Annotated in this window: 37 protein-coding genes and 1 riboswitch (1 of these 38 running past the window's edge); of the genes, 30 read left to right on the top strand and 7 right to left on the bottom strand. The window is 54.7% G+C overall.

Features of this window, described 5'->3' with window-relative positions; genetic code table 11:
• The 13 genes from MKY12_RS27325 to MKY12_RS27265 form a co-directional block, all read left to right on the top strand.
• A protein-coding gene (locus MKY12_RS27325) for an SGNH/GDSL hydrolase family protein (RefSeq protein ID WP_339311629.1) crosses the window boundary here: on the top strand, positions 1-886 show its 3' portion. It extends 182 nt beyond the left edge of the window; the window shows 886 of its 1068 coding nt (coding positions 183-1068); the start codon falls outside the window, past its left edge; it ends in the stop codon at positions 884-886.
• A gap of 171 nt (positions 887-1057) precedes the next feature.
• On the top strand, positions 1058-2029 hold the full coding sequence (locus MKY12_RS27320; RefSeq protein ID WP_339311628.1) for an ABC transporter permease subunit: 972 nt from the start codon (positions 1058-1060) through the stop codon (positions 2027-2029).
• Positions 2030-2042: 13 nt separating this feature from the next.
• Positions 2043-2918, top strand: a complete 876-nt coding sequence (locus MKY12_RS27315) for a carbohydrate ABC transporter permease (RefSeq protein ID WP_209991818.1) — start codon at positions 2043-2045, stop codon at positions 2916-2918.
• 57 nt (positions 2919-2975) lie between these two features.
• Positions 2976-4634: an extracellular solute-binding protein gene (locus MKY12_RS27310; RefSeq protein WP_339311627.1), complete on the top strand. Its 1659-nt coding sequence runs from the start codon at positions 2976-2978 to the stop codon at positions 4632-4634.
• 32 nt (positions 4635-4666) lie between these two features.
• Positions 4667-6442, top strand: a complete 1776-nt coding sequence (locus tag MKY12_RS27305) for a hypothetical protein (protein WP_339311626.1) — start codon at positions 4667-4669, stop codon at positions 6440-6442.
• Between the two features lie 412 nt (positions 6443-6854).
• A complete protein-coding gene (locus MKY12_RS27300; RefSeq protein WP_339311625.1) occupies positions 6855-10934 on the top strand; it encodes an Ig-like domain-containing protein in 4080 nt (1359 codons plus the stop codon).
• 82 nt (positions 10935-11016) lie between these two features.
• Complete coding sequence (locus MKY12_RS27295; RefSeq protein ID WP_339251355.1) at positions 11017-13299, top strand: helix-turn-helix domain-containing protein; 2283 nt, start codon at positions 11017-11019, stop codon at positions 13297-13299.
• 1056 nt (positions 13300-14355) lie between these two features.
• Positions 14356-15021, top strand: coding sequence for a hypothetical protein (locus MKY12_RS27290; RefSeq protein ID WP_339311623.1), 666 nt, complete (start codon positions 14356-14358; stop codon positions 15019-15021).
• 2 nt (positions 15022-15023) lie between these two features.
• Positions 15024-19433 (top strand): glycoside hydrolase family 2 TIM barrel-domain containing protein, encoded by a 4410-nt coding sequence (locus MKY12_RS27285; protein WP_339311622.1) that lies wholly within the window; start codon positions 15024-15026, stop codon positions 19431-19433.
• A complete protein-coding gene (locus tag MKY12_RS27280; protein ID WP_339311621.1) occupies positions 19430-21925 on the top strand; it encodes a glycosyl hydrolase family 65 protein in 2496 nt (831 codons plus the stop codon). The genes MKY12_RS27285 and MKY12_RS27280 overlap by 4 nt, the downstream gene beginning before the upstream one ends.
• 417 nt (positions 21926-22342) lie before the next feature.
• The gene (locus MKY12_RS27275) at positions 22343-24310 is read left to right on the top strand and encodes a heavy metal translocating P-type ATPase (RefSeq protein WP_339311620.1); all 1968 of its coding nucleotides are present in this window, start codon (positions 22343-22345) and stop codon (positions 24308-24310) included.
• A 205-nt stretch (positions 24311-24515) separates the two neighbouring features.
• Positions 24516-25457, top strand: coding sequence for a thioredoxin-disulfide reductase (trxB, locus tag MKY12_RS27270; protein ID WP_036730365.1), 942 nt, complete (start codon positions 24516-24518; stop codon positions 25455-25457).
• 83 nt (positions 25458-25540) lie between these two features.
• Positions 25541-25777 (top strand): glutaredoxin family protein, encoded by a 237-nt coding sequence (locus tag MKY12_RS27265; RefSeq protein WP_036694922.1) that lies wholly within the window; start codon positions 25541-25543, stop codon positions 25775-25777.
• A gap of 179 nt (positions 25778-25956) precedes the next feature.
• Here MKY12_RS27265 and MKY12_RS27260 read toward each other — a convergent pair whose 3' ends face one another.
• Positions 25957-26151: a hypothetical protein gene (locus tag MKY12_RS27260; RefSeq protein ID WP_036694925.1), complete on the bottom strand. Its 195-nt coding sequence runs from the start codon at positions 26149-26151 to the stop codon at positions 25957-25959.
• Positions 26152-26293: 142 nt separating this feature from the next.
• Positions 26294-27454, bottom strand: a complete 1161-nt coding sequence (locus tag MKY12_RS27255) for an ROK family transcriptional regulator (protein WP_036730363.1) — start codon at positions 27452-27454, stop codon at positions 26294-26296.
• Between the two features lie 367 nt (positions 27455-27821).
• On the opposite strand from MKY12_RS27255, the gene xylA reads away from it, so the two are divergent.
• From xylA to MKY12_RS27195, 12 genes are all read left to right on the top strand, one after another.
• Entirely contained in the window at positions 27822-29141 is a 1320-nt protein-coding gene (gene xylA, locus MKY12_RS27250) for a xylose isomerase (RefSeq protein ID WP_036730361.1), read from the top strand.
• 802 nt (positions 29142-29943) lie between these two features.
• Positions 29944-31440 carry a xylulokinase gene (gene xylB, locus MKY12_RS27245; RefSeq protein ID WP_339311619.1) on the top strand — a complete coding sequence of 499 codons (1497 nt, stop codon included), beginning with the start codon at positions 29944-29946 and terminating at the stop codon, positions 31438-31440.
• 222 nt (positions 31441-31662) lie between these two features.
• A complete protein-coding gene (locus tag MKY12_RS27240) occupies positions 31663-33216 on the top strand; it encodes a response regulator transcription factor (RefSeq protein ID WP_339311618.1) in 1554 nt (517 codons plus the stop codon).
• Between the two features lie 199 nt (positions 33217-33415).
• A complete protein-coding gene (locus MKY12_RS27235; protein WP_339314982.1) occupies positions 33416-35206 on the top strand; it encodes a histidine kinase in 1791 nt (596 codons plus the stop codon).
• Between the two features lie 114 nt (positions 35207-35320).
• Positions 35321-36307 carry an ABC transporter permease subunit gene (locus MKY12_RS27230; protein WP_081751337.1) on the top strand — a complete coding sequence of 329 codons (987 nt, stop codon included), beginning with the start codon at positions 35321-35323 and terminating at the stop codon, positions 36305-36307.
• Positions 36308-36321: 14 nt separating this feature from the next.
• On the top strand, positions 36322-37221 hold the full coding sequence (locus tag MKY12_RS27225) for a carbohydrate ABC transporter permease (protein WP_036730353.1): 900 nt from the start codon (positions 36322-36324) through the stop codon (positions 37219-37221).
• Positions 37222-37413: 192 nt separating this feature from the next.
• Positions 37414-39156, top strand: a complete 1743-nt coding sequence (locus MKY12_RS27220; protein WP_339251334.1) for an ABC transporter substrate-binding protein — start codon at positions 37414-37416, stop codon at positions 39154-39156.
• Positions 39157-39264: 108 nt separating this feature from the next.
• The gene (locus MKY12_RS27215; protein WP_339311616.1) at positions 39265-41646 is read left to right on the top strand and encodes a glycoside hydrolase family 95 protein; all 2382 of its coding nucleotides are present in this window, start codon (positions 39265-39267) and stop codon (positions 41644-41646) included.
• 145 nt (positions 41647-41791) lie between these two features.
• Positions 41792-43876, top strand: coding sequence for a DNA/RNA non-specific endonuclease (locus MKY12_RS27210; protein ID WP_339311615.1), 2085 nt, complete (start codon positions 41792-41794; stop codon positions 43874-43876).
• Positions 43877-43890: 14 nt separating this feature from the next.
• Positions 43891-44358, top strand: a complete 468-nt coding sequence (locus MKY12_RS27205; RefSeq protein WP_036730331.1) for a hypothetical protein — start codon at positions 43891-43893, stop codon at positions 44356-44358.
• 176 nt (positions 44359-44534) lie between these two features.
• Entirely contained in the window at positions 44535-44948 is a 414-nt protein-coding gene (locus tag MKY12_RS27200; protein WP_209876795.1) for a hypothetical protein, read from the top strand.
• Positions 44949-45422: 474 nt separating this feature from the next.
• Entirely contained in the window at positions 45423-46562 is a 1140-nt protein-coding gene (locus tag MKY12_RS27195) for a transglutaminase domain-containing protein (protein WP_339311613.1), read from the top strand.
• Between the two features lie 38 nt (positions 46563-46600).
• Here the strand turns inward: MKY12_RS27195 and MKY12_RS27190 are convergent, their stop codons facing one another.
• Positions 46601-46918 (bottom strand): DUF3889 domain-containing protein, encoded by a 318-nt coding sequence (locus tag MKY12_RS27190; RefSeq protein ID WP_339251325.1) that lies wholly within the window; start codon positions 46916-46918, stop codon positions 46601-46603.
• 86 nt (positions 46919-47004) lie between these two features.
• Positions 47005-47370: a MerR family transcriptional regulator gene (locus MKY12_RS27185; protein ID WP_339311612.1), complete on the bottom strand. Its 366-nt coding sequence runs from the start codon at positions 47368-47370 to the stop codon at positions 47005-47007.
• 119 nt (positions 47371-47489) lie between these two features.
• Here MKY12_RS27185 and MKY12_RS27180 point away from each other — a divergent pair, with 119 nt between their 5' ends.
• On the top strand, positions 47490-48140 hold the full coding sequence (locus MKY12_RS27180) for a nitroreductase family protein (RefSeq protein WP_155991646.1): 651 nt from the start codon (positions 47490-47492) through the stop codon (positions 48138-48140).
• 452 nt (positions 48141-48592) lie between these two features.
• Here MKY12_RS27180 and MKY12_RS27175 read toward each other — a convergent pair whose 3' ends face one another.
• Both MKY12_RS27175 and MKY12_RS27170 read right to left on the bottom strand, forming a co-directional pair.
• A complete protein-coding gene (locus MKY12_RS27175; protein ID WP_339251321.1) occupies positions 48593-50080 on the bottom strand; it encodes an amino acid permease in 1488 nt (495 codons plus the stop codon).
• Between the two features lie 152 nt (positions 50081-50232).
• Positions 50233-50450, bottom strand: a riboswitch (Lysine riboswitch).
• A gap of 97 nt (positions 50451-50547) precedes the next feature.
• Entirely contained in the window at positions 50548-51681 is a 1134-nt protein-coding gene (locus tag MKY12_RS27170; protein WP_339311611.1) for a virulence factor, read from the bottom strand.
• Between the two features lie 569 nt (positions 51682-52250).
• Between MKY12_RS27170 and MKY12_RS27165 the strand changes: the two genes are divergently transcribed.
• Together MKY12_RS27165 and MKY12_RS27160 are read left to right on the top strand one after the other, a co-directional pair.
• Entirely contained in the window at positions 52251-53249 is a 999-nt protein-coding gene (locus MKY12_RS27165; RefSeq protein WP_339251317.1) for an MBL fold metallo-hydrolase, read from the top strand.
• A 117-nt stretch (positions 53250-53366) separates the two neighbouring features.
• Positions 53367-54992 carry an ATP-binding cassette domain-containing protein gene (locus MKY12_RS27160; RefSeq protein WP_209876806.1) on the top strand — a complete coding sequence of 542 codons (1626 nt, stop codon included), beginning with the start codon at positions 53367-53369 and terminating at the stop codon, positions 54990-54992.
• A 111-nt stretch (positions 54993-55103) separates the two neighbouring features.
• Here MKY12_RS27160 and MKY12_RS27155 read toward each other — a convergent pair whose 3' ends face one another.
• Entirely contained in the window at positions 55104-55289 is a 186-nt protein-coding gene (locus MKY12_RS27155) for a hypothetical protein (protein ID WP_036694961.1), read from the bottom strand.
• 131 nt (positions 55290-55420) lie between these two features.
• On the opposite strand from MKY12_RS27155, the gene MKY12_RS27150 reads away from it, so the two are divergent.
• A complete protein-coding gene (locus MKY12_RS27150) occupies positions 55421-56290 on the top strand; it encodes a cation diffusion facilitator family transporter (protein ID WP_339251314.1) in 870 nt (289 codons plus the stop codon).
• 212 nt (positions 56291-56502) lie between these two features.
• The gene (locus MKY12_RS27145) at positions 56503-57600 is read left to right on the top strand and encodes an SH3 domain-containing C40 family peptidase (protein WP_339251312.1); all 1098 of its coding nucleotides are present in this window, start codon (positions 56503-56505) and stop codon (positions 57598-57600) included.
• Positions 57601-57671 lie beyond the last annotated feature (71 nt).

The raw sequence follows: 57671 nt of genomic DNA, 5'->3' as shown, positions 1-57671 counted from the left end.
GCGGGGCCGGTTCATCGCCGGGGAAGCGGGCGGCTGTGAGCTCAGGTTCGTCACACCGGCTCCGAATATCCGTGTCACGCTGACCTTGCCGGAGACGGGTGGCAGCGTAACGGTATACAAGGGCGGGCTTTTCCACTCCAGGCATGAGCTTCAGGCCGGGAGCATACGCACCCTCCAGCTAAGCGAACCGCCGCGTCTGGCGATGGCGGAGCGTGAGCTGCTGATGGAAGCGGGCTTCGCGCCGGAGGTATGGCGGATCTGCTTCGGACGGTATGCTTGTGTGGTCTGTGGCATCGAGACCTTCGGCCATCCGCTCCGCCCGCCGGTGGAAGGGGAGATTCCCCGCACACGCTGGATTGCTTACGGCTCATCCATCACGTATGGAGAGAACAGCAGCCTGCCGTATATTGCCCACGCGGCAAGAAAGCTGGCGGCCGATGTGCTCAATCTCGGCATGAGCGGCTCCTGCCATTGTGAACGGGAGATGAGCAACTATCTTGCGGCGCAGGAGGACTGGTCATTCATGACGCTGGAGCTGGGCGTGAACATGCGTGACCACCTGTCGCCGGATGAATTCCGTGAGCGGAGCGGCTACCTGCTTGACCAGCTGGTGAGCAGACATCCCGGGAAGCCGGTAGCGGTGATCACGATGTATCCCAACTTTGCGGTGTTCCCCGGCAGCGGAATCGCGGAGAAGGATCTTCAGTTCAACGACATTCTGCGCAGTCATGTGCAGCGTCTGTCCCAGCCCAAGCTGAGCCTGATCGAAGGAAGCCGGGTGCTGGATGATCTGGCCGGGCTGTCCTGCGACCTGATTCACCCGGGGGATGAGGGACATATACGGATGGGTGAGAATCTGGCCCGGGAGCTGGCCGGAATTCTGTAACCCCAGGCGGTATAAGGGTTCGCGCCGATTAACAGAAAAACTGAATATTGCCCTAACCCGCTGAAGCGGCTATGGTGAGGACATGAAATCGGCCATTTCAGCTCCATCGCAAGACTTAATCATGCACGAGCAGGATCACGCACAACATGCAAGCGAAAGGAGGCACCGAAAATGAAAGCGAATACAAGCAGTGAAGCGGTGCTGCGGCTGGACACTTCACGGCAGAGCGGAAGCAGCCGTAAGCGCTTCTGGCAGACCCGGCGTTTCAAGAACAATGTTCCCCTGTGGGTCATGTTCGTTCCGGTTATCGCATTTTATATGATTTTCAAATACACCCCCATGCTGGGGCTGGTTATCGCCTTCAAGAACTATACCTTCTATGAAGGGGTATGGGGCAGCCAGTGGGTCGGCATGGACAATTTCACCAATCTATTCACCCAGGCACAGTCGGTGCAGATTATCCGCAATACGCTTGTGCTCAGTATATTATCCGTGCTGGTCAGCTTTCCGTTCCCGATAGCCCTGGCGATTATGCTGAATGAAGTCAGGAACAAGTGGTTCAAAAAATCAGTCCAGACCCTCGTCTACCTGCCGTACTTTTTCTCCTGGGTCATTGTCGGCGGGCTGGTAGTAACGATCTTTGCCCAGACCGGGGTAGCCAATGCGGTAGTTGAGAAGCTGACCGGCCAGGCTTTTCCCTTCCTGTTCAAGGAGTGGTCCTGGGTCTCGATCTTCCTCGGCTCGGGAATCTGGAAGGATGCGGGCTTCAATGCAATTATCTATCTGGCTGCGCTGACCTCCATCGACCCCAGTCTCTATGAGGCGGCGAGTATGGACGGAGCAGGCAAATGGAAGCAGATCCGCCATATCACGCTGCCCGGGATCAGTCCGACCATCGTCATTATGCTGATTCTGGCCATGGGACGGGTGATGGAGGTGGGCTTCGACCATGTCTACGTGCTGCAGAATTCGATTGTATCGGGGATCTCCGAGGTCATCAGCACCTACATCTACGCGATTGGACTGCAAGGCGGACAGTTCAGCCTGACGGCTGCTCTGGGGATGTTCGATTCCCTGGTTGCGCTGACTCTGGTGCTGATCTCCAACGCCATTGCCCGGCGCTTCAATAAAGGCTTGTGGTAACAGGAGGGACACTATGCAAAGTACAAACGGTGAAAAAGTATTCTATAGCTTCAATTATCTGCTCCTGACCCTGGCAGGCATTCTGTGTCTGCTGCCGCTGCTCCATCTGGCTTCTCTGTCACTCAGCGGCAAGGATGCGGTGCTGTCCGGTTTTGTCACCCTGTGGCCGGTGGATTTCACGCTAAGCTCATATACGATGCTCTTTGAAGGAACGCCGGTGGTGCGCGCCTTCGGCAACAGCCTGCTGATTACCCTGGTCGGTGTGGCGGCCAGTATGCTGTTCACCATTTTCGCCGCGTATCCTCTGTCCCGCCGTGATTTCTACGGAAGACGCACGCTGACGCTGGCGATTGTGTTCACGATGCTGTTCACCGGCGGACTGATCCCGACCTATCTCGTGGTCAGCAGTCTCGGTCTGGTCGATTCCTATGCAGCCCTGTGGCTGCCGGCTCTGGTCAGCACGTATAATATGATGATTATGCGTTCCTTCTTTGAGAACATCCCGGAGGAGCTGGTGGAAGCGGCGAGAATTGACGGCTCCGGCGAATGGCGGCTGCTGGCGGGCATTATTCTGCCGTTGTCCCTGCCTGTGCTGGCGACAATCGGTCTCTTTTACGGCGTGTATTACTGGAACTCCTTCTTCAACGTCATGATCTACATGAACAGCCCGGAGAAAATCAATCTGACCGTACTGATCCAGCAGATGGTGAAGAGCCAGGCCGTCCTGCAGGAGCTGAATACGATGAACTCGCAGGAGGTGGTCAACATTACACCGGAAGGCATCAAGGCTGCGGGGATTATGGTCATGGTTATTCCGATGCTGATTGTCTATCCGCTGCTGCAGCGTTATTTTGTCAAAGGCGTAACCATCGGGGCCATCAAGGGCTGACCGCTGCTGCGCCATACTGCAAGTACCAGAATGCCATTATAGGAGGGTCATATTCATATGTACAATTCACCCCGGCTTAGAAAAACAACCGCTGCCGGTGCAGCATCCCTGCTGCTCGCAATCGCGGTAACAGGCTGCGGCGGCGGCAATGCCGCCACGCAGGGCACAGACAAGGGAGAGGGCTCCGGGAAGCGCGGGGCCATCACCGTCTCCCTGTATGACCGCGGCTCCGTACCCGCAGAAGAGGGGACAATGAGCGACAACCGCTGGACGAAATGGGTCAACGAGAACGGGCCAGTGAATGTCAAATACGTTACGGTGCCGCGCTTCGAATCCCTGCAAAAGTTCAACGTGCTGTTCGCCTCGAAATCCGCCCCCGATCTGATCTTTGAATTTGATACCGCTTACCAGGGGCAGCTCTATAACCAGAAGCAGCTTCTGCCGCTGGATGACCTGATTGAGAAAAGCAGTACAGAATATAAGGCAATGCTGGAGAAGTATCCGGCGCTGCGCAAGGCAGGCACCATGGCAGACGGCAAGCTGTATACGGTGGGGCGTCCGATCCAGTTCGGCCCGCAGCATTATCTGTTTATCCGCAACGACTGGCTGAAGAAGCTGAATCTGCAGGTGCCCACCACACCGGAGGAGCTGCTGAAGGTCGCGAAGGCCTTCACAGAGCAGGACCCGGACGGCAACGGCAAAGCGGATACGTATGGAACCGGGCTCAGCTTCGTGGCCGGTATTATTTTGAACAACATGTTCGGCACCGGGTTCACGCTGTTCGGCGAAGACCAGTACCCATGGGTACTGGAGAATGACCAGGTGGTGCATGACTGGGATCGAATTAAGGCAGCAGTTTCTTTCCAGAAGGCGCTGTATGCGGCCGGGGTGGTGGATAAGGACTTCGTGACCGATAAGAACGGCGAGAAGCAGAAGCAGGACTGGATCTCCGGCAAGCTGGGCATTTACGGCGGTAACGGGGCCGATGTCAGCACCTATGAGACACTTAAGAAGAACTCCCCGGAGGCCGAGGTGATTCCGATTGCCCTGCCAACGACGGAATTCGGCCAGTTCAGCCCGACGCTGACCTCACCGATCCAGATGACCGGTATGGTGAATGCAGCGGCCAAGGACCCTGAGTCCGTCATGAAAATGATTGATTTCATGGTGACAGAGACCTATACCACCACGATCCAGAACGGGATCGAAGGGGTCCATTACAAGAAAACCGCCGATGGCCGTGCCGAGGTGATCGACCCGGAGAAGAACAAGAAGGAGCTGGAGTATAACCGCGATATGGGAATGCTCACCCCGCTTATTGGCAAGAATTACGGGCTGAAGAACAAGGTGAACCCTACACCGGCGGAGCAGGATTTTATCGCAATCTATGAAATGGCCGAGAAGCTGTATTTGAACCCTGACCGTCCGATTGTCGGCATTACGCAGAAGGCCTTCCTGCCGCTGCTGCCTCAGGAGCTGACCCAGATCAACACCAATGCGAATAAAACGATTCTCGACCGGGCCATGCAGGCCATCGTGAATTCCGATCCGGCTTCGGTGGACCAGTTCATTGCGGAGGCCAAGGGCATCTGGGAGAAGGCGGGCGGACCCAAGGTCGATGAGTTCTACGCAGCCTGGTATCAGGACAATAAAGCGGATGCCATCATGCTGAAGGATATTTATGAGATGGGCAAGCAGCTGAGCACGGTAGAGTAACAGATGAATTCAAGCACAGGGGGCGGGCAGCGTTGAAGCATGAGGTTAGACAGATTCTCGAAAAAAGCTATGCCGCCGCCTCGGCGGATAGTGTAATCGAAGCCGGGCTGGTCCGCTATGACCGGCCCGGGCATACCCGGCAGGTCGCTCAGCTGCCGTATTGCCATGAGGCCCGGTTCTCGGCCGGATTTTATGCTTACGGCACCTTGCTGGGAGAGCTGGATGAAGCGGCAGGGCTGGAGATGCTCGAAGCGATTGCCGCGCTGCAATTCACTGACCCGGAGCACCCGGATTACGGAGGCTTCCTCTGGTACCGGGAGGAGAGCATGATCCAGGATTCCAATGCGGCCTTCTTCATCCTCATGCCGCTGGTGGCGGTGCGCCTCAGCAGTCCCGGCGTCTTCCCGGCCAGCCATCTGGAGATTATGCAGCGCATGTTCCGGCATGCGGCTGCCTGGTTCTCCAAGGAATGCCGGACACCGGAGCTGTTCTACCCGAACAAGACGATGAGTGACGGGGCGATGCTGCTGGCGGTGGCCCACTTCCTCGGAGAACCTGAGTATCTCCAGACGGCAACTGCCTATTTCAAGCGGTGGGAGGAATATACGGTCCGCCGGGGCTGGGGCTGGGGAGAGAATATCAGCCTTGTCTATCAAGGGGTGATGATGAATGCGCTGAGCATTGCCGGTTCTGTGCTGCGGGAGCATGCCCGTGAGCTGGCCGGGCGGCTGTCTGTGCAGATGGATGCTCTGAAAGGACTGCTCCTCTTCCATGACGGAGAGGAATTCGTTCCCTCGATCCGCAGCTATAACTTCCGGGGAGAGACTTGGCGGCAGAGCCTGCTGTGGACGATTGCCGGTGTGACCGGGGTCAGCGCTCTGGCGGAGCAGACCTTTTCCCTTAACGATATGGCGGGGTTCCTGCTGTTTGCGGCAGATTTGCAGCCCCGGGAGAACGCCCCGGCTGCGCTGCCGGTCCCGCGGATTCGTGAGGAGCGGATCTTCGATGCCTCGCGTTCCTATACCTGGATCGGGCAGCATACCCGGCTGGGCAGCATCAACCGTTTCCCGGTGATGCCGGGCAGCTACCAGCATCCGTCCTGGGGGCTGGGCTGGCAGAGCTTCCCGGTCAGCTTCAGCGTGAAGGATCAGCAGGTATCCTATCTGCGGTGGTACGTGGATGATTCCGCCGCCGTGCGAACGCATCCGGCGGAGGAGTACCGCAGCGCCTATCTGATGCCCGCATTGTTCGCCGAGCCGCTGTACCCGGAGGTGGAGACGCGCTCCGCCCAGCAGGGGAATGCGCTGGTGGTGGTCCGCTCGATGACCCGGGTGCATAACCGGGCAGCGGAGATTGCCGATGAATGGCTGATCCACCGCTATGACGGCGAGGTGGAAGCTGTATTGAATACTGCCGGGGACAGGGAATGGCTGGTGATGCGTTACCCGGGCTGCGCGGTAGCGGTCACGGCGCTCAGCGGCCTGGACTCCAAGGCGGAAGCTCACGCCGTACTGCCTGTTACGGTGGTGCGGGAGGAAGGACGGATCAGGCTCCGCCAGATTCTCTACTCCGGCAGCAGCACGATGCTGGCACTGCCCCGCCTGGAAGCGGGCTGGGCGGTGGTATGTCTGGACGAAGCAGCGGAGTCAGCGGATATCCAGAGGTTGCTCGATACGGTGACGATTGAGGATACGGTGAGGGATGACCGGGAGGTGCCGCGCGAGCCGTGGGCCTCTATACGCAGCATTGTGCTGACTGCGGGCGACCAGCCCCCGGTTCAGCTCACCGTTGATCCATACGCCCCTTAACCACGCGGTTCAAGCGGCAAGGTTTGCCGTGCCCCGATTGAGATGCAAGCGGAAACGGGGGTGGGAGCACCATACTTAATTGCACTTTGTACAAGTAAATCGCCCAATGTACCGCCGAATATACGTTTAGCTGTATTTCGTACAACTAAAATCCCCCTATACCCCGCTTCTCACCCATTTGGGTGAATTTAGTTGTACAGACTACAGTTAGAAGACGAAATCCTGCCTGTTCACCGTTTTTAAATGTACAAAGTACAACTATCGCTGAATGTTCGCGTCGAACGCAACTCCATAGAGGCCGCATTTAATTATTTCCGTATCTATGGGCTGCATCTATGGAATGAATTCACTGCTTAACTTCGGATGCTCTACCGGAACACTATACTTGCTTCCCTACGGAAAGGTGGCTATTATGAGAAAATCAAGTCGGAAACCGTTTTTTGTATACGCTATCATTTTGGTTCTGCTGATGGGTCTGCTTCCGGCAGACCTTGGTTCTGTGGCCCGGGCGGATAGTAATTATAAGCTGGAGGAGACCTTTGAATCTTATAGTCCCGGTGCGAAGCCGGCCGGCTGGACGATCAAGACACCTCCCCAGGGAGTGAGTGTGGGGGTGCAGGCGTGGGAGGGGTATCCCGGCAAGCTGCTGGAGCTCCAGCAGACCAGCAAGCTCGCCAGCAGCTACAGCATCAGCAGATCCGTTACAGATGTGACGTACAGAAGCATGTTCAGCTATTCGTTCAGAGCGGAGCAGACCGGAGCGGTGATCTACCTGCCCACCCCGCAGAGCGGCTCTGTGACGCTGGTGAAATTCGCCATTAATAATGGTGCGTTCAGCTATATGAAAAAAGGTGCCGGATCGTGGACCTCCGTACTGCCAATATCGGCAGGGGTGTGGTATGACGTACGGGTGGCCCTCGACAGCGGCAGCCATACCTTCGATCTGTCCATTGACGGCAAGCGTCTGCTGACGAAGGAGCCAATGGCCGAGGGAGGAGCGTTAGCCTTATTCTACATGGGTTTTTATAAGGACAGCATCGGCAAGATAGGTTTTGACGATTTTATTGTAAGCGGATACAAGCAGGCGGTAAGTGCAGCCTTCTCCCAGCAGTCTTACGGGCTGCGAAGAGGGGAGAAGCTGTCCTTGCCGCTCCAGTTCACACCTGCAGATGCAACGGATCAGACTGCAGCCTGGTCCACCGGCAGCGAGGAGGTGGCAACTGTGGACGCCAACGGTCTGGTTACCGGCATCCGTGAGGGGGTGACGACCGTTACGGCTGAGCCGAACGAAGCGCTTCCGGCGGTAACCGCTACGGTAGCCGTCTACGAAGATCCGATCACGGATATTGTATTGGCTCCGCTTCAGCGGGCGGTTCCCGCAGGCTCCCGTGTGCTGTTACAGGCAACAGTAACACCGGAAGACAATACGGATACAGGCATCCTGTGGGGAACGGAGGATGAGAGCATCGCCGTGATTGACCGCTACGGAGAGCTGACGGGGGTAAGCGCCGGAACAACTACCGTGTTCGTCACGGATGAGACCGGAAGCGTCCGGGCCGAGACATCCGTTACCGTAACCGGACGGACAACCGGACAGGAGCTGTATGTCGCTCCGGGCGGGGACGACAACAACAATGACGGCACGGAAGCCTCGCCCTTCCGGACGATTGCCCGGGCGCAGGCCGAGGTCCGGCAGCTGAATGAGGATATGGACGCTGACATCATCGTCAATCTGCGGGAAGGGACCTATACGCTGACGGAACCGCTGGAATTCACACCGGAGGATTCCGGGACGAACGGATATTTTGTCACCTACCGCAGCTATCCCGGGGAGCAGGCGGCCATCAGCGGCGGGCGGTCCGTCACAGGCTGGACGGTGTTTGACAGCGCCAAGGGCATCTACCGGGCAAATGTCGGAACCGGCCTTCAGACAAGGCAGCTGTTCGTGGATGGTATCCGGGCAGTCCGGGCCCGGAGCACAGCGGGACTCGTGAATCCGCTGAAGACGGCAACCGGCTATACCTCGGATAATACGGAGCTGGCCGGGTGGAGCAATACGTCCGATATGGAGCTGGTGTTCAATGAGCTGTGGACGAATTCCCGGATTAAGGTAGAGTCGGTAACCGCTTCAGGCGGCAAAGCACAGATAGTCCTGCAGGAGCCGGGCCGGAGCGCGGTCTTTAACCGGGGATTAACCTCGGCGACTGTGCCCGTCTATTACGAGAATGCTATGGAGCTGCTGGATGAGTCCGGGGAATGGTACTATAACCGGAATGAAGGTATGCTGTATTACAAACCGCGTGCCTGGGAGGATCTGTCCACGGCCGGGGTTGTGGTTCCGGTACTGGAGCAGCTCGCCACAGTGTATGGTGTATCTGCTGACGAACCGGTGCGCAATCTGAATTTTGAAGGCCTGAAATTTATGTACACCACCTGGAACCGCCCGAGTACGGCGGCGGGACATTCCGATTCACAGAATAACCATCTGCGTTATCCGTCCATCCCCGATGAGCTGACCGAGGCGGCGGTGATGCTGGAGCTGGCGAATACAGTGAATTTCCGCAGCAACGAGTTCACCAAGCTGGGGATTACAGCGGTACGGATGCAGAATGGCGTTCAGAACAGCCTGATCGAGGGCAACCGCTTCTATGATATTTCCGGCAGCGCACTGAACGTGGGCCAGCCGAATTCGGCAGACCGCAATATCTATCATCCGGCAGACCCCCGGCTGCTGATGAAGAATAATGATGTGCTGAACAATGTGATTCATGATATCGGCATCGATTATAAATCAGCGTCCGCCGTATCGGCAGGGTATCCGGTGGACATGGATATCAGCCATAATGAGATGTACAATCTGCCTTATAGCGGAACCCATATCGGCTACGGCTGGGATAAGCTGTTCGATGCTGCCACCCGGAACGTCAAGATTCAGAATAATCTGATCTATGACCTCATGGGCATGGGCTTGCGTGACGGAGGCGCCATTTACAGTCTTGGCCCGACAGGAGCCACAGCCGAAGGTAAAAACCTGGTCAGCGGCAACTACATCCGCAACCAGATGGACGGCAATGCCGTTCTCTACACGGATGAAGGGTCTGCCTATTGGAGCTTCGAGCATAACGTCATTGATCTGAAGGACGCTCCGCTCTGGCATTCTCCGCTCCGCTGGGCGATGGCGTATGTGCCGACCATCCATGATGTGGATTTCGTGAACAACTATACGACAACAGACGGATACACCAACAACGGGCGCAATGTGCTGTTCCAGAATAATCTGGTCCAGCCGGATGCCGCCTGGCCGCAGGCGGCCCTGTCCATTATCGAGCAGGCGGGGCTTCAGCCGGAATACGCCTCTGGCGCAGAAGGGCAGGTCAGCCGCTGGAGGCTTGCTCCGCTTAAGCTGGCCGCCGGTGCAAGCGGGCAGGTATCCCTCCAGGCGCTGGACGGCAAAGACCGGCCGCTGGGTACAGCGTCGAGCACCTTCTTCTATAGCATTCTCGATCCGGCAGTGGCCTCGGTTAGCAGCGGGGGTGAGGTCACCGGACTGAGCCAGGGACAGACGAAGCTTGTAGTGAGCATCCTGAACGGCTCGATGCTGCGCACCCTCAGTGCGGATGTGTTCGTGGGAGACACCCTGTCCACGGTTCTTCTGGAGGGGCACGACGGCCATGTTGCTTACATCCGTGAAGGCGCAGACCTGCAATTGCAGCCTTATGGCGAGACGCTGTTCGGCAACCGTGAGGAGCTGGATGCGGTCACCTATACCAGCAGCGATCCTTCCATCGTCAGCGTCAGCGGGAACGGCCTGTTAACGGCCCATCAGACCGGCTCGGCCACCCTGACCCTCTCTACGGAGTATTTGGGCACTGTGACGCAGGGGCAATATGAGGTTAAGGTATGGAATGAGGAGAGTGCCTACGATCATACCCTGCAAGGCGAGGTGCAGGACTCAGGCGGCTGGTATGTAGCGGCAACGGCCAACGGGCTGAAGGAGAGCGGGACGGACACGCTGACCCTGCGGGCACCCGGCGGCCATATCATCTACCAGAACCGCAAATATCAGAATGAGCTGCTGGATTTCACTATGACAATCAATGACAGCCCTGCCTCCTCCAGCTGGTATGCCCTGATGCTGAATAATCAGAGCAAGGAGCTGAGCTACAGCACCGGCAGCATGTATCTGGTGGTCGTTGGAGCCTCGGGCATTGAGCTGCACCGCTTCAACAGCGGGGTGCGGACCGTGATCTATGGCGCAATCGAGGGCCTGCCCAGCCTGGGCGGACCGGCGATTCCTAATTCGTTCCTGCCCTTCGGGGAGCGCAAACGGGTTCAGCTCGGTGCTTTTCAAGAATCCGGGGGTGTGCGCCTGATCCTGAAGGTTAACGGGGTGCAGGTATTCAATTATCTGGACACCGCCGCCGGGGCCATTGGGGAAGCCGGGTACTTCGGGCTGGTCTCCCGCAATGCGAGCACGGAGCTGGGATACTGACAGCATAAGCTTATGAACCCGGGTGCGCAGCCCATATCATTAATAAGATAGCCAACATCTGGACTTACAGGGGATGACACCGATGCATAAGAAATGGCTGTACCGACTGATTCTTTCCTATCTGCCGATCCTGTTTGCTGTGGTGTTCTGCCTGATTATTCTGTTCTTCGTGACTTTAAATGAAGCGATGGAGAGGCAGACCGCGAAGGCCAACGGCGTATATGCAGAGAATGTGCTGCAGATTGTAGATACTACCCTGCGCAATCTGGAGACCATGACGATCAAAAGCCTGCTGATGGATGATCAGGTGGGCAGTTATTTTGACCGTCCGGGGAAGCTTGATCCTTACCGCGATTACGGGGTAACGGAGGTGCTGCTGGATTTCATGTCGCCGCTGCCGATGATTGAGTCGGTCTATTTATACCGTGCGGCTGACGGCAAGGTGCTGATGCAGCATTTCTCCTCGCGTCTGCCGGACTTCGGGGACCGCAGCTTCATAGAGTCTTCCATGAAGAATACCGGCAGTCCGGTCTGGAGCGGAATTCGTGAGCTGCAGCTGTTCTCCGGCGAGGATCAGCGGAAATCAGTCATTTCGCTGGTGGAGCAGGTGCCGTATTTCTCCGGTGAGCAGGGGCTGATTGTCATTAACGTGCGGAAGCAGTCGCTGCAGGCGCTGATTCAGGAGATGAACATGGCGAATACGGAGATTTGCCTGAAGGATGCGGCGGGACGCGCTTTTGCCGGGGGAGAGGCCTGCTCCGGGCCGCAGGTTCATAGTCAGGCAGTCAGCCGCAAATCCTCCTATACCGGCTGGACGATCCAGGTAGGCATGGAGCGTGCCAAGGCCTTCTCTCTGTTGTCTGCCTTCTCCAATGTCTGGGCGGTCCTGGGGTTCGCCGCGATCATCGGCGGTATCGCCGCCATGACGTATATCAGCCACCGGAATTACCGTCCGATTGAGCAGGTCATGAGCCGGATCTACTCCTTCGGGGAGGACCGTGCCTTCGGCTGGAAGCCGCAGAGCAAGGAAGGCGACGAATTCGCCTTCATCGGCCATGCGCTGGAGAGCCTGATCGAGCAGACCAACAGCTATGAGCAGCAGCAGGCCGAGGGGATTCTGCACAGGCGGAATCAGTTATTCAAGGAGCTGCTGGAGAACAGCGGCCAGATGTCGGCGGATAACTGGAGCCGGGAAGCGAAACGGATCGGGATGGACGGTGAATTCGCTGGTGCGGTGGTGGGCATTGCCGAGATTGATTTCTATGAGGCTTTTGCTGCAGATTACTCGGCCCGGGATCAGGCATTGTTCAAATTCACGCTGCGCAGTGTGATTCAGGAGATTGCCGAGAAGGAAGGGGGTTCCCTGTGGACCGAGTGGATCGGACCGGGCCGTCTGGGACTGCTGTTCCGCCGCTCTGCGGATGAGGAGACAGCGGACATCGCAGAGAAGACGCTACTCATTGCCGAGTCTGCCCGGTCCTGGGTGAAGCAGCATCTCAAGTTCACGGCTACCTTCGGCCTCAGCGGACCCGCCGCCGGTCTCAGCGGCTTATCCGTCGCGTACCGCCAGGCCCTGGGGGCGCTGGAGCGCAAAATCACCGCCGGTCCAGGCCGCGTCTATGCGGCGCCAGCCGAAAAGCCGCTGCCTCCGGCAGAAGGCATGGATGTGCTGGTTCAGGCCATCGGCGCTGTTCCCCAGCTCTACCGGCTGGGGAATGCGGAGTGGAAGCCGCTGATTGAGCGGATCTTTGCACTGCTGGCAGGCGGCAACTACTCCAAGGAGGATATCGTCCGGCTGCTGAGGCTGCTGGAGACGGGGCTGTCCCGGGAGATGCAGGAGCTGCCGCCGGAGATGAAGGGGATCTGGAACAACGGGCGGCTGCGGGGAATTCCGCATTCGCCGGAATCTTTTGAATGGATTGAGGAGCTGCATGGAGAACTGGTCTCTTCGCTGGAGGAGATGGAGGAGGCGCTGCGCAGCCTGCGGATGAACCGTGAGCAGTATACGCTTGCCAATAAGGTGCGCGAATACATCGCCTGTAATTACGCTGATCCCGACTTCTCCCTGACCCATGTTGCCGACAGCTTCGCCATGAACACCAAGACGGTAAGCCGGATCTTCAAGGAGGAGATCGGCGAGAACTTCGTCGATTATCTGGCCCGCCTGCGTATGGAGGAGGCCAAGCGCCTGCTGACCGGAACCTCCGATCCGGTGCAGCGCATCGCGGAGCGCGTGGGGTATCTGTACCCCATGTCCTTCATCCGCGTCTTCAAGAAGCTCGAAGGCATCACACCCGGCGAATACCGCAAAGCCCAGGGCAGTCCCCTGCATGGTGGTGATAGTGAGGGTGATGGGGAGAGTTAGGCTCATGTGGCCATGTGATGTGAGCGGGGCGCACAGCGATTAGCCGGTTATAGTTGGCGAAGCTACGGGGGTATAGGTGTGTAACAAGACGGCCGGGGTTTCCGGCCGTCTTGTTCGTCTGCTTGCTGCTGAGTCGCTGCCATTCTGGAAAATAACATCGGCGCACGAATGAAGTGCATAAACACACCACATTTTCGCAAATTCACCGTTGGCGCATGTATGCTGATTTCCGCATACATTGGGTCCATGTGCCTGCGTGCGAGCTGAATGTATGCTGATTTCCGCATACATTGGTTCACGTGTCTGCGTGCGAGCTGAATGTATGCTGATTTCCGCATACATTGGTTCACGTGTCTGCGTGCGAGCTGAATGTATGCTGATTTCCGCATACATTGGTTCACGTGTCTGCGTGCGAGCTAAATGTATGCTGTTTTCCGCATACATTTGGTCCATGTGCCTGCGTGCGAGCTGAATGTATGCTGTTTTCCGCATACATTTGGTCCACGTGCCTGCGTGCGAGCTGAATGTATGCTGATTTCCGCATACATTGGTTCACGTGTCTGCGTGCGAGCTGAATGTATGCTGTTTTCCGCATACATTGGTTCACGTGCCTGCGTGCGAGCTGAATGTATGCTGTTTTCCGCATACATTGGTTCATGTGCCTGCGTGCGAGCTCAATGATGAAGGGTATAAATACACTACATTTCCGTAAATCTACCGTTGGCGCACGGATGAAGGGATAAATACACCGTATTTACTGGAATAGCACTGTTGGCGCAAGAGTCAAGTGTATATGTCCCCCCCAGTGCCGGCGTTGGCAGGCCTCGATCAGCATCTTATTTTCTCCCGGAACAAGATTCTCCTTTATTCTGAAACATCGGCGGGTGGTCTGCACAGCGCTGACAGTAAGCCCGGATTCGGTTGCCGCATCATGTGCACGTATAGCTGCATTTTTGCATGTCGTTATTATGCTAAAGAAGGGCATGATCGTCAAGGAATCGGCCCGCCGGATACGTTACTCTAGAAGGGTAGATGACATAAGGCTGGAGGGACACGATGCAGCGTTGTTTATATAGAGCCGAGTGCAGGGAGGCTACTAATCCATCAGCGTTCTGGGAGGCACAGACCGGGCTGCTGAATGAATGCATGGACAGGCTGGGCCTGGGACGGCTTAGTATTTTTCAGGATGGCAAGGAGCTGTTTCTGTACTATGAGTGCACCCGCCGGGAGGTGGAGCCGGATCAGCTGTTTCAGGGGACTGCAGAGATTCTCAAGGAATGGCCGGGAGGGGAGCAGCCCCGGTTGTGGGTGCCTATGATGGATATTTTCCATTATCAGCAGCCGGTCTCCGCAGAGCATTGGAAGCGCAGTCATGCGGCGGGAATCCCCTACGGAAGAGTGGCGGCGCTGAAGCCGGAGCAGGTCGCAAGCTATGTGTATCACCATTATCAGTATCAGGAGGAGCATCCGGGGGACGGCGACAAATATGGGATTATCGGGCTGCATGAGAACCTGCTGTTTTTTTATTCTGAGCTGCCTGCAACGGTGGAGCCTGCCCCGTACGCCGGGAAGCTTACCACGAATCTCCGGCCGGAGAACTGGGGTGAGGTGATGGACCCGCATTTCAGGAAATGGAGTGAGATGCAGCCGGATCAGGCCATTTGGAAAAAGCTTACGCTCGTCCTAACCATCCCCCGCCCCTATGCGGAAAAAGGAGAATGATTATGCTACGTACATCCATATGTCTCAATGGTGAGTGGGATTTCATGCCGCTCTATGACCAGCCGCGCAGCCGCGCGCTTCCGGAGAGACTGCAATACGAGGCCCGCAAAATACAGGTTCCCTCAAGCTGGCGCTACAGCTATACTGCGCCTTCGGGCAGCAAATTCGGCGAAGTCGCCGACCATAATTTTCAGCCTTTCGATGTGTACAGCTACCCGGAGGAATGGAATGCAGCCGAAGCCGGGGTGCTTCACCGCAGCTTTCAGGTGCCGGAGACAATGCTGGAGCAGCGGGTCGTACTTCGGTTCGATGGTATTATGCAAAAAGCGGCAATCTATCTGGACCGCGAGCGGATTGCGCTCTGGGAGGACGGCTTCCTGCCCTTGCGGCTGGATATCACCGGGCTAGTGAAGCCCGGCCGGGAGCAGCAGCTGCACGTGGTCTGCGGCAGCTTCGACACGGCCGTGCTTCCCTCCGGGGAGACCAAAATCACCGGACTCTCCGGCTCCTGGTTCGGCAGAATCGCCCGGGGCATCTGGCAGGATGTCTTCCTGGAGGCCTGTCCGCCGGTATCGCTGGAGGATCTTACGATCCGCACCTCTGTCCGGCAGGGAAGGCTGGAAGTGGATGCCCTGATAAGCGGCACAGAAGACGGTCCCTTGTCCGAAGGACTGCGGGTGCTTTTGCAGGTCAGGGAGCGAACGTCCGGCGTTCCGGCCGCACGGACAGAGCCGCCCCATCTGTCGCAGAAGCTGGCGGCCGCCCGTCCGCTGCCCATACTTGAAGCGGAAGCCGCAGTAGCGCTTCGCCCTGCGGAAGCTGCGGCCGGACGGCAGTTATGCAGAAATACCGGCAGCCGGGAGTGGGGAGGAGCGGCATTCAGCCTGCCCTGGCAGGAGGCCATGCTGTGGAGTCCGGATTCCCCTGTCCTGTATGAGCTGGAGCTAGTGCTTCAATCGGGCGATGTCGTTCTGGACCGCCGGAGCGAGACCTTCGGCTTCCGGGAGTTCTGGTGCGAAGGGCCGCAGTTTATGCTGAACGGGATTCCCGTTAATCTGCGGGGGGACTCTTGGCATTTTCAGGGTGCGGCCCAGCAGACAGAGGACTATATCCGTAACTGGTACCGGATGTGCCGGCAGGCGGGCATTAACAGCATCCGGCTCCACGCACAGCCGTATCCGTCCGACTATCTGCGGATTGCCGATGAGGAGGGGATGCTGATTGTCGATGAGACGGCTATCTACGGCTCCAGCAAAAGCATGGATGCCGCCCATCCCGATTTCATCGGCAATTGCCGCGCGCATGTGCAGCGGCTGGTGCAGCGGGACAAGAATCACCCTTCGGTCATCCTATGGAGTGTGCAGAACGAGATGCGTTGGGTGGATGGACGCGATGAATACAAGCAGCATATCCCCGGCCTGATTGAGCTGATGAAGGCGCTGGATGATACCCGTCCGGTCATGGTAGAAGGAGATAACCGCCTGGTCTCCAGGCAGCAGACCGAGGTGGAGAGCCGCCATTACAATATTGACGGCACGATCGCGCAGTGGGATCGGCAGGTTCCGCTCACCTTCGGCGAGCATGGCGGCTGGTGGTACATCTGTCCGCAGAACAGCAGCATGTACTCGGGAATGGATGTATATAAGGAATCGGACGCGAGTGCTGCCGGTCTGGCCCATAAGGAGCGGCTGTTCGTGGAATATGCACGGCGGCAGGGCGTCTCAGGCATCTCTACCTTTAACTTTGTCCATTACTTCATGCGGGCGATGCCGGAGCAGGAGCTGAAGCTGCCGCAGGCTGATCTGACCACACCCGGCCCCAAGCCTGCTGTGATTCCTGCCTACTCGCTTTCGCTGAATAACGGGCTGCTGCCGGAGGCGTATCCGGTTTACAGGCCTAATCCGGCTTTTGCCATTATGGCCGCGGCCTTCAAGCCGGTAACGCTGATTGCCGCCGAATACAACCGCTGCTTCTTCGATGATGCGCCGGTCTCCCGCAGCTTCGATGTCTATAACGATACACTGTCCACGCAGGAAGTAACGGTGGAATGTGAAGTCATGCAGGGCGGGCGCAGCGTACACAGCGAGACCTTCCGCTTCCGTCATGAGCCTGCTCAGCGCCGGAGCATCCGGCTGGAGTGGATGCCGGAGGCAGTCCATGGCGAAGGAGCTGGGGTAGCAGTAGGAGATAAGGTAGCAGCAGGAGATGGGACATCAGTACAAGATGGGGCAGGAGTAGGAAAAGGGGCAAAAGGAGGAGAGGGGGCCGGAGTAGGAGCACCACTAGGTGAAGGAGAAGCCACTCTGTCTGCCCGGCTGTTCCATGGCAGCGAGCTGATGCATGAGCTTGAGGTAAGCTACCGCTTGCTGTCCGGGAGCTGCCGGACCGAGCCGGTAGAGATTGCCCTGTCCGCAGCATACATCGGCTCTGACCGGGACTTCCAGGCGATTCACGCGCTGGTGCCCGCTCTGGTCCGGGCAGAGCCGGAAGCGGTAGATAAGCTTGCGGCTGGAAGCCTGCTGATTGTCGGCAGCAAAATGGCGGATAAGGATGGGTCGCTTGACCGGAGGCTGAGAGGATTCGTGCAGCGGGGCGGCCGGCTGCTGCTGCTGGAGCAGCTTCATCTCTCTTGCGGCAGACTGCCGCTCACCCGCCGGGAATTCATCCGCGCACATAGTGGGGATTACGGGCATCCGGTGCTCCGGGGATTAGGCGCGGAGGATCTGATGTACTGGCATGAGGAGCTGCGCGAGGACGGGCCGCTGCCGATCATCCGGGCGGCGTTCGAGAAGCCGGTGACCGGCGACTTCACCCTGCTGCTGGAATGCAGTGCAGGAGACTTCGGAGACGGCGGCGATCTGTGGTCGCCGCTGCTCGAATACCGCAGCGGAGTGGGCATGTTCCTGGCGAATCAACTGGAGATCATGGATCATCTCCAGCAGGTTCCCCAGGCACAGCTGCTGCTGCGCAGCCTGCTGCAGTATGCGGGCCGCGCAGTCCACGCGGCCGCTGGTCCGGCGGCTGTTGCGCTGCGGTCCGCCGCGCCGGAGACCGCAGCAGCCGATCTTGCCACCGCCGCCAGGTCCGTCGTAGAGGAGCAATGCGCCACCGTTCCATCTTGCACCGATCTTACCGCAGCCGTAACTGCTCCAGCCCCGGCTGCGGTGCAGCCCGCAGCAGCCGATCCAGCCGCGGCACAATCCGCTGCGGTCTGGGTCCGCAGCGACAGTCCGGCGGCAGCCTTGCTCGGCAAGCTCCGCCTGAAGGGCCACAGGCTGGACAGCGCCGCAGGCTTGTCCGGCCTGACCCCCGGCCTCCTCGTCGTGGAGGCCGCACTGCTAGGCGCACCGGGCGCGGCGGAAGCCGTCCGCCAGGCAGCCCTGGCCGGCGGCAGCGTGCTGGTGCTGCCGGCAGAACCCGGCGGGCAGGAGGCACTCGCCCGCCTGCTGGACGCTCCCGTGCGCATCGCGCCGCACGGGACGTATCATCTGGCGGCGGACTATGCGCACGCCGCCATGCAAGGCATCAGCCCCGTCGACCTGTTCGGCTTCGACAAGGTGCATCTCTCGCCCCGGGATGTCGTCAACCGGGAGCTGGCCGGGTACAGGCTGGAGGTGCCAGATGCGGAGGTGCTGTGCACCAGCGTCGAAGGCACAGCCTGGAAGGACTATTTCGCCGGGCAGCATACGGCGGAATACAGCAGGCTGGCGCTGGTCGAGCTGAACCGCAGGAAGGCGGCTGCCCCGGGAGCTTTTGTGATCCGGCAGGCTGCCGGAGCGGGAGAGATCCTCTGCTCGCAGCTGCTCGCCGACCCGGATAGCGACAAGAGTCTCAGGCTCTACACGCGCCTGCTCGGCAATCTCGGAGCAACTTTCGCCGATGAGCTGCTGCTGCATGACAAGGGAGATGCGCAGTGGGCGGTGGAGGCCGCAATGACACTGTTCTGTCCGCCGCATACCGACTACGAGGCGATGAAGGACTACTATACAGACCCCGAATTCTCCCTGAACAATTTGGGGGAAGGCCTATACGGCTGGATGAAGAAAAAAGAACGGCGCCCGGACGGAACCTTCCTCATCCCCGCACCGGAGGGCCGGTCCCTGTTCCTGAGCTGCTTCGTGCACCTGCCGGAGACGGCGGATGCAGCCTCAGACAGCGTGAGCAGTGACGGCATAAGAACCGGCAGACTCCGGGTGAACTCGGCCTGTGCTTTTGAGATCTATATGAATGGCAGGCTGGTGGCAGATCCTGAACAGGAGATTACGCTGGCCAGCGGGATCAACCGTCTGATCGCCATCGTGCGGGGAGCGCAGGAGGATATCGCCTTCGGCATGGTTTTCCTGAATACAGACGGCACATATATGAATGATCTGGAGTTCCGCCTGACAATGGATGAGGTGGAGCCCAAGTGAGCAGAACCAATGGAGAGGAGCAGACCGATATGAACGCCAATGAACCGGTACCATCCGCATCAACTACATCATCCGTACCACCCACATCACTCACTCCACCCGCAGGCCCTCCCGGCCGCGATACAGAGCTGGACCAGTATTTTGCCTTCAACGATGACGCGAGGGAGGTGGAGTTCAAGCGGCATGACATGCCGACCCCTTGGCTGAACTATCTATCCAACGGGACCTTCCATACCATGCTGTCCCATGCGGGCGGCGGACTTTCATTCTATAAGTCTCCGCAGATCTGGCGGATTACCCGCTACCGTTTCTTCCATCTGCCCACCGATCGCTCCGGCCCGTATATTTACTTGCAGGATGCCGGAACAGGCAGCTACTGGTGTCCCACGTATGAGCCGGCCTTCCGGAAGCCGCAGGAGTGGCGGAGCAGCCATGGCATGGGCTATACCCGGTTTGAAGCGCAGGCGGATGAGCTGGCGGCGAAGACGGTTTATTTTGTCGGGCCCTATGAGAATTCCCTGATCTGGAATCTGACGCTGACGAACAATAGCAGCAAGGTCAAGGAGCTGAATGTGTATGCTTACGCCGAGTTTGGGATGATGGAATTCATGCGCGAGCTGCAATGGCAATGCTATAACAAGCATCAGGTGTCGGTGCAGTATCATGAGAAGGAAGCGCTGATCTACAAATACGGGGTGGAAAATCAGCCCAAGCCGGACGAAACTCCGCTCGTCTATATGATGTCCGATGCACCGCTCGCCGGGTATGACGGAGACCGTGAAGAATTCATCGGCAGCTACCGCAGTGAATCCAATCCGGCCGCTATTGAGCAGGGGGGCTGCACCGGCTCGGCCATTCTGGGAGGCGACCCCTGCGGTGCACTCCAGGTCCGGGTAAAGCTTGCGCCCGGCGAGACCCGCACCGTGAACTTTTTCCTCGGAACAGCGATGAACGAGGCTGAGATTGAACGGGCCATCGACCATTCGCGGGAGGCGGATTTCGTCACCCGTTCCTACGCGGCGCTTCAGGAGAACTGGGAGCATTACCTCGGGGCATGGAATTGTGAACTGCCGGATCAGGATGCGCAGCGTATGCTTAACACCTGGAATCCGTACCAGTCGCAACGGAATTTCCTTTTCTCGCGCAATATTTCGTACTATGCCACCGGTACCTTCCGGGGCGTAGGTTACCGGGATACCGCACAGGATATTCTGGCAGTCGTACCATACGATCCCGAGGCCGCCAAAGATAAAGTCCGCCTGCTCCTCGGGCAGCAGTATCAGGACGGGCATGTGAATCATTACTTTTTCCCGAATGAGGGTTGGGACCCGGTGACCAGCATCCATTCGGATGATCACCTGTGGACGGCGCTGGCCGTTTGGGACATTCTTGCCGAGACCGGAGACGCGGCATTCCTTCAGGAAAATATTCCGTTCTATGATGGCGGTGAAGCGCCGCTCTATGAACATTTGAAGCGGGCGATTGATTTTACCGTCTCCAGGCTGGGACCGAACGGCTTTCCGCTGATGCTGCGCTCGGACTGGAATGACCAGCTTTTCCGCGTATGCCGTGAGGGCAGGGGGGAGAGCATCTGGACAGCAATGCAGTTCGGGACGGTGCTGCTGCGTATGAAGGATCTGGCGGCGGCTTCCGGTTACCCGGAGCATGCGGCGTACTATGACCGGCTCTATGGGGAGCAGAAGTCGCTCGTGAACACGCTGGGCTGGGACGGGAAGTGGTTCCGGCGGGCGGTGATGGATGACGGGCGGTATCTGGGTACCGCCGAGCATGAGGAGGCCCAGATCTGGCTCAATGCCCAGACCTGGGCGACCCTGTCCGGGATGGCCGAGCCTGACAAGGGGCTGAAGGCGATGGACAGTGTGCGCGACATTCTCGATACAGAGCTGGGCATTAAAAAACTGCACCCGTCCATCACCACCTTCCCCGATCCCGCCGATCCGCTAACCAACTATAACAAAGGAACCGGAGAGAACGGGGCCGTCTTCTGCCACGCCAATACCTGGGCGATTATTGCGGAGTGCATGCTGGGCAGAGGGGATCAGGCGTACAAATATTACCGCCAGCTGATCCCGAACATCGCCATGGAGCAAGCCGGAATCTGGCGCTACAAGGCAGAACCGTATGTCTATGCCTCGAACCTGTTCGGGCCGGAGTCCGACCGCTTCGGTCTGGCGAATGTATCCTGGCTGACCGGGACGGCTGCGTGGATGTATGTAGCTGCTACACAGTACATTATGGGCATCAAGCCGGTGCTGGCCGGACTGTCCATTAACCCGTGCATCCCGTCTGCCTGGGAGGGCTTCTCGGTCACCCGGCGGTTCCGTGGCTGCGAGTATGAGATTACCGTGAAGAACAACAGCCATGTCTGCTCAGGCGTCCAAGAAATCCGGGTGGACGGCGAACGGCTCGAAGGAACAGTCATCCCCGCATATCCGCACAAACAATCAGTGAAAGTGGAGGTCATATTATAACGATAGGCTTTCTGTATAGACAGAGTGTCTAAGTTAGATTCAGAGTATATAAGCAGTGTATAAAAAGTGTCCCGCTAACGGCTTTAGCAGCGCCCCGGCGGGACTTTTTGTTAGTGTTCAACGACAGCCGGTTGATGCAACCCCCTCTTTCCCAAAAATCAGGCTTGCCCCCGGGTTTACTTTTACGCCTGGCGTGGTATAGTATAGTTATAAGTTGCGCGAAGGAAATATAGTTGCTCTATTGCAACAATGATTATCATTCTCATTTATCTTTCAGTCATTATCCTCAACTACCATACCCATTCAACATGCTGTCCCGGCGATGCCGGGGCAGCATGTGTCATTTTAAGGGTGTTAATAATGGCTCTCATTCTCAAGTGTGCGCTTAACCAAAACCATTCAGGAAGGTGATTGTTCATGCAAGCAACCTCGAAATCAATGCCCAAATCTATAGCGCGTCAAGGAGGGGCGCAGCAGCCCCGCACTCCGGGACCGCGCCGCTTCGATCCGCTGGCGATGCTCAGCAACTCCGAAATGCAGGCCGCTCTGGGGAGCGGGCTGATTATGCTCGTAGCCTGGGCTACCAGCGGCTGGTCGGAGGTCTTATCCGTTATCCTCTATGTGATCTCTTATACACTGGGCGGCTGGATGAAGGCGAAAGAAGGCGTGGAGACGCTGGTCAAGGAGCGTGACCTGGATGTCAACCTGCTGATGATCGCTGCAGCGCTGGGTGCCGCCTCCATCGGGTACTGGAATGAAGGGGCGATGCTGATTTTCATCTTTGCCCTGAGCGGAGCGTTGGAGAGCTACACCATGGAGCGCAGCAAAAAGGACATCTCCGCTCTGCTGGCCCTCAAGCCTGCTACTGCGGTCCGGATTGAGCAGGGGGCGATGAGTGAGGTAACGATTGATGAGCTCATGCTCGGAGATCTGCTGCTGATCCGTCCGGGTGAACTGATTCCCGCTGATGGCAAGGTATGCCGGGGGGAATCATCTGTGAATCAGGCCTCCATCACGGGAGAATCGCTTCCCGTAGACAAAGCTGCCGGCAGTGAAGTATTCGCCGGTACCGTTAATGGAGAAGGCCCCCTCTATATAGAAGTGACGAAGACGGCCGAGAATACGCTGTTCGCCAAAATCATCCGCATGGTGGAAGAGGCGGAGAACGAAGTGCCGGATTCGCAGCGTTTTATCAAACGGCTTGAATCCGTATATGCCCGAGTTGTCGTGGCTGCCACGGTCCTGCTGATCACCTTGCCGCCGTTTGTGCTGGACTGGAGCTGGAGCAATACGTTCTACAAGGCAATGGTCTTCCTGGTCGTGGCTTCCCCGTGTGCGCTGGTATCCTCCATCATGCCCGCCATGCTGTCGGCCATCTCCAAGAGCGCCCGCAAAGGCATCCTGTTCAAAGGCGGGGTACATCTGGAGAATATGGCACGGACCTCGGTCGTTGCTTTTGACAAAACGGGTACCCTGACGGAAGGCATCCCGCAGGTCACGGACTTCATCGCCGGAGAAGGCTATGTGCGGGAAGAGCTGCTGGCCGTGAGCGCCTCTATTGAGAAGCTGTCGGGGCATCCGCTGGCAGAGGCCATTGTCGCGCTGGCGGAAGCGGAACAGATCGGACTGCGGGATATTGAAGAGAGCCAGTCGGTCACCGGCTGGGGAATTGAAGGCGTCATCGACGGCCAGTTGTGGCGGATCGGCAAGTCGAATCTGCTGGATGAAGCGGAAGGGGCGGCTGCCGGGGCGGATACGGACCATTGGAAGGCTCTGCGCAGCAGGCTGGAACAGGAAGGCAAAACGGTATCGCTGATCCTTTCCGGAGAGACCATTGCCGGAATGATTGCCCTGCAGGACACTGTGCGCCCGCAGGCGGCGGCTGCCGTGCGCAAGCTGCATGATCTGGGGATCAAGGTAGCGATGCTGACCGGTGACCGCGAGGCTACAGCCCGGGTCATTGCGGGTGAGAGCGGCGTAGATCTCGTGTTCGCCGGGCTTTTGCCAGAAGATAAGGTATCACACATCAAGGCGCTGCGGGAGCAATACGGTCATGTTATCATGGTAGGCGACGGGGTGAATGATGCACCTGCGCTCGCAACCGCAACAGTTGGCATGGGCATGGGGATGAAGGGCAGCGGGGCTGCCCTGGAGATTGCTGATGTGGTGCTGATGAATGACAACATTGAGGAGATTGCCGGGACGATTGCCCTGGCGCGCCGGACGCAGCGGATTGTGAAGCAGAATATGATTTTTGCCGTAACGGTCATTGCCGCCTTGATGATCAGCAACTTTGTGCAGGGGATTGCGCTGCCGTTCGGGGTGGTCGGGCATGAGGGAAGTACGATTCTCGTTATCCTTAACGGTTTGCGTCTGCTGCGTTAGAGGCCGGTACAATGGAGGGAGCAGCTGAATAGGTGCGCCCGCTTATTTTAAATTGCTTAAAATTGAATTGTTCACAAAATGGAGCGTTTACAACGGGTCTGGCATATTGACAACTCCCCTTGAGGTGATCATAATAAATACTAGATTATAATTATTTTAAATAAGGAATGGCGTCTTTTCCGTCCATCTCAAGGGGGATATCATCATGTACAAATCAATTATTGTCGGTACTGGACCGGCCGGATTGACAGCTGCTATATATTTGGCCCGTGCGAACCTGAACCCGCTCGTTATCGAAGGTCCGCAGCCAGGCGGACAGCTTACAACTACAACGGAGATCGAGAACTTCCCGGGATTCCCGGAAGGCATTCTGGGTCCCGATCTGATGGATAATATGCGCAAGCAGGCTGAGCGATTCGGCGCACAGTTCGTGACCGGCTGGGTGAACAGCGTGGAGCTGGGCGACCGTCCGTTCAAGCTTAACGTGGAAGGTATGGGCACACTGATTACGGATACGCTGATTATCTCCACGGGTGCCACAGCCAAGTATCTCGGAATTCCCGGGGAACAAGATAATATTGGCCGCGGGGTCAGCACTTGTGCTACCTGTGACGGATTTTTCTTCCGCGGCAAAGAGATCGTGGTGGTCGGCGGCGGCGATTCCGCGCTTGAAGAAGCGGGCTTCCTGACACGTTTTGCATCCAAGGTAACCCTGGTGCACCGCCGCGAAGAGCTGCGGGCCTCGAAGATTATGCAGGACCGTGTCCGCGATAACGCCAAAGTGACCTGGGGACTGAACCGTACCCCTGTTGAAGTGATTGCCGAAGACAAGGGTGTAACTGGCCTGAAGGTGATCAACAACGAGACTGGCGAAGAAGAGTTCATTGAAGCCAGCGGGGTATTCGTGGCGGTTGGCCATCATCCGAATACGGCATTCCTGGGCGGACAGATCACTACGGATGCCAACGGTTATATCGTATCGAATCCCGGCACCTCCGAGACGAACATTCCCGGCGTATTCGCCTGCGGCGACGTGCAGGATACCCGTTACAGACAGGCCATTACGGCTGCGGGCAGCGGCTGTATGGCGGCTATGGATGCCGAGAAATATATCGAGAGCCTGGAGCACAGCGCAGTAATTATGTAAGTCTGGCATTTGGAGAAGCAGGGATTACGGTGCTACAATAGATCTCAGAGTCTAATACTTAGATACGAGGAGGAAATCATACTATGGAGAATGTAATTGTGTACACATCGACGAATTGCCCGCATTGCCGTCAGGTGAAAAGCTTCCTGAGCGATAAAGGGGTAGCCTACGAAGAACGCAACATCGAGCAGAATGAAGAGTACGCCCAGCAGGTGTGGGATATGGGCATGAGAGCTGTGCCGATTACGGTGATCGGGGATATGAAGATCGTCGGCATGAACAAGACCAAGTTCGACAAGGCTTTGGCTGCGACGGAATAATAGCCGGCAGTCCTGAAATATATAGAGCCGCTTCCCGGTGGGAGGCGGCTTTTTGCGGTGCATGCGGAGGAAAAACAACATTTAAATCTGCCCATTGGCCTGGCCTGCTTTAGCGAAAATGAACAATCTTAAATGCTGCTTCTCTACTTGCTTACGTCATTTCTGTCTGCTTGCAGACCTCAGGTAAGAGACATGAACATCTGAAAGACAGCATAGACGGCAATGCCGCTTGCGATAAGGAGGAATCCCGATTTCTTCCGCGACTGGAACAGACGCAGGACACCGAGGCTGACGAGCGGAGCAATGATGAGCAGCAGCAGCAGCACTGCGATGAACATCTTCGCCGAAATATCAGACGTATCAACATAAGTCATGGATTCTCTCTCCATTTCAGAAAAAGGGGTGTGGTGACAAATGTCACACGAGTATCCTTATTATATAGGATAGCCACTCCTTTTAGAGCAGGAAATGCAGAAAAAAATGCGGCGATTTTAAGAAATATAAGAATTTAAGGGTCTAGAGAGTGACGCGGATGTTGCCCAGAAAATGCATCACCGCTGAAAAACCCGCTCCAATCATGGTTCCCCGGCTTCCCAGCCTGGAGAAGGTGATTTCGAGCTGCTGCTTGTGGTAGGGGAGGGTACGCTCAGCTACCACCCGGCGCAGCGGCTCGCCGAGCCACGGCTCCGCCTCCGATAGAGCGCCGCCGATCACGATCAGCTCTGGGTTGAAGCTGTTGATCAGATTGGTAACTCCGATCCCCAGATACTCTCCAATGGAGTTGAAATGGCTTAGCGTATCGGGCTGCCCCTCAAGTGCATACTTGACCAGTCCGGTCGTTGTGCGGGCCGGGAGGGAGAGGCCGGGGTTATCATAGGTTTTCTCGGAGGCGTACAGCTCCCAGCAGCCCCGGCTGCCGCAGCTGCAAGGCTTGCCTTCCGCTTCAATCGTCATATGTCCAGTCTCACCCGCATAGCCGCGCGCGCCCTTGTACAATTCTCCGCCGATAATAATCCCCGACCCGATCCCCGAGCCGGCGCTAATATACAGCAGATGTCGCACATCGCGGGCCGCCCCGAAGTTCAGCTCACCCTGAGCCCCTGCATTGGCCTCATTATCAATCGTAACCGGCACCGCGAAGGCGCTTTCCAGAATCGAACGCAGGTCTACCATCTCCCAGCCCAGGTTGGGCGCGAACAGGACAACGCCGTGCTCATCGACCATTCCCGGGACGCCGACACCAATGCCGACGAGTCCATAATGTGAAGGCGGGGCCGTAGCGATTAGCTCCGAAATCATCTGCTGCATCTGCCCGAGCACATAAGGGAAGTCGTGGTTCTCCAGCACACTGTCCCGTTCATGAAGAATGCCGCCCCCCAGGTTGCAGAGTACGGCCTTAAGCTGTTTCACGCGCAGCTCGATCCCGATCACACTTCCCGCCATTTCGTTAAAATGCAGCATCAGCGGCTTACGCCCGCCGCTGGATTCTCCGGGTCCAGCCTCGGTTACGAGCTGCTGCCCGCATAGCTCGGCTACCAGATTGGAGACGGTAGCTTTATTCAATCCTGTCACCTCGGACACCTTGGCCCGCGAGATGGGGGAATGCATACGGATGGTATGTAAAATAATCGATTTGTTTATTTTTTTGACCAGCGCCTGATCACCGGTAACTTTCAAGCAGCACACTTCCTTTTACAATATAAGAATTTATCAGTATAGAACCGAGTAGATTACTGGGCCCTTGCACAGGCGGGAGGAGGGTAGCTGTGAAGACGCTCTCCGCTGCGCGGGTATGCCCCCTAGTCTAGAATGAAGAGCGTAAAAATGCAACTATATCCGTTGGAGCTGGACGGTCCGAACGTTACATATTTTTAAATAACTGGAACTTATGAAGGTGAATATAAGCTCCGGTAGACACGCGAAACAGCGGGAAAAATAAAAATAAAAAAACTTTGTTTAACCAATATACAAAGTCAAAGAGATGTGTTAAGATGATGCTGTAAACGCTTGCGGGCGAAGCAAAATATCGAGGAGGATTTTACAAATGGCTTATTTTGAAACAGTGAGCAAGATCTCTTACGAGGGAAGCCGTTCCACCAACCCTTATGCATTCAAATTCTACAATCCTACAGAAATCGTAGCCGGCAAAACAATGGAAGAACACCTGAAATTTGCAATGGCTTACTGGCATACATTAACAGCTGGCGGTTCCGACCCGTTCGGCGCTGAAACTGCAGTCCGCGCTTGGGACAAACTGAGCACGCTGGACAAGGCTAAGGCCCGTGCAGAAGCAGCATTCGAATTCATGGAGAAGATGGACCTGCAGTACTACTGCTTCCATGATGTGGACATCGCTCCTGAAGGCGCGTCCCTGCGTGAATTCTACAGCAACATCGATACGATCGTAGACATCCTTGAACAAGGCATGAAGGCTTCCGGCAAAAAACTGCTGTGGAACACTGCCAACATGTTCACCAACCCGCGCTACATGCACGGTGCAGGCTCCACCTGCAACGCTGACGTATTCGCACACGCTGCTGCACAAGTGAAGAAAGGTCTGGAAGTGGGTAAACGTCTGGGCGCTGACAACTATGTATTCTGGGGCGGCCGTGAAGGTTATGAAACACTGCTGAACACCAATATGCAACTGGAGCAGGACAACATTGCCCGCCTGTTCAGCATGGCTGTGGATTATGCGAAGGAAATCGGCTTCGACGGCCAGTTCCTGATCGAGCCTAAGCCGAAAGAGCCTACCAAGCACCAATATGACTTCGATGCAGCAACTTGCATCGCATTCCTGCAGAAGTACAACCTGGATAAGCACTTCAAGCTGAACCTTGAAGCGAACCATGCTACACTGGCTGGCCATACATTTGAGCACGAGCTGCACGTAGCCCGTATCAACGGCATGCTGGGATCACTCGATGCGAACCAGGGCGATCCGTTGCTCGGCTGGGATACAGATGAATTCCCTGCAAGCATCTACGATGCTACACTGACTCTGTATGAAGTACTGAAGAACGATGGTCTGGGCAAAGGCGGAATCAACTTTGACTCCAAAGTACGCCGTCCTTCCTTCGAGCCTGAGGATCTGTTCCTGGCACATATCTCCGGTATGGACGTATACGCTAAGGGCCTGAAGGTAGCTGCTAAGCTGCTGGAAGACGGCGTATTCGAGAACTTCATCGCTGAGCGTTACAGCAGCTTCAACGAAGGCGTTGGCGCTGACATCGTATCCGGCAAAGCGACACTGGCTTCGCTGGCTGACTACGCGCTGAACAACGAGAGCCCGCGTCCGAACAAATCCGGACGTCAGGAACTGCTGAGAGCTACACTTAACCAGTACATCCTGACTGCTGAGTAAGACGCTGCCGGATTTGCGGGATTGCCCGCAGATTCATTAGAGAAGACACGCAACGGGGGTTGCTGAAGAGAGCATTCTTCGGCAGCCCCTTTTTTAATACTGGAAATGCATTTTATACAACTAAATCATCTTATGTACCGCCGAATATCCGTTTAGTTGTAATTCATACAATTAAACTGCCTCCGTACCCGGGTTTTCGCCTATTCGGGCAGATTTAGTTGTACAAAGTACAGTTAGAAGAGGAGAACCTTTCTTTTCACTCTATTTAGATGTACAGAATACAACTATCACCGATTGGTTCGGTTCATACGCATCTTCATACATTACCTTGTTTATTGAATAAATTCACTTGTTTAGCTCTGATGCTCTACTAGGACTGTGTGAATGTATTTAGTGCAGTAGAATGCTCTAATTTGGCTGGAAAATAGCATTCTGCTGTATTCCGTACAACAGATATTTGAGGATACCGTACAAAACAGCCTTTTCATGAAATTCTAGTGTACAAAGTACAATTGCCTACGATTTTCGGCCGATTTAACGAGAATCTATTGCAGGAAATACAATCGCGGCCGCATGTTCAGTGGAAGCGGTTCCGGTAATACGGGAGAGGCTTACGAAGCGAGTTTTGCTTGAAGAGAATACAGGATGCGGAACCCCGCAAAACTTAAGATTATGCTTACGAAGCGAGTTATATTGCGGAGTTGGTTCAAGAAGTAAAGCTTCATATAACTAAGCGTATGCTTACGAAGCGAGTTTTGCTCGAAGAGAAGTAATGCTTCATATAACTTTTAGGAGGATAACTATGAAATATGTAATTGGTGTCGATCTTGGAACCAGTGCGGTCAAGACTGTACTGGTAGATCCTCAGGGCAAGGTGGCTTTCGAGCATTCTGAAGCGTATCCGCTCAGCAGACCCCAGCCGAACTGGAGTGAGCAGAATCCGGAGGATTGGGTGAAGGGAACCATCGCCAGTCTGAAGCGTCTGATGGAAGTATCGGGTGCAGAGCCTGGACAGATCGACGGTATCAGCTTCTCCGGCCAGATGCACGGGCTTGTGCTCGTTGACGGCGAAGGCAAGGCGCTGCGTCCCGCCATTCTATGGAATGATACACGTACGACTGCGGAATGCCGCAAGATTGAGAAGAAGCTCGGCAGCAAGCTGATCGATATCGCCCGCAACCGCGCGCTCGAAGGCTTCACGCTTCCGAAGATTCTGTGGGTCCAGGAGCATGAGCCTGAGGTGCTCGCGAAGGCTGAATTGTTCCTGCTGCCGAAGGATTATGTGCGCTACCACCTGACAGGTGACTATGCTATGGATTACTCCGACGCCGCCGGAACCCTGCTGCTCGACGTTGGCGCTAAGCAGTGGAGTGCGGAGATTGCCGGAGCGTTCGATCTGCCGGTCTCCCTCTGCCCGAGACTCGTGGAATCCTTCGAGCAGACCGGAACTCTGCTTCCGGCAGTTGCAGAAGCCTCCGGCCTGCTTCCTACCACCAAGGTGTTCGCCGGCGGGGCAGACAATGCTTGCGGCGCACTGGGTGCCGGCATTCTGGGTGAAGGCCGGACGATGTGCAGCATCGGGACTTCCGGTGTGGTATTGTCCTACGAGAGCAACAAGGATCTTAACCTCGAAGGCAAGGTGCATTTCTTCAACCACAGTGAGAAGGATGCCTTCTATATCATGGGTGTTACCCTGGCGGCAGGACACAGCCTGACTTGGTTCAAGGAGACCTTTGCAGCAGACAAGAGCTTCGACGAGCTGCTGCAGGGTGTGAACGAAATCCCGGCTGGCAGCAGCGGTCTCTTGTTCACCCCTTACATCAGCGGGGAACGTACACCGCACCCGGATGCCAGCATCCGCGGCAGCTTCATCGGTATGGATTCCGGACATACCCTGTCCCACTTTACCCGCGCTGTGCTGGAAGGCATCACGTTCTCGCTGCGTGAATCGATTGAGATTGTGCGTGAATCCGGCAAAGAGATTACCGAGGTTGTGGCGATCGGCGGCGGGGCTAAGAATGAAGCCTGGCTGCAGATGCAGGCTGATATCTTCGGCGCTACGATCATCAAGCTGGAGAGCGAGCAGGGTCCGGCTATGGGCGCAGCTATGCTGGCAGCCTACGGCGCAGGCTGGTTCGACTCCCTGGGTGAATGTGCGGAAGCCTTCATCCGTCCGGCAGAGACCTATACCCCTAATGCAGATCAGGCGGCGCTATATGACGGGATCTTCGCTTTGTATCAGGATGTATACGGCCAGACCCGCGAGCTGAATGAGAAGCTGGCTTCTTACCGTAAATAGAATATCCGCACGGAATGACTGCCATCCTGTAAAGGGTGGCAGCTTGTTTTCTTTAGGGTATAAGATCTATATAAGAAGACTATCTGGTGACAACAGCGGCCGGAAGTCCAAATGTTCACCGCAGTGACGACACTGCTTCAAGTACAATTTTAAGTGTTCCTTATTTTAGTATGATAAATTCCGGCTCGGAAGCTCGAGTACGGCATGAAGGGAGGCCCCCTATTGATCAAAGTACTGATTGTGGATGATGAGCCCAAGCTGAGGGAAGGGATGCGCACCTTGATTCCCTGGGAGGAAGAGGGGTATACCGTGGTGGCGACAGCGGCTAACGGTTATGAAGCGCTGGACAAATTCCGTGAGCTGCAACCTGGACTTGTGATGGCGGATATCCGTATGCCGGGAATGACCGGACTGGAATTAATCGCTGAGCTGCGCAAGGAAAGTCCGGGCTGCCATGTGCTGATTCTGAGCGGCTATGCCGATTTTGAATATGCGAAGCAGGCTATTTCCTATCATATTGACGGATATTTACTCAAGCCGGTGGATGAGGAGGAGCTGATCAGCTATCTGCAGGAGCTGCGGGAGAAGATCAGCCTGGAGGAACGGATCAACGAATGGCAGGCGCTGGAGCCGGCAAGAACCACCGAGGTGCTGGTGCGGGAGCTGCTGCAGTCGAATTCGAAGGAAGGCGGGGAAGCCGCGGCTGAACTGGGCCTCACGGACAGCGGCTGCGAAGTGGTGCTGCTGGAATTGAAAGGGCTTAACAAGGGCGAGGATGCCCGTGAGGATGCGGTGAAGCGGCTGATGGAGCGGCATTGGCAGGAGCAGGAGGGGCACGGCTTCTTCTTCACCCTTCCCCCGTACATGGGAATTCTGCTGAAGGAGCCGCTCCGGGATGAACGCGCCCGGGCGGCGCTCTGGCAGGAGCTGCACCACCTGATCTCGAAGGAGGGGCTGGAGTTCGTGGCCGCAGCGGGCGGAGCAGCTGTCCGGCCGCAGGAGGCAGGAGAGTCCTTTGGGGCTGCACGCGCCCGGCTGGAGGATGCCTTCTTCGGGCAGAAGAACACACTGCTCTGTGGAATGCCGGACCTGTGGGAGGAGCCTGCACAAGGCGCGGTTGAACCGGAGGAGGAGCTGGACCCCGAGCGTGATATCGAGGTGCAGCTGCTGCTGGCAGTAGAGGCTGGCAGTAGCGAGGTAGCCAGGGAGCTTACATTGCAGATTATCCGCAAGCTCGTGCATACCCAGCGGGACGAGACCTATATCAAGGACCAGCTGCTGCGGATTGTCAGCAGCACGATTGCCCGGCTGGAGGCAGCGAGTCCCGAACTGCGCCCGCTGATTGCCGGACAAGCCTCGCCGATGGGCGAGGTCTACAGCAGCAGATACCTGCATGATGCAGAGCGGCTGGTGTCGGGCTATATGGAGCAGCTGTCCCGGCTGACGGGCAGCGGAAGCGGACGCGGCGATGAGATTAAGCGGATTACGGATCTGATCCAGCGCCGGTATAAGGAGAATTTGAAGCTGGGCACACTTGCGGAGATTTTTAACTACAATAGTGCCTACTTGGGTAAAATGTTTAAGAACCAGGTGGGCGAGCACTTCAACACGTATCTGGATAAGGTGCGGATCGAGAAGGCCAAGCAGCTGCTGACCCAGGGCATGAAGGTCTATGAGGTGGCCGAGCAGGTCGGGTACATGAACTCTGATTACTTCAATGCCAAATTCCGCAAATATGTCGGCGTCTCCCCAAGCGCATACCGCAAGGAGAACTAAATTTATATAAGAAGCGCGAAAGCACTTAACGAAAAGCAAAAAGAAGCGGAGGGGAAATTTGGAACTGTAGGTCGCGGCAAGCTTGCAGAGATTCAGGTATGAGGCTTATGATATACAGGCTGTTCCCCTTCTTGCAGAAGATCCGGGAGCAGCCTGTTTGTATAGAGAGGGGGAGATTGATATCAAGAAGCTGGTGCGGATGGTCAATAACATGAAGCTGAAATACAAGCTGATCTTCTTTTATATCATAGTGGTGATGATTCCCGTGCTGATTGCAGGGGTGATTCTGACAAATTATTTTCGGGAGGGAGCCTTGAACAGAGCGATAGATCAGGCCACCAACAACGTGGAAAAGATCAAAAGCCAGTTGTACAGCAAGCTGCGGGTCCCCACAGATATTTCGAATCTGCTCTATTTCGATGAGGATCTGGAGCGGCTGGTCAATACGCATTATCCGAGTATTCTGGAGCTGACCAAGGCCTACCTGAATTATACCGACCTCAAGGAATATGTGCTGCGGTACCGGGAGATCTCCAATATCCGCTTTTTCATCGATAATCCCACACTGGTGGACGATATGTCCATCGCGCCGGTAACGCCGGAGATCCGTACGAGAAACTGGTATACACAGGCTATGCAGAACAATCAGATCTACTGGATGTATATCCACGACAAGGACCCTTATATCAACAGCCCCAAAGGGACCATCAACAAGCTGAGTCTGATCCGCCAGGTTCCCTACCCTGAATACAGCAAGTCAGGAATTCTGATGGTGCAGGTGAATCAGGATGAGCTGAACCAGATGCTGCACCAGGAGCCGTTCGAGACGATCATTATTGATGAGCAGGGCTATATTGTATCCGCCAAAAACCCGCAGCTGGTAGGCAGCACGGTGGATGCTTTTGACATTGGAATTGATGTGCAGGCGCAGTCCAAGGGCGTGTTCACAACGCAGGTGAAGGACAAGGATTCCTACGTTATCATCGATGAAATGATCCCTGAGCTGAGTGTCAGCAAGCTGAAGATTATCTCGGTGTTCGAGACCAAAAGCATTCTGAGCGATGCCAACAAGGTGAGTCAGCTGGGTCTGTTCATCGTAATCGGGGTGCTGCTGGTTGCGCTTGTACTGGTATACACCATCTCGCTGCTGACGAGCAACCGGCTGCTGCGGCTGAGCCGCCAGCTCAATCAAGTCGCCCTCGGGAACCTGAACATCGTCTCCCACATTGATGGAACAGACGAGATCGGCCAGCTGTCGCGCCAGTTCAACTACATGGTAGCCAGCATCAACCAGCTGATTACCCAGGTGATAGAGAGCAATGAGAAGAACAGTACGCTGGAGATCGCGCAGCGGGAGATTAAGCTGAAGATGATGGCCAGCCAGATTCATCCGCATTTTCTGTTCAACGCGCTGGAGTCGATCCGGATGAACGCCCATCTGCGGGGAGAGAGGGAGATCGCCAATATTGTCCGGCTGCTGGGCAAGCTGATGCGCAAGAACCTGGAAGTAGGCCGGGAGAGAGCGCCGATCAAGGAAGAGATTGAGATGATCCGCTCCTATCTGGAGATTCAGAAGTTCCGGTACGAGGACAGGCTGGAGTATGAGATTGCCTTCGATCCCGCCGCCGCTGAGGTGATGATTCCGCCGCTGATTATCCAGCCGCTGGTGGAGAATTCCGTCGTTCACGGTCTGGAGAACAAGGAAGGTACGGTGCATGTCAGCATCGCCGTCACTCTCACGGAGAATCAGGAGATTCAGGTCATTGTAATGGATGACGGGATCGGCATGACGGAAGATCGGTTGGCTGCGATTATGGAGGTCATCACCAAGGCGGAGGAAGAGGAGCAGGGCCGGATCGGGCTGCGCAATGTGCAGCAGAGACTGACTCTGTATTACGGAGCGGAGCACGGGCTGAACATCTCAAGCCGGGAGGGAGAGGGGACCCGGATTACATTTTCAATCCCTAAGGACAGTGGTTTGAAGGCTTAAGGGGATACAGGCGGGGAGAATGTCTAATTTCTATAGGTTTTTACGTGAAATCTGTTGGGTATTCTCGCCCCCGGCGCTGGGATAAGATAAAGCTATCAAAGCGAAGGGGGAATAATGATCGTGAAAGCGCTCACTGAAAGCGGTGTTACAGCAAATGAAAGCGTAACCCCCCGCCCACCTGCGAAACGGAATAGTGGATTTTGGAAAAGCGTACTCCAGCAAAAGTACTTATACCTGATGTCCCTTCCATTCGTAATCTGGGTATTTATATTCAGCTATGTGCCTATATGGGGATGGCTAATGGCCTTCCAGAATTATAAGCCGGTCAGGTCGTTCAGCGAGCAGAAATGGGTCGGACTGGACAACTTCAGGGAGCTGTTCCAGGATGAACGCTTCTACCTCGTATTAAGAAATACACTGGCGATGAGCATGCTGGGACTGATCTTCGGCTTCGTGGTTCCTATCCTGTTCGCCGTGATGCTCAACGAGCTGCGCGGGAACGTCTTCAAGAGATCGGTTCAGACGATATCTTACCTGCCCCACTTTGTATCCTGGGTCGTTGTAGGCGGGATTGTCTACAAGACGCTTGCCATCGATGGAGGGATCGTGAACGATCTGCTGCTCTGGATGAATGTGATTGATGAGCCGATTCAGTTCATGGCCAAAGGGAAATACTTCTGGGGAGTCTTAACGGCTGCTGACATTTGGAAGGAAACGGGCTGGAACGCGATCATCTATCTGGCAGCGATTACAGGCATTGATAAAGAGCTGTATGAAGCGGCCAAAGTCGATGGTGCAGGACGGGTCAAGCAGATGTTCAATATTACGCTGCCGGGTATCCGCACAACGGTGATGGTGCTGCTGATTATGAATATCGGCCATCTGGTCGGTATCGGCTTCGAGAAGCAATTCCAGCTGCAGAACAACATGGTTACCGATTATTCGGAAGTGCTGGATTTGTATGCGCTTAAATACGGGATACAGATTGGACGGTTCTCCTACGGTACCGCGATAAGCATGTTCACCTCGGTAGTCAGTGTCATCCTGCTGTTCACCGCTAACGGTCTGATGAAGAAATTTGCCAAAGAAAGCATTATGTAAGGAGGGGATCATCCATGGGTGGCAAAGCATTCCAAATGTCAAAAGGTGAACGTGTCTTCGATATTTTTCTCTACATCGCTCTAATCCTGATTATGATTGTGACGTTATATCCCTTTCTGAACGTGCTGGCGATTTCCTTCAATGAATCTACAGATACGGTCCGGGGCGGCATCTATATCTTCCCGCGGGTCTGGACTCTGGAGAATTACCAGCGGATCTTCAGCTATACGGGGCTGATTCAAGGCTTCAAAATATCGATTCTGCGTACCCTTTCCGGGACTCTTCTGGGGCTGATCAGTGCTTCCATGCTGGCCTTTACCCTCAGCCGTCCGGAGTTCAGAGCCAGAAGATTCGTCTCGGTATTCCTGGCCCTGACCATGTATTTCTCCGGCGGTATGGTGCCGATGTACATTCTCATGAAGGACCTGAATCTGATCGGAACGTTCTGGATCTACATCCTGCCGGGTATGGTATCCGCGTTCAACGTGTTCATTATCCGCTCTTTCATGGACGGCCTGCCGTTTGCCCTGCAGGAATCCGCTAAGCTGGATGGGGCGAATGACTTTATGATTTTCTACAAAATCATTCTTCCGCTCTGTAAGCCGGTGCTGGCAACCATCGCCTTGTTCCTGGCCGTGGGGCAATGGAATGAGTGGTTCACTACCTATCTCTACAACGGCAACAAGCCGCATCTGACTACGCTGCAGTTCGAGCTGATGAAGGTCCTGTCTTCGACCAATCAGGGCAGCGGCATGGCAAATGCGAATGATATGGCCAGACAGATGGCGCAGATTTCACCGGAGTCGATCAAGATGGCGATTACCATTGTCGTAACGGTGCCGATTCTCGTGGTCTATCCGTTCCTGCAAAAGTATTTTGTCGGCGGGATGACGCTGGGTGCAGTCAAGGCTTAGGCCTTAACCCAGAGCGACAGGGGGAGAAGCTGCCGGGTTCAGTGCAGAGCCGGGCAGCTAACCCGCTTAGGTTGATGTGTTAATTAATGGAAATTTATATTTATAGTAGTTTTGCAAGCGTTCACAATGGTATATTCAGGTCTCACCTGATATGCATAGAGGCAACATATTAAGATACAAGGGGGATACACAATGAATCGCAAGAGTACCAAGACGATCTTCACACTCCTGCTGATGAGCTCGATGCTGATCGCCGGTTGTGGAGGCAACGGCAATAATGCAGCCAACAATACGACGCCTAACAACTCAGGAACAACACCTGATGCTACTGCCGCAGCAGATGATACGGCTCTAGATACCTCACCGGCTACATTCACCTTCTTCGGTGCGGATGCCAGCCCGAACTGGAACAAGATGCAGGATGATGTAGGTAAAGCGATTACGGAGAAGACAGGGGTTACCCTAGAAGCTGAATTCGATGTAGGCAGCGGCGGCGGCGACCAGAAGATTGCGATGATGGCGGCGAGCGGCGACGTTCCTGATATTATTTTCGCTAAAGGAAGTCTGAGTACCCTGGTGGATGCGGGCCTGATCCTTGATATGACGGACCTGATTGACAAATATGGCCCCAACCTCAAAAAAGTCTACGGCGAGAACATGAACCGTCTGAAGTACAGCCTGGACGACCAGAGTATCTATCAGATTCCTACGAATATGGGTGTCGGCCAGAAATCCTTCGATGCCACAGGCGGATTTGAAATCCAGCATCGTGTACTCAAAGAGCTCGGCTATCCGAAAGTGCGGACTGTAGCTGATTTTGAAAAGGTGCTTAAGGATTATGTGAAGCTGCATCCGGAAACCGATGGGCAGCCTACCATTCCGCTGACGCTGAATGCCGATGACTGGAAGATTATGATCACCGTGACGAACCCGGCCTTTACTACAACCGGTGCACCGGATGATGGTGAATATTATGTGGACCCTGAGACCTTCGAAGCGAAGCTTCACTACAAACGCGCCGAAGAAAAGGAATATTTCCGCTGGCTGAACGGTATGTACAATCAAGGCCTGCTCGACAAGGATACCTTCGTACAAAAGGATGACCAATACAAAGCGAAAGTGGCCAGCGGCCGTGTGCTCGGTCTGATCTCCCAGGAATGGGAATACTCCGACGGTGAGAATGCCCTGAAGGCTGCCGGCAAAGACGAGTATACCTATGGACACTTCCCTGTAACCCTGACCGAAGAGTATAAGGACCATTCCTTCATGCAGACCGGTATCGACGGCTACGGCATTGCGATTACTACGGCAGCCAAAGATCCTGAGCGGATCATCAAATGGCTGGACTGGATGTCCTCCGATGAAGGCCAGATCCTGAGAACCTGGGGGATTAAAGATAAGCACTATACTGTGGATGCCAATGGCAAGCGCGAGGTTCTGCCTGAGATCCGTGACGGCTTAGCCAACGATACGGCGAACACTCAAAAAACAACCGGGATCGGCCAGTACCTGATCTTCGGTGCACGGTATGGCGACGGCGTGAAGGATTCAACAGACAACTATTACACCACAAGCTTCCCTGAGCAGATTGTTGCTTCGTACTCCGAAGCTGAGAAGGAATCCCTTGCCGGATATAAGGCGACTACCTGGAAGGACCTGTTCCCGAAAGAGGATGAATTCCCTGTAAAAGAAACAGGTGCCCTGTACAACCTGCCGGTTCCGACAGACGGTAAATATCAGGTCATCTTCAAAAAGACCCAGGATATCGTACGTAAACGTATCCCGGAAGCGATTCTGTCCAAACCGGCTGATTTCGATAAAGTCTATGACGCCTTCCTGGCCGAGCTGGACAAAGCCGGTGCTCAGGATATGGAAAAAGAATTCACTGAGCTGGTGAAAAAGAGAGTATCCCTGTGGACAGGCAAAAATCTGTAAATCCTAACGGGATGTAGCATGATCCAGAGTACAGCAGAAAGCAGAAGGCCCGACTTAGGTCAGGGCCTTTTGCTGTATTCAGAACTTAGTAGGAAGGGTGAGGAGAACATGGAAACTAAACAAAATACATCCGCATGGAAGCTCAGATACCGTCAGCCCGCAGCGGTCTGGGAAGAGGCGCTGCCGCTCGGGAACGGGCATATGGGGGCTATGGTATTCGGCGGTACGGATAAAGAGCTGATCTCGCTGAATGAGGATACCTTATGGTCCGGGTTCCCCCGGGATACCAATAATTACGAAGCGCTCAGGTATTTGAAAAGAACCCGGGAGCTAATCGCTGCAGGCCAGTATGGGGAGGCCGAGGATATGGTGAATGCCCATATGCTGGGGGTCAACGCCCAGGCCTATATGCCGCTCGGGGACCTGATTCTTACGCAGCCGGGCGCAGAGAACTATACAGCCTATGAAAGAGAGCTGGATCTGGATAGCGGAATTGCCAGAGTGAATTATCAGACTGGGCAGGGAGGTTTTACCCGTGAAGTATTTATCAGTACCCCGGACCAGGTCGGAGTCGTGCATCTGACAAGCGATCAGCCGGGGGGAATTCAGCTAGAGCTGGCACTGGACAGCCAATTACAGCATAGCGTTAGCCCAGGGGAGGGAGACAGGCTGGTAATGAAGGGGCGCTGCCCATCGCATATTGCCGACAATTACCACCAGGATCATCCGCTCGCGGTGCTCTATGAGGAGGGACTTGGAGTTGCGTTCGAACTGCACCTGCACGCACAGGTAACCGGGGGAAGTGTCCGGTATTCCGCAGGCAAGCTCGTGATCACCGGAGCAGATCGTGTACTGCTACTGCTGGCTGCCGGAACGGACTATGAGGAGGTGCGGTCCAGAGCAAGCCATAGGACTGCTTCGGCTGCTCAACATTTGGAAGCAGTGGTAAGCCCGGCGGAGCTATGCGCCGGCAGATTAAGTGCTGCGGCTGGTAAGACTTATGAGGAGTTGTTCGCACGCCACGTTGCCGATCATCAGGCGATCTTCCGCCGGATGGATCTGGAGCTTGGCGGTCACGAGGCGGAGGAGAGGTTCACCGATGAACGTCTGTCCGCTTACCGGGACGGGGCAGAAGACCCGGCGCTGGAAGCGCTGCTGTTCCAATATGGCCGCTATCTGCTGATGGGCAGCTCGCGCGCCGGAACCCAGGCAGCGAATCTGCAGGGGATCTGGAATCCTCATGTTCAGCCGCCATGGAACAGCAATTACACAACCAATATCAACACGCAGATGAACTATTGGCTGGCGGAGGTCTGCAATCTCAGCGAATGCCATGAGCCGCTCCTTGAGCTGATTAAGGAGCTTAGTGAGACCGGGGCCAGAACCGCGGCTATTCATTACGGGGCACGCGGCTGGGTAGCCCATCATAATGTGGATCTGTGGCGGGCTTCCACACCGTCCGGCGGAGATGCTAGCTGGGCCTTCTGGCCAATGGGCGGCGTGTGGCTATGCCGCCACCTGTGGGAGCATTACGAATTCAACCCCGATATGAAATATTTGGGTGAGACCGCTTATCCGCTAATGAAGGGAGCTGTCCTCTTCTGCCTAGATTGGCTGGTGGAAGGACCGGAGGGGTGGCTCGTTACCAGTCCGTCTACTTCACCGGAGAACCGGTTCATCACGCAGGACGGCAGAGCTTGCAGTATCTCTATGGGTTCGGCCATGGATATGAGCCTGATCGCTGAGTTGATGCAGCACTGCCTGGAGGCTGCGCGCATTCTCGGCGTGGACGCTGAGCTACAGGAGGAGCTGGAACAGACGCTTGCCCGGCTGTCTCCGCTGAGGATTAGCAAGGATGGACGGGTGCAGGAATGGCTCTATGACTTCGCCGAAGCCGAACCGGGGCACCGCCATGTCTCCCACCTGTACAGCCTGTATCCGGGCAACCGGATTAATCGGCGAGATACACCGGAGCTGCTGGAGGCCAGCCGTTTAACGCTGGAGCAGCGGGTTGCTTCCGGCGGGGGGCATACCGGCTGGAGCTGTGCTTGGCTGATTAACCTCTATGCCCGGCTCGCAGACGGCGATGCGGCTTACGGCTATGTGCGCACGCTGCTAACCCGCTCCGTCTATCCCAACCTGTTCGACGCGCATCCGCCGTTTCAGATTGACGGTAATTTCGGTGCGGCTGCTGGGATCGCAGAGATGCTGCTGCAGAGTCATCTGGGGGAGCTTACGCTGCTTCCGGCGCTGCCTGGAGCCTGGAAGAATGGCCGTATCCGGGGTCTTAAGGCGCGCGGCGGGTATGAGGTGGACATGGAGTGGCAGGCTGGGGTTCTGGTATCCGCGCGGATTACAGTGAAGTGCGATGGGATGCTGCGGCTCAGTTATGCGCAAGCACTGAAGCTGCTGCTTGCGGACGGCAGCGCTCAGGCACTGAATGGTGCGTTTGAGGTTAAGGCAGGCGGGATTTACTCGGTGGGGGTGTGATGATTAGGAGAATTGAAGGAAAAATGGAAAACTATAAATCTAGTGGGAAATAAACCCGATAATAATAGGAGGTAACCTGTATAACTGAGGGATATTTATTGGTTTAAGTGGAAGCCAGAGTTCTAGTCCGGCGGGGAGGGTGGCTATGGCATCAACGAAGCTAGTATTTAACGAAGATGAAGTCCGGCGCCTGCAGACGAAGATCGGTCAGGTGAGCCAGGACACCAACAGGCTGTACCTTCAATTGAAGGGCCAGTCCAGCAGCTGGGGCGGTATTCCGATGGGCGACCATTTGGTCAAGGCCCAGGTCCTAATCAATGAATTAACCGTAGAAGCGGAGAAATTAGAGGATATCATCCGCGTCGCCTTGAGAGGCGTCTCGGAGCTGCAGGAAGAGAATAAGCAGCAGGCGGAGAAGCTGACAGGGCAGTTTAATCTTTTGTTCGCGGCCTTCGGAAGCTTGGGGCTGCAAGCAACCGCCGGACGAGTCTCCATTCCTGAATTTGTGCAGCGAAGTGCGACCAATCTCATTACTTCGATTGCCGCTCTATCGGGAAAAGATGAGCTCAGCAGGGACCCGGTGGTGCAGCAGCTCAGGAATGTCATTCAAACCTCCGGTCTGCTGACCGTAGAGAATATCGCTGCGCAAAGTAAGCTGAACGATATTTTCGCGGCACGGAATGAGATCGCCAAGGCCCAGATGGCCTTTAAAGTGTATCAGGCGTTCGGAAACCAGGCGCAGATGACGGCTGTTCATGCACAGGCGGAAGAAGCCCGGCAGAAGCTGGCTTCTCTAGGCGTAGCCAAGATCTACTATGAATCCGGCAAGGATCTAAGCGGCTATTACAAACAACCGGCGGTTACAGCCTGTGAGTATGATCCTTCAATTACGGCGGAGAAGGTTCCCTTACTACATAACGAAGAATATTTACTGCTTTTGCGGCTGGCCATGGAGAAGACCGCCGCCGGAGCGTATGCGCGGAGTCAGCTTGCGGCGAAGCGGCAGGAAATTCAGGTCGCAGCGGCTCTTAAGCAGGTTCAAGAGCAGATCGAAGCAGAGCGGCGGTTGAACGGCCCTCCGCTCACGCTGCCAGATGGCACGCCAATTACCGCAGACAACAAGGAAAACGAGACCACATTGGAATTTTATCAGGCGAAAGTCTATGTGCCGAATGAATATCTCACTCCGATGTACACCAGTTATCTGGGCTGGCTGGATAACACGTACGGCCTCACGAAATGGGAGAGCAAGGTCCGTCAGTCGGGAGATGTAGTGCTGGCTTTTACCGAAGGATTGATGAAAGAGGTCGTCATGGGCGTGGCGGATACGGCAACCTTTGCCTTCAAGCTGGTTGTGGACCCGGTCAAAACCACCACAGAAATGAAGCAGCAAGCACAATATCTGATTGACCATCCCGAAGTGCTGGTGGAAGCGGCGAAGATGGCGTATCATCAGTTTGACGAGGGCACACCCGAAGAGAAGGCGAAAATGCTCGGTTCAGTCGCATCCATCCTTGTCCCCGGACTACAGGTCACCAAAGCAGGCAAAGTGGGCAAAGTGCTAGGCGAGGTAGAAGACGTCGTCAGCCAAGCGGCGAAGGATGCCCTGCAAGGGATTAAGCAGAAGCTGCCGAACCTGGGTCCGGTGATGCAGACGCCGGAAGGGTTTGTTTTCAAGATAGGAGAGATCCCCGATACTCCAGCAATGCCGAAAACGCCGGTGCAGCAGCGGTATATGGATGGGTTGGAAGGGAAGGGTGAAGTTCCCAATAAGACTTTTGTCGATAATTCATTTGATGAGGCAGGAAAACTAAAACCGAATGTGAAGTATAAAGCTGGTGAGCACCAATACGATTATGAAACAGATCATCTGGGTAGAATTGAAAACTTTAGTACGGATGATTTAAAATTAACGGCAAGAGATGAACGTTTACCACATGACGCAAATACGCCAGGAAAGGAGTCAGGTGACCACGCAGGTCATTTGGCAGGAGATAGATTTGGCGGCTCGCCAGAGATTGACAACCTTGTATCTCAGTCAAGTAAGGTGAATCTAAGTACGTATAAGAAAATAGAAAATGAATGGGCAAGGGCTTTAAATGCCAAACCGCCGAAACATGTTACTGTTGACGTAAAAATAAAATATGATGAGGATTCGCTTCGACCGTCTAGCTTTAATGTAACCTACACAATAGATGGTGAGCTAAAAGTTTTCGATTTAATAAATTAAAAGGAGATTGGATGATGACAAAGGTATTTGAAGATTATTTTTCAGAACTACAAGCAGATATGGTGTCAATTTGTCTTGAGTATGTGAGTAATAAGGCAGATATGATATATATATATGGTTCTAATGAATTTGGACAATTTAGTACAGATGTATTTTACCAAATTAATAATTTTATTGTTAAAAAACATAAGGTTAATGATGCAGTTTCAGACACTGATAGTAATTCAAGACCTGTTTATAATATTTCGAAAGAAAGACAAGTTGCTTTACTTAACATCTTAAATAAAAATCTCCGTGAAATTAGTGATTTATGCAAAAAAAATAATAGGGAAATGCCTACAGAGATGAAATTGACTTATGATGTATTTAAGAACAAATTAGATGCTCGTTACAGTTACGAGATAAAATATACAAATGATCCTGAAAAATTATCTAGTCATATATTTGATGATTGGTTCGAAGAAGTGGGCGGAAAGTTATAGTTTACAACCTGGGCGACAGAATCGTACAAGACAACCTAAAATGCCACAATGCGAGCTAATCGCCCGTGTTGTGGTCTTTTTTATCCTCTATGTGTTATGACGGGTAAAGGAGCTACACAACTTCTAAGTGGTTTTACAGCACCTTAACTTGTAATCTAATTCAAAGGAGATTTTTAATGTTTACAGAATTTGATGACTATCTTTCAGGATATTTTACGGATGATTATTGGTATGATGAAGGTTTTTTAATTGCACAGGAGATGCTGCTAAAATTCTCCCCACAAGATTGGGGGGAATTATCAAATGGAGTGTTAAATAAGCCGATAGAGTGGCAAAGAAAATTAGCTTATTGTTTGCATAATGAATCTAGCATGGATGAATTGAATATGTTGTTGAAACTGCTAGATACTGATGATGAAGAGCTACTCGAAATCTGTGTTGATTCATTAAGAAGTTTTACTAGTTCTGAAAGTAAAAAACTGATATTGAAAAACCCTTCACTTCTTCAGAGGATTTATGAGTTAATCCCCAATTCAGGGGAAGCGACAAAAAAAGTATTTCAAGCTTTTCTAGAGAAGATACAGAGCTGACGATATTAATAGCAGCAAGGGGGATGCTTAATTGTAATTCGTACAACTAAATCGTCCGATGTGCCGCCAAATCTCCGTTTAGATGTAGTTCGTGCAATTAAAATGCCCCTATACCTGGGTTTTCGCCCATCCGGGTAAATTTAGTTGTACAGACTACAATTAGAAGAGGAAATCTACCCGTTTCACTGTTTTTAGTTGTACAGACTACACTTATCCCTGTTTTCCGCTACGAACGCAGCCTTATACCTTACCGTTTTTAAGGAATGAAATCACTTGTTTAATTCTGATGCTCTACTAAGATAGGATACCAAGATGAATCACTTTAAGTGTTATTTCACCGAATATAATGGACAAGAATGACTGGTGTAAGTTCACGTTCTTCAGATCGGGGTTGTAATCAGGGCAATATTGGCATTTACTATAAAGTATACGGCTATGGCCGATGATATAGATTATAGGAGGCGCGCGGATCGTATGGGGAAGAGACAGGGATCGCTGTTGAAGACGGCGGTTGGACTTATGCTTGTGTTTGCTGCTTTACCGCCTGCGACGTACTGGGGATACGAGCATGCGTATGCTGCAGCGGATTCGGCGGTGGTGCAGACGACACAAGGAATGACGCAGAAGCTGGCTGGAGCGATGAGTAACCGCAGAGAGACGATTACCTTCACTTATCAGGGCAAGACCGCCAAGCTGAAGAGTGAGATCCAGACGGCAATCAATCAGGCGATGGGGAGCGATCCGTACCTGTATTATATTATTGACAGCTATGCCTTCTCCTACCGGGGAAGCACGCGCGCTGTTCATGTGACGGTTCAGGTGGAATACCGGGAGACGCTGCAGCAGACGGCCTATGTGAACAAGCAGGTGAAGGCTATTCTGCAGCAGATCATAACACCGGGGATGAACAATCACCAGAAGGTAAAAGCGATCCACGACTGGGTCGTGCTGAATCTGGAATATGATCACTCGCACCGCAAATACACCGCTTATGAGGGACTTCAGACCGGGAGTGCGGTCTGCCAGGGCTATACGCTGCTAACCTATAAGCTGCTGCTGGGGGCGGGGATTCCGAACAGAATTGTGGAAGGGACGGCCAGAGCGGCAGATGGTGTGACCCAGTCGCATGCCTGGAATCTGGTACTTCTGAACGGGGCATGGTATCATCTCGACACCACCTGGGATGACCCGGACCCGAGTCCGGAGGGCGGAATCAGCACGCTCTATTATATGAGGACCGATGCCCAGATGCGCCTTGACCACACTTGGACGAAGTCCTATCCGGCGGCCTCCACCAGTTATGCCCAGACCTTGACTAAGCTGGTCAATCAAGGGGGCCAGGGGGTGGAGGCATACAAGACGCTGCAGAAGGACCTCAATTACTGGCTGTACGAGGAGAATCGGGTGATTTCGTCGGCAGAACAGCTCGAGAAGCTTGCGAAGCAGGCGGCAGAGGCCGGACAGCAGTCGCTGCTCTTCCGCTATCGCGGAAGCGACAAACTGCTGAGGCAGGATCTGCAGGTGCTCTACGGGCTGGGACTGAATAACCTGGCCTTCAACAGTTCGCCGTTCGAGAATACAGGAGATCTTAAGGTATATGTGACCTGGAAATAAAAGCGTGCAGCTACCCGGCGAACCAGCCAGGGTGCACTTCAGGCCCTGGTCTCCAGGAATTGGATGGTCTGAAGCTTGTTTGTTGAAGGGTTGAAGCGGACCATCACGAATACGCCGAATTCCCGGCCTGCCTTGCTCCGGACCACCAGCTTGAACTTCTCTTCTGCAAGCTTAGGCTTGATCTGGGTCCGGCCGATGTGCTTGTAATCGATGATCTCGGCGTTGTATTTCTGCTGCGTCTCCTTCACGGCGATGGTTCCCCACCGGGCATAGTCAGGTGCAGCGGAGCTCCGGCTTAACGGGCTGCTCAGGACCAGGGCTAACGTCAACAAGGCTACTGTCCATATTTTTTTCATAAAGGCCTCCTTGAACTGGAATTACAGGTTAGCGTCTCCCGGCCCCTGCGCCTTTATACGACTCCCTGGAGCACAGCTCTGGGGTTTTAGTATTTTCCGTACCCGTTCTCACAGGTAATATTCATTTCGAGAAGCTCGTAAAGAGACTGCTTGGAAGCCTCCAGGTTTTTTTGCGCAGCTTCAATTTCCGTAATTTTGTCGGCAATGATCCGTTTTTGTTCCTCTTTCGATATTCCCTGCTTGGAGATCATCGATTTAATATCGTGGATTGAGAATCCAACAGCTAAGCTATTCTTTATGACTTCAAGATAAGGAATAATCTCCGGGGCATAATTCCGGTAATTATTCTCTTCTCTGAGGATGTACTCCTCCGTAATCAGGCCTATTTTCTCATAGTAGCGCAGGGTTGATATCGGAAGGTCAGCCTTTTTGGCAACTTCACTGGTTTTCATGGCAATCCCCCCATTTATTGTTCTTGCTATGAAGTATACTTTATAGTTTACAATTCTTCTAGTGATGATACGTTCACGTTCATCCGTACCATTCCGTATATAAAAGGAGAGAAATGTACATGAGCACAATGATGGGGAAATACCATAAAACCAATGATTTCAATGAAATTGTCCTGGAACGCCGTTCCGTGAAAGTCTATGATCCTGAGGTGAAGATCAGCAGAGAGGAACTGACCGAGATTCTGGCGGAAGCTTCCCGCGCCCCCTCTGCGATTAACATGCAGCCGTGGCGTTTCCTGGTCATAGACAGCGCTGAAGGCAAAGCGAAGCTGGCACCGCTGGCCTCCTTCAACCAGACCCAGGCGCTCACCTCCTCGGCTGTGATTGCTGTATTTTATGATACGAACAACGTTGAATATATTGACGAAATTTTCGGCAAGGCTGTAGAACTCGGGTACATGCCCCGCGAGGTGATGGACATGCAGCTGCAGCAGGTCAAGCCTTATTATGCGAACATTTCCGCGTCCGAATTGCGGGATGTCAATCTGATTGACTCGGGGCTTGTAGCGATGCAGTTAATGCTGGTGGCCCGCGCCCACGGATACGATACCAACCCGATGGCCGGCTATGACAAGGAGCATATTGCAGAAGTATTCGGCCTGGACAAAGAACGGTTCCAGCCGGTCATGCTGATCTCGATAGGCAAAGCCGCCAAAGAGGGGTATCCATCCTACCGTCTGCCGGTTGAGACGATCACAACCTGGGCATAAACAGCAGTAGTAGGGATTCCTCAGGAATAGAAGCAAATTTAAGCTAGTAAAGCGTCAGAGTTACAACCCAAAATCTAACGGACCGGAGAGATCTTATCCCCGCGAAAACGCCACTTTTTGCAGTGTAACGGACTCAGGCGACCTTAGAGTCTCTCTATGAGACGTTTCGGAGCTGAAGTGCAAAGGATAAGGCCTGTGGAGTCCGTTACTCGCCCAATAGGCGACTTTCTTCCCAAATAAGCGCACCTCAGTCCGTTACGCTAAGCCAAACGCCCTGAAGAACAAGGCCCGCTTGGAAAAAAGATGTTATTTGAAGGGGACTTGCGTCTGATCCACTATTTTAAATCTGATAAGGTACTAGCAATATATAAAAGACCGGTTTTGGCCCACTTTTGCGGGATCAAAACCGGTCTTTTGCTGAAAGATAAGAATTTATATGCTGCTGCAATGAATCAGTCTGCGTGGGTGCTCAGATCACACTTCTCCAGCGGGATAAGGCTGCTCTTACGGAACCAGCCATAGCCCAGCCAGATCAGCAGGAACAGCGGCACACTGACATAGGAGACCAGTATGCCGTACCAGTCGATCTTCGCGCCTGTGAAGGCGCCCATGTTCTGGCCGAATACGGCAACCATACACAGAGCGAAGGCAAACAGCGGACCGAACGGGAACCATCTTGCCCGGTAAGGCAGCTCCTCCAGCGAATGGCCCTGCTTCACGAAGGCCCGGCGGAAACGGTAATGGCAGACGGCAATTCCGAGCCAGTTGATGAAGCCGCACATCCCGGAAGCGTTAAGCAGCCAATTGTACACCGCGCCGTCTCCGAAGAAGGAGGCAAGGAAGGCGAGCATGCCGACAGCGGTAGTTACGAGCAATGCGCCTACAGGAACACCTCTGCGGTTCAGCTTGCCGAGCGCGCGCGGTGCCATTCCATCCTTGGCCATGGCGTACAGGACACGGGTGGAGGCGTACATCCCGGAGTTCCCGGCAGACAGCACGGAGCTGAGAATCACGGCATTCATGACCGAGGCGGCAATCGCCAGCCCTGCTTTGTTGAAGACGATGGTGAACGGGCTGACGCCGATATCATCAATACCGCCGCGGAGCAGATCGGGATTCGTATAAGGAATCAGCATACCGATGACGGCAATGGCGAAAATATAGAAGATCAGGATGCGCCAGAACACCTGGCGGATCGCGATCGGCACGTTGCGGCGCGGATTCTCGCTCTCTCCGGCGGCTACGCCGACCAGCTCTGTTCCCTGGAAGGAGAACCCGGCGGCCATGAAGACCCCCACGAAGGCGAAGAAGCCGCCATGGAACGAGCTGCCTCCGAGCTGGAAGTTGCTGAAGCCCACCGCCTTGCCGCCCAGAATCCCGAAGATCATCAGGACGCCGACCGTCAGGAAGACGACCACCGTAATAATCTTGATAATGGCGAACCAGTATTCCGACTCGCCGTACCCCCGCGCAGACAGGAAGTTCAGGCCGAACATGAGCGCCAGGAAGAGCAGGCTCCACAGGAACGAAGGACTGTCCGGGAACCAGTACTTAATGATAACGGTGGCCGCTGACAGTTCAGCTGCAATGGTTACTGCCCAGTTGTACCAGAAGTTCCAGCCGATAGCGAAGCCGAAGGCGGGACTGACGAACCGTGTACCGTAGGTGCTGAAGGAACCGGAATCGGGCAGATAGGTTGCCAGCTCCCCAAGGCTGGTCATCAGAAAATAGACCATAATGCCGACGGCCGTGTAGGCGAGCAGTGCTCCGCCCGGACCGGAGGAGGCGATGGCCCCGCCGCTGGCGAGGAACAGTCCGGTTCCGATCGAGCCGCCGAGGGCGATCATGGTCAGATGTCTTGCTTTGAAGGATTTGCGCAGGCCCGGCGTATTGGCGTTGCCCGCCTGTACTGCCGGCCGTTTAGGCTGCTGTGCTTGCATGAATAAGACACTCCCTTTAGATTGATAGTTCTGTTCACAGGGGGAGTGCCGCTGCCTGCATGTGCCGGTGTCTTCTTCCCGGCATGCTGCACGCAAAAAAACCGCAGACGGACGCTGCGGTTTCCTGATTATAGGCTCCGCATCATACTCCCTGTTAAGATAGCGCAACACAGTGCAGCTCCCGCAGTCTCCTGACAGGCGGCAATACACAGTGACAGTTCCGCGCCTTTCGGCAAACGGCCCCAATCGTAGCTGCGGACTAAGAGCAGCAGTTACGATTTCGGCGGATATTCCTTTGGGCGCGTATCACTGATGGCTCTTAGGCATCTCCACGCGCTTACTCTTCTTATCCGCGACCTCTACCTCATCCTAGGTATGATGAGGCTATCTTTGAACGATATGAACAACAGGAATCAGTATAAGGCATACCGGCTTCTCAGGCAATGACAAAATACGGCAGGTTCACGTCAGCTCCGCCGGCGCTCTGACATCTGCTGCCAGACAGTGCCCGCTGCTTCCTCGCCGGACAGAATTCGCTCCAGCGCCATCTTGGCCTGGAGACCTACCTCGAATTCGGGGTCTTCGGCAGCCACGCTCAGCGCGTCCTGGGCCTCGGCGGTCCCGACTTCGTAGAGGAAGCGTGCCGCCCGCCAGCGCACCAGCTTGCTGGCATCACTCAGCGACGCCGTCATCACCGGCGTCGCCGCCGGGTCGCCGATGTCGGAGAGCGTGTCCCCGGCTGTGCGCCGCACGGCCGGGGCGCTGTCCTTCATCGCCTCATAGAGCAGCTCCATCGCACCTGGCGTGCGGATATCGCCCAGGTACACGACCGCCAATCTGCGGATCTGCAGCTTGGGGTCGTGCAGCGCCGCCCGCAGCTCCGGCAGGAGCTGCTCGCCCGGCGCCAGATCCTCCAGCGCGGCATAGCGCACGCGCCAATCCGCATCGTGCAGGTCCCGCAGCAGCTCGGCCTGCTCTTTCTTGTGCCGCTGCTCGACGAACTCGCCGGCAGCCCCGTGCGCGATGGCCTGCTGCACAAGGGAGTCGAGGCGTTCCTGCGGATACGCCGCCTCCAGCTCCTGCTCGACCTCGCGGGCAATCTCCGGCGGCTCACCGTAGCGTACGCCGTAATCGCTGAGCTTGCGCTCCTTGATCATCACGGCGCTGGCCACATCGGTCACCGCCTGGGTGAAGCGGCTGGAGAGGGCGATGCGCTCCTCCTTCGCGCCGGTCTTGACGCGGATCTGGATCGGGATGCCGCGGAACATCTGCACGAACACCTGGGACTCCCCGAAGTGGGCTCCGTCATTCTCATCGCCAAGACTATATTCCGCGCTGAGGCCGTCCGCTCCGAAGCGGTTCTGGACCTCGCGCAGAATTGCAGCCCAGTCCGCACTGCCTTTGCGCTCCAGCGCGGCGAAGTCAGCGGCATGATAAATACTCGTAACGCCTGGAATCTCCAGCATCTCCTGCGCCCAGGAAGGGGCGGAGCGCCGGGTCTCCGGGGTATAGGTCCGGCGGATACCGGGTGCAAGGCTTTCATCGAGATGAAGCTTCATGGTATTTGGACTCGGTGTCGGTTCAATAAATGTAATCTTCATATGTCAGCTCCTCTTCTAAGTAGCATAAGCACCGTTTGCTTTACCCGCATTTTACCTCATTTAAGCAAGTGAATACAAAGGGGCGGACGCGAACCCGCTTAAATTTAAAATATTGTTGAATTAGCAACTCAAACGGGAATGTTGCACAATTTGCAATTTTAACTTCTTAAATAAGCGGGTTGTTGAGGGAATGTTGCATGGAATGCAGGAAATATCCCACTAAGACCGCACGGTGGGGTAGAAATGCTGATATATATGCAACAATCTTGGGTGTGAGGCTGAGATAGGGAGGGAATGTTGCAATTCGTGCAGGATTTCATCCTTCCTTATGCCGCCTGATACCGCCTGATACCGCCTCCTGCTGCCCCATACCGCCCGTTAAATCCGCCTGATCCCTGACAACTGATGCCCGGACGTTTCCCCTTTAGCCATTTGGGTACAATTTGTAATGAGCGTCCCGCAGGGCCCTGTAATTTTGCAAATGATTCTGCGGAACCCTATAGTTAAGATATGTGGTTTGCCGCCCGGCAACAGAAATGGCAAATCAGCTATAAGGAGTGGTTCTTGCTATGGCCAGAATACGTTATAACAACATCGACAATGTAAGCACCGATAAAACACTTAAGGAATTCCGCCAATGGCGCGAGGAACGCCGCCGGAAGAAGAAGGATTACACCTATAAGGTGCCGAATCATCCGCCGCGGCTCGACTATCTGGCCGGGAACCGGCTGGAGACGACGATCACGTGGATCGGGCACTCGACTTTTTTTCTGCAATACGAAGGGCTTAATATCATCACCGACCCGATCTGGGCGCGGCGGCTGGGCTTCGAGAAGCGGATCGGTCAGCCGGGCATTCCGCTCGCGGATATTCCGCCCATCGATCTGATCCTGATCTCTCATTCCCACTACGATCACCTGCATATCGCGTCCATCCGCAAGCTGTACCGGGCAGGAACAACCATTGTCGTGCCTGCCGGACTTAAGCGCAAAATGCTCCGCAAAGGCTTCCCGAACTGCCGGGAAATGCAGTGGTGGCAGGAGATTACGCTGGGCGCTGTCAAGCTGACGTTTGTCCCGACTCAGCACTGGACGCGGAGAACGCCGTTCGATACGAATTCCTCGCACTGGGGCGGTTATGTGCTTCAGCCGGCAGACCCGCAGAAGCACCCGGAGGGGGAGGAGGGTAAGGCGCAGCATAAGCTGCTTCCGCCGAACCTCTATTTTGCCGGAGACAGCGGCTTCTTCCCGGGCTTCAAGGAGATCGGCAGACGCTTCAAGCTGCATGTTGCGCTGATGCCAATTGGCGCTTATGAGCCTGAATGGTTCATGAACTCCCAGCATGTGAATCCCGAGGAGGCGGTGCAGGCCTTCCTTGATGTAGGGGCCGAGCTGATGATTCCGATGCACTTCGGCACCTTCAGGCTGGCCGATGATACCGCCCGCGAAGCGCTGGACCGGATGGAGCAGGCGAGGGTGGCGCAGGGGCTTGGCGAGGAGCGTATCCGTACCCTCGGGTACGGGGAGACGCTGGTCGTCCAGCCCGAGGAACGCCCGGCTGGGCAATAGCCCATACAAGGCTTGTATTAAACACTTCTACTTAAATAAGAGCCGTAATAAGGGCCATTTTGCTTGATTTTATGCTATAATGAGCCGGAACCTATGTGAAAAGGATGGTAATGCTTAATGATTAGCACAAGCGGTATAACACTCCGCTACGGAAAACGCGCACTATTTGAGGATGTAAACATAAAATTCACACCCGGCAACTGCTACGGTCTGATTGGCGCGAACGGCGCCGGCAAATCGACCTTCCTAAAGATTCTGTCCGGAGAGATCGAAGCGAACATCGGCGATGTGCACATCACACCCGGTGAACGTCTGGCCGTACTGAAACAGAACCATTTCGAGTATGACGAGTTCCAGGTGCTGGAGACCGTAATCATGGGTCATACCCGCCTGTATGAAATTATGAAGGAAAAGGACGCCCTGTACGCAAAGAGCGACTTCACCGAAGCGGACGGACTTCGTGCCGGTGAGCTGGAAGGCGAATTCGCGGAGCTGAACGGCTGGGACGCCGAGCCTGACGCAGCCGCCATGCTGATCGGTCTTGGGATCATGCGTGAGATGCACGACAAGAAAATGGCCGAACTCAGCGGCAACGAGAAGGTGCGGGTCCTGCTGGCCCAGGCCCTGTTCGGACGTCCGAACAACCTGCTGCTCGATGAGCCTACCAACCATTTGGATCTTGAATCGATTGGCTGGCTGGAGAATTTCCTTATGGACTACGAAGGCACCGTTATCGTGGTATCCCATGACCGTCACTTCCTGAACAAGGTCTGTACGCATATTGCGGATATCGATTTCGGCAAAATCCAGATGTATGTCGGCAACTACGACTTCTGGTATGAGTCCAGCCAATTGGCCCAGGCGCTGCAGCGCGATGCCAACAAGAAGAAGGAAGACAAGATGAAGGAGCTGCAAGCCTTCATTCAGCGCTTCTCGGCGAACGCCTCGAAATCGAAGCAGGCGACTTCCCGTAAGAAGCAGCTCGAGAAGATTACCCTGGATGACATCCGTCCGTCCAACCGTAAATATCCGTTCCTGAACTTCAAGCCGGAGCGTGAAGCCGGCAAGCAGCTGCTTACGATCAGCGGCCTGACCAAGGCAGTGGACGGCGAGAAGGTACTGGATGAAATCAGCTTTGTAGTCAACAAAGGGGATAAGATCGCTTTTGTAGGACCGCATTCCCAGCCTAAATCCCTGCTGTTCGATGTCATTATGGGCGAGAAGGAAGCAGATGCGGGTGAGTACACTTGGGGAGTGACAACTACCCAGGCATATTTCCCTAAGGATAATTCCAGCTACTTCGACGGGGTGAATATGAACCTGGTGGAATGGCTGCGCCAATACTCCAAGGATCAGGACGAGACCTTCCTGCGCGGCTTCCTGGGCCGGATGCTGTTCGCCGGCGAAGAAGCACTGAAGAAGGCAAGCGTATTGTCCGGGGGCGAGAAGGTCCGCTGTATGCTGGCCAAGATGATGCTGAACGGAGCCAACGTGCTGGTATTCGATGAGCCTACCAATCACTTGGACCTGGAATCGATCACCGCGCTCAATAACGGACTGATCGACTTTGACGGCACGATCCTGTTCACCTCCCATGACCATCAGTTCATCCAGACGATTGCCAACCGCATTATCGAGATTACTCCGGCTGGAATTATTGACCGTACGATGAGCTATGACGAGTATCTGGAGAACCCGGAGATCAAGGAAATGCGTGCCCGGATGTACCCTGTAGAAGCTTAAGAACTAGATATAGGCAGAATGAACAGTTATGAGTTCATATACAAACGGCTGCGTCGTCCCCGGAGGGATTACGCAGCCGTTTATGTTCACCATATACAACAACCTAGAAGTCTAGGAACCGCCAGTCCGGCGGCGCTGATTGTTAGGCTTCTTGTTATTCTGGCTTTTCAGCGGCTTCGCGGAGCCGGCCTGGAAGGTTGAACCCGGTTTTCCTGAAGCATGCTGTTTTTTCTGCTCCAGCTTCTGGCGGATCGCATCAGCCAAATTAATTTTTGGTTTCTCATTGTTCTCGCTCATTATGTTACCCCCTTAGGCAGCAAGTCCTTATTCCTTATTCTAATTGTTTTTAAATGCTGCTACAAGGGCAAGAATAACTCAAAGAAAGTTTTCCTGTAATTATGCGGCAAAGGATGGGAGGGGCGACAGAAATGACCGATATTTATGAGGATATACGCAAGGGTGAAAAGGGTGCGATGGTCAGCATTGCTGCTTATCTGGTTCTGTCTGCCTTCAAGCTGATCTGCGGCTACTTGTTCGCTTCCAGTGCGCTCCTGGCGGACGGATTCAACAATTTAACCGATATTGTGGCCTCGCTGGCGGTGCTGATCGGGCTGCGCATCTCGCGGAAGCCGCCGGATTCCGATCATACCTACGGACATTTCCGGGCCGAGACGGTTGCCGCGCTGATGGCTTCTTTCATTATGGCGTTGGTGGGCATCCAGGTTATAGTGGAAGCGGTACGCTCTTTGTTTGAGGGAAGCAAGGCTGTACCGCAGCTCTGGTCGGCCGGAGTGGCGCTGGTGTGTGCGGTAGCGATGATGGGGGTATATATATATAACAAGCGTTTGGCGAAGCGGATCAATAATCATGCTCTGATGGCTGCTGCCAAGGATAATTTCTCGGATGCTATCGTAAGCGTAGGTGCAGCTGTAGGGATTGTAGGGGCACAGTTCGGACTGCCGTGGATCGATTCCGCGGCTGCCATCGGAGTCGGCTTGCTGATTATTAAGACCGCCTGGGATATTTTCCGCGATTCCACGTACCGGCTGACGGACGGCTTTGACGAAGATAAGCTGCTGGACCTGCGCAGCACCATTGCCCGGACACCGGGCGTAGAGGGCATCAAGGATCTGAAGGCCCGTGTACACGGCAATCATGTGCTGGTGGATGTAGTCGTAGAGGTGAATGCCCGCATGACAGTCATGGAAGGGCATGAGATCAGCGACTCGATTGAAGAACGGATGACCAAGCTGCACAACATCATGCATGTGCAAGTTCACGTGGAGCCCAAGGATTAACATTCCATGATTTCTCCTAGTTATCTGTAATTTCCACCAAATCCAAGGAGAAATCGAGACTATAGACCTGTATGTTACCATAAGATGGAAAGGTTTTTTGTGAAATTTGGAGCATGTTCCAAATCCCGGGCCAGCCTATAATGAGGGCAGAAAGCAACAAACGTAGCGCGCGCCGTTGTTGATTTTCTTAATACGCTAAGCGGGGGAACGCTATGATCGTATCACGCAAGAAAATTACAGCATCGTTATGGGTTTCCGCATCACTGGCATTATCCTTGGGAGTGTTCAGTCCCGGGCAGGCTTTCGCTGCAACCGATTCTTCGATTACAACGCTTGCGGCGTCCGCTGGACAGACAGGCATCATTGAAGCTTCGGTACGGCTGCGTACAGATCCGTCTACCAGCAGCACGGTATTGAAATATCTGAATAAAGGCGACCAGGTTGTTATTCTGGAAGCTGCGAACAGTTACTGGTACAAAGTAAGAACGGCAGAGGGAATTGTGGGGTATATGAGCTCGGGGGATTCCTATATCCGGGTAGGTACAGCTTCCGCACCTGCATCCCGGACAGCGGTGATTCAGGCCACGGTCCGTGTAAGAGAGACCCCTGCAACCAGCGGGCAAGTGGTTGGATATCTCTATAAGAATGACCAGGTAACCATTCTTGAAGAGACCAACAGCTATTGGTACAAAATAAGAACGGCAAACGGGACGGTGGGTTATACAAGCTCATCCGATCAATATATTACAGCGGGCGCTTCATCGCCGTCTGCTCCAGTCACTCCAGCTCCAACACCTGCACCTGTTCAGACACCGGTGCCGGCACCTGTTCCAACACCAACACCTGCACCTGTACCTACAGCCGGGCAGACTGCTGTGATTGAACGAGTGATATCAGCGGGCATGGGCTATCTGGGAACGCCATATGAATACGGCTCTGACCGCAATAATACAAGTACCTTCGATTGCTCTGATTTCATCCGCCAGATCTTCATGGATGCAGCGAACTTGAAGCTGCCTGCCGATTCCCGGCAGCAAGGGGACTGGGTGAAGCAGAACAGTGGTGCAGTTACGGATGTATCCGGCTTGAAGCGGGGCGATTTGATGTTCTTCATGGATTATAAAGGAACTTCTCCCTCTGCTTATGCCGGAATCAACAAATCTACGGCAAGAATTACGCATGTCGCCATGTATTTGGGTGACGGGAAGCTGCTGCATACCTATTCAGTAAGCTCCGGCGGTGTAAGAGTGGATAATCTTAGCGCTTCTTGGATGAACCGTTTCCTGTACGGAGGCTCGGTCATCCGCTAATATATACAGCTAGGACAGCAAGAAGCGACAGGCAGTACAAGTTTGTGACGGGTGAACTACAAGCGGGTGTA

The organism is Paenibacillus sp. FSL M7-0896 (assembly GCF_037975415.1).
Lineage (GTDB): Bacteria > Bacillota > Bacilli > Paenibacillales > Paenibacillaceae > Paenibacillus_AQ > Paenibacillus_AQ silagei.
This window is presented reverse-complemented; position numbering and strand designations above follow the sequence as displayed.

Coding starts and splice junctions, on each gene's coding strand:
- MKY12_RS27315 (WP_209991818.1), top strand. CDS start 2,043: ATGCAAAGTACAAACGGTGAAAAAGTATTCTATAGCTTCAATTATCTG.
- MKY12_RS27215 (WP_339311616.1), top strand. CDS start 39,265: ATGGAAACTAAACAAAATACATCCGCATGGAAGCTCAGATACCGTCAG.
- MKY12_RS27150 (WP_339251314.1), top strand. CDS start 55,421: ATGACCGATATTTATGAGGATATACGCAAGGGTGAAAAGGGTGCGATG.
- MKY12_RS27285 (WP_339311622.1), top strand. CDS start 15,024: ATGCTACGTACATCCATATGTCTCAATGGTGAGTGGGATTTCATGCCG.
- MKY12_RS27160 (WP_209876806.1), top strand. CDS start 53,367: ATGATTAGCACAAGCGGTATAACACTCCGCTACGGAAAACGCGCACTA.
- xylB (WP_339311619.1), top strand. CDS start 29,944: ATGAAATATGTAATTGGTGTCGATCTTGGAACCAGTGCGGTCAAGACT.
- trxB (WP_036730365.1), top strand. CDS start 24,516: ATGTACAAATCAATTATTGTCGGTACTGGACCGGCCGGATTGACAGCT.
- MKY12_RS27165 (WP_339251317.1), top strand. CDS start 52,251: ATGGCCAGAATACGTTATAACAACATCGACAATGTAAGCACCGATAAA.
- MKY12_RS27205 (WP_036730331.1), top strand. CDS start 43,891: ATGACAAAGGTATTTGAAGATTATTTTTCAGAACTACAAGCAGATATG.
- MKY12_RS27290 (WP_339311623.1), top strand. CDS start 14,356: ATGCAGCGTTGTTTATATAGAGCCGAGTGCAGGGAGGCTACTAATCCA.
- MKY12_RS27320 (WP_339311628.1), top strand. CDS start 1,058: ATGAAAGCGAATACAAGCAGTGAAGCGGTGCTGCGGCTGGACACTTCA.
- MKY12_RS27235 (WP_339314982.1), top strand. CDS start 33,416: ATGGTCAATAACATGAAGCTGAAATACAAGCTGATCTTCTTTTATATC.
- MKY12_RS27185 (WP_339311612.1), bottom strand. CDS start 47,370: ATGAAAACCAGTGAAGTTGCCAAAAAGGCTGACCTTCCGATATCAACC.
- MKY12_RS27225 (WP_036730353.1), top strand. CDS start 36,322: ATGGGTGGCAAAGCATTCCAAATGTCAAAAGGTGAACGTGTCTTCGAT.
- MKY12_RS27145 (WP_339251312.1), top strand. CDS start 56,503: ATGATCGTATCACGCAAGAAAATTACAGCATCGTTATGGGTTTCCGCA.
- MKY12_RS27190 (WP_339251325.1), bottom strand. CDS start 46,918: ATGAAAAAAATATGGACAGTAGCCTTGTTGACGTTAGCCCTGGTCCTG.
- MKY12_RS27275 (WP_339311620.1), top strand. CDS start 22,343: ATGCAAGCAACCTCGAAATCAATGCCCAAATCTATAGCGCGTCAAGGA.
- MKY12_RS27265 (WP_036694922.1), top strand. CDS start 25,541: ATGGAGAATGTAATTGTGTACACATCGACGAATTGCCCGCATTGCCGT.
- xylA (WP_036730361.1), top strand. CDS start 27,822: ATGGCTTATTTTGAAACAGTGAGCAAGATCTCTTACGAGGGAAGCCGT.
- MKY12_RS27220 (WP_339251334.1), top strand. CDS start 37,414: ATGAATCGCAAGAGTACCAAGACGATCTTCACACTCCTGCTGATGAGC.
- MKY12_RS27295 (WP_339251355.1), top strand. CDS start 11,017: ATGCATAAGAAATGGCTGTACCGACTGATTCTTTCCTATCTGCCGATC.
- MKY12_RS27210 (WP_339311615.1), top strand. CDS start 41,792: ATGGCATCAACGAAGCTAGTATTTAACGAAGATGAAGTCCGGCGCCTG.
- MKY12_RS27155 (WP_036694961.1), bottom strand. CDS start 55,289: ATGAGCGAGAACAATGAGAAACCAAAAATTAATTTGGCTGATGCGATC.
- MKY12_RS27200 (WP_209876795.1), top strand. CDS start 44,535: ATGTTTACAGAATTTGATGACTATCTTTCAGGATATTTTACGGATGAT.
- MKY12_RS27260 (WP_036694925.1), bottom strand. CDS start 26,151: ATGACTTATGTTGATACGTCTGATATTTCGGCGAAGATGTTCATCGCA.
- MKY12_RS27300 (WP_339311625.1), top strand. CDS start 6,855: ATGAGAAAATCAAGTCGGAAACCGTTTTTTGTATACGCTATCATTTTG.
- MKY12_RS27195 (WP_339311613.1), top strand. CDS start 45,423: ATGGGGAAGAGACAGGGATCGCTGTTGAAGACGGCGGTTGGACTTATG.
- MKY12_RS27170 (WP_339311611.1), bottom strand. CDS start 51,681: ATGAAGATTACATTTATTGAACCGACACCGAGTCCAAATACCATGAAG.
- MKY12_RS27180 (WP_155991646.1), top strand. CDS start 47,490: ATGAGCACAATGATGGGGAAATACCATAAAACCAATGATTTCAATGAA.
- MKY12_RS27175 (WP_339251321.1), bottom strand. CDS start 50,080: ATGCAAGCACAGCAGCCTAAACGGCCGGCAGTACAGGCGGGCAACGCC.
- MKY12_RS27310 (WP_339311627.1), top strand. CDS start 2,976: ATGTACAATTCACCCCGGCTTAGAAAAACAACCGCTGCCGGTGCAGCA.
- MKY12_RS27230 (WP_081751337.1), top strand. CDS start 35,321: ATGATCGTGAAAGCGCTCACTGAAAGCGGTGTTACAGCAAATGAAAGC.